At 63.7% G+C, this 57,671-nt stretch carries 40 protein-coding genes and 1 pseudogene (1 of these 41 cut by a window edge); 15 read left to right on the top strand and 26 right to left on the bottom strand.

Annotated features, from left to right (window positions below):
* Positions 1–131: 131 nt before the first annotated feature.
* The 5 genes and pseudogenes from LFT44_RS08895 (at position 132) to LFT44_RS22135 (ending at position 5,878) form a co-directional block, all read left to right on the top strand.
* Positions 132–908: an IclR family transcriptional regulator gene (locus LFT44_RS08895; RefSeq protein ID WP_236802327.1), complete on the top strand. Its 777-nt coding sequence runs from the start codon at positions 132–134 to the stop codon at positions 906–908.
* A 115-nt stretch (positions 909–1,023) separates the two neighbouring features.
* Positions 1,024–2,127 (top strand): zinc-binding dehydrogenase, encoded by a 1,104-nt coding sequence (locus tag LFT44_RS08890; protein WP_236802325.1) that lies wholly within the window; start codon positions 1,024–1,026, stop codon positions 2,125–2,127.
* Between the two features lie 42 nt (positions 2,128–2,169).
* A complete protein-coding gene (locus LFT44_RS08885) occupies positions 2,170–3,477 on the top strand; it encodes an MFS transporter (protein ID WP_236802323.1) in 1,308 nt (435 codons plus the stop codon).
* A gap of 50 nt (positions 3,478–3,527) precedes the next feature.
* Positions 3,528–4,970 carry an aldehyde dehydrogenase (NADP(+)) gene (locus tag LFT44_RS08880; RefSeq protein WP_236802322.1) on the top strand — a complete coding sequence of 481 codons (1,443 nt, stop codon included), beginning with the start codon at positions 3,528–3,530 and terminating at the stop codon, positions 4,968–4,970.
* Positions 4,971–5,054: 84 nt separating this feature from the next.
* Positions 5,055–5,878, top strand: a pseudogene (locus tag LFT44_RS22135) (HpcH/HpaI aldolase family protein).
* 406 nt (positions 5,879–6,284) lie between these two features.
* Here LFT44_RS22135 and LFT44_RS08865 read toward each other — a convergent pair.
* Positions 6,285–6,878, bottom strand: coding sequence for a TetR/AcrR family transcriptional regulator (locus tag LFT44_RS08865; protein WP_236802317.1), 594 nt, complete (start codon positions 6,876–6,878; stop codon positions 6,285–6,287).
* 197 nt (positions 6,879–7,075) lie between these two features.
* On the opposite strand from LFT44_RS08865, the gene LFT44_RS08860 reads away from it, so the two are divergent.
* Positions 7,076–9,421, top strand: a complete 2,346-nt coding sequence (locus LFT44_RS08860; RefSeq protein ID WP_236802315.1) for a transketolase-like TK C-terminal-containing protein — start codon at positions 7,076–7,078, stop codon at positions 9,419–9,421.
* A 646-nt stretch (positions 9,422–10,067) separates the two neighbouring features.
* Here LFT44_RS08860 and LFT44_RS08855 read toward each other — a convergent pair.
* Positions 10,068–10,643: a MarR family winged helix-turn-helix transcriptional regulator gene (locus tag LFT44_RS08855; RefSeq protein WP_236802313.1), complete on the bottom strand. Its 576-nt coding sequence runs from the start codon at positions 10,641–10,643 to the stop codon at positions 10,068–10,070.
* Between the two features lie 108 nt (positions 10,644–10,751).
* Here LFT44_RS08855 and LFT44_RS08850 point away from each other — a divergent pair, with 108 nt between their 5' ends.
* From LFT44_RS08850 to LFT44_RS21970, 3 genes are all read left to right on the top strand, one after another.
* Positions 10,752–11,834 (top strand): FUSC family protein, encoded by a 1,083-nt coding sequence (locus LFT44_RS08850; protein ID WP_236802311.1) that lies wholly within the window; start codon positions 10,752–10,754, stop codon positions 11,832–11,834.
* Positions 11,835–12,324: 490 nt separating this feature from the next.
* A protein-coding gene (locus LFT44_RS08845) for an IS3 family transposase (RefSeq protein WP_236801255.1) occupies positions 12,325–13,520 on the top strand; the annotation gives its coding sequence in 2 pieces (ribosomal slippage) (positions 12,325–12,592 and positions 12,592–13,520; 1,197 coding nt in all).
* A gap of 560 nt (positions 13,521–14,080) precedes the next feature.
* Positions 14,081–14,206, top strand: a complete 126-nt coding sequence (locus LFT44_RS21970; protein ID WP_272910883.1) for a hypothetical protein — start codon at positions 14,081–14,083, stop codon at positions 14,204–14,206.
* A gap of 121 nt (positions 14,207–14,327) precedes the next feature.
* Here the strand turns inward: LFT44_RS21970 and LFT44_RS08840 are convergent.
* A protein-coding gene (locus LFT44_RS08840) for an IS3 family transposase (RefSeq protein ID WP_236801255.1) occupies positions 14,328–15,523 on the bottom strand; the annotation gives its coding sequence in 2 pieces (ribosomal slippage) (positions 14,328–15,256 and positions 15,256–15,523; 1,197 coding nt in all).
* Between the two features lie 471 nt (positions 15,524–15,994).
* Here LFT44_RS08840 and LFT44_RS08835 point away from each other — a divergent pair.
* The 4 genes from LFT44_RS08835 (at position 15,995) to LFT44_RS08820 (ending at position 20,592) form a co-directional block, all read left to right on the top strand.
* Positions 15,995–16,402 (top strand): hypothetical protein, encoded by a 408-nt coding sequence (locus LFT44_RS08835; RefSeq protein ID WP_236802309.1) that lies wholly within the window; start codon positions 15,995–15,997, stop codon positions 16,400–16,402.
* Between the two features lie 637 nt (positions 16,403–17,039).
* Positions 17,040–17,351 (top strand): 4a-hydroxytetrahydrobiopterin dehydratase, encoded by a 312-nt coding sequence (locus LFT44_RS08830; RefSeq protein WP_236802306.1) that lies wholly within the window; start codon positions 17,040–17,042, stop codon positions 17,349–17,351.
* Between the two features lie 408 nt (positions 17,352–17,759).
* A complete protein-coding gene (locus tag LFT44_RS08825; RefSeq protein ID WP_236802304.1) occupies positions 17,760–18,977 on the top strand; it encodes a glycosyltransferase in 1,218 nt (405 codons plus the stop codon).
* 452 nt (positions 18,978–19,429) lie between these two features.
* Positions 19,430–20,592 (top strand): IS3 family transposase gene (locus tag LFT44_RS08820; protein WP_236800145.1). Its coding sequence is split into 2 segments (ribosomal slippage): positions 19,430–19,708 and positions 19,711–20,592, totalling 1,161 coding nucleotides; the frame shifts between segments, so codons are not numbered across the junction.
* A 345-nt stretch (positions 20,593–20,937) separates the two neighbouring features.
* On the opposite strand, the gene LFT44_RS08815 is transcribed toward LFT44_RS08820, so the two are convergent.
* On the bottom strand, positions 20,938–21,786 hold the full coding sequence (locus tag LFT44_RS08815; protein ID WP_236802303.1) for a hypothetical protein: 849 nt from the start codon (positions 21,784–21,786) through the stop codon (positions 20,938–20,940).
* Positions 21,787–22,340: 554 nt separating this feature from the next.
* Between LFT44_RS08815 and LFT44_RS08810 the strand changes: the two genes are divergently transcribed.
* Positions 22,341–22,508, top strand: coding sequence for a hypothetical protein (locus tag LFT44_RS08810; protein ID WP_236802301.1), 168 nt, complete (start codon positions 22,341–22,343; stop codon positions 22,506–22,508).
* Between the two features lie 116 nt (positions 22,509–22,624).
* On the opposite strand, the gene LFT44_RS08805 is transcribed toward LFT44_RS08810, so the two are convergent.
* Positions 22,625–22,783, bottom strand: a complete 159-nt coding sequence (locus tag LFT44_RS08805; RefSeq protein WP_236802300.1) for a hypothetical protein — start codon at positions 22,781–22,783, stop codon at positions 22,625–22,627.
* On the bottom strand, positions 22,776–25,439 hold the full coding sequence (locus LFT44_RS08800; protein ID WP_236802298.1) for a UvrD-helicase domain-containing protein: 2,664 nt from the start codon (positions 25,437–25,439) through the stop codon (positions 22,776–22,778). The genes LFT44_RS08805 and LFT44_RS08800 overlap by 8 nt, the downstream gene beginning before the upstream one ends.
* Before the next feature lie 319 nt (positions 25,440–25,758).
* On the opposite strand from LFT44_RS08800, the gene LFT44_RS08795 reads away from it, so the two are divergent.
* Complete coding sequence (locus LFT44_RS08795) at positions 25,759–26,259, top strand: hypothetical protein (protein ID WP_236802297.1); 501 nt, start codon at positions 25,759–25,761, stop codon at positions 26,257–26,259.
* Between the two features lie 247 nt (positions 26,260–26,506).
* Here the strand turns inward: LFT44_RS08795 and LFT44_RS08790 are convergent, their stop codons facing one another.
* From LFT44_RS08790 to LFT44_RS08695, 20 genes are all read right to left on the bottom strand, one after another.
* On the bottom strand, positions 26,507–28,924 hold the full coding sequence (locus LFT44_RS08790) for an HAD-IC family P-type ATPase (RefSeq protein ID WP_236802296.1): 2,418 nt from the start codon (positions 28,922–28,924) through the stop codon (positions 26,507–26,509).
* 582 nt (positions 28,925–29,506) lie between these two features.
* Positions 29,507–29,926, bottom strand: coding sequence for a DUF1003 domain-containing protein (locus LFT44_RS08785; RefSeq protein WP_236802294.1), 420 nt, complete (start codon positions 29,924–29,926; stop codon positions 29,507–29,509).
* 141 nt (positions 29,927–30,067) lie between these two features.
* Positions 30,068–33,235 carry a beta-phosphoglucomutase family hydrolase gene (locus tag LFT44_RS08780; protein ID WP_236802292.1) on the bottom strand — a complete coding sequence of 1,056 codons (3,168 nt, stop codon included), beginning with the start codon at positions 33,233–33,235 and terminating at the stop codon, positions 30,068–30,070.
* 399 nt (positions 33,236–33,634) lie between these two features.
* Positions 33,635–34,087 (bottom strand): universal stress protein, encoded by a 453-nt coding sequence (locus LFT44_RS08775; RefSeq protein WP_236802291.1) that lies wholly within the window; start codon positions 34,085–34,087, stop codon positions 33,635–33,637.
* A gap of 161 nt (positions 34,088–34,248) precedes the next feature.
* Positions 34,249–35,451 (bottom strand): alpha/beta hydrolase, encoded by a 1,203-nt coding sequence (locus tag LFT44_RS08770; protein WP_236802290.1) that lies wholly within the window; start codon positions 35,449–35,451, stop codon positions 34,249–34,251.
* Between the two features lie 235 nt (positions 35,452–35,686).
* Positions 35,687–37,831 (bottom strand): NUDIX domain-containing protein, encoded by a 2,145-nt coding sequence (locus LFT44_RS08765; RefSeq protein WP_236802288.1) that lies wholly within the window; start codon positions 37,829–37,831, stop codon positions 35,687–35,689.
* 136 nt (positions 37,832–37,967) lie between these two features.
* Positions 37,968–39,632 carry an ABC1 kinase family protein gene (locus tag LFT44_RS08760; protein ID WP_236802286.1) on the bottom strand — a complete coding sequence of 555 codons (1,665 nt, stop codon included), beginning with the start codon at positions 39,630–39,632 and terminating at the stop codon, positions 37,968–37,970.
* Positions 39,633–39,722: 90 nt separating this feature from the next.
* Entirely contained in the window at positions 39,723–40,649 is a 927-nt protein-coding gene (locus LFT44_RS08755) for a DMT family transporter (RefSeq protein WP_236802284.1), read from the bottom strand.
* Between the two features lie 277 nt (positions 40,650–40,926).
* Entirely contained in the window at positions 40,927–42,036 is a 1,110-nt protein-coding gene (locus tag LFT44_RS08750) for a cytochrome b N-terminal domain-containing protein (RefSeq protein WP_236802282.1), read from the bottom strand.
* Between the two features lie 7 nt (positions 42,037–42,043).
* Positions 42,044–42,688, bottom strand: coding sequence for a hypothetical protein (locus LFT44_RS08745; protein ID WP_236802280.1), 645 nt, complete (start codon positions 42,686–42,688; stop codon positions 42,044–42,046).
* Positions 42,689–42,758: 70 nt separating this feature from the next.
* Positions 42,759–43,442 (bottom strand): methyltransferase family protein, encoded by a 684-nt coding sequence (locus LFT44_RS08740; RefSeq protein WP_236802278.1) that lies wholly within the window; start codon positions 43,440–43,442, stop codon positions 42,759–42,761.
* Positions 43,432–43,653, bottom strand: coding sequence for a DUF2933 domain-containing protein (locus LFT44_RS08735; protein ID WP_236802276.1), 222 nt, complete (start codon positions 43,651–43,653; stop codon positions 43,432–43,434). The genes LFT44_RS08740 and LFT44_RS08735 overlap by 11 nt, the downstream gene beginning before the upstream one ends.
* A gap of 50 nt (positions 43,654–43,703) precedes the next feature.
* The gene (locus LFT44_RS08730; protein ID WP_236802274.1) at positions 43,704–44,768 is read right to left on the bottom strand and encodes a type II glyceraldehyde-3-phosphate dehydrogenase; all 1,065 of its coding nucleotides are present in this window, start codon (positions 44,766–44,768) and stop codon (positions 43,704–43,706) included.
* Positions 44,761–48,021, bottom strand: coding sequence for a beta-phosphoglucomutase family hydrolase (locus LFT44_RS08725; protein WP_236802272.1), 3,261 nt, complete (start codon positions 48,019–48,021; stop codon positions 44,761–44,763). Before LFT44_RS08725 ends, LFT44_RS08730 begins: the two co-directional genes overlap by 8 nt.
* Before the next feature lies 1 nt (position 48,022).
* Entirely contained in the window at positions 48,023–50,452 is a 2,430-nt protein-coding gene (locus tag LFT44_RS08720; RefSeq protein ID WP_236802269.1) for a phosphoketolase family protein, read from the bottom strand.
* Positions 50,453–50,503: 51 nt separating this feature from the next.
* Complete coding sequence (locus LFT44_RS08715) at positions 50,504–52,978, bottom strand: heavy metal translocating P-type ATPase (protein WP_236802268.1); 2,475 nt, start codon at positions 52,976–52,978, stop codon at positions 50,504–50,506.
* Positions 52,979–53,198: 220 nt separating this feature from the next.
* Complete coding sequence (locus LFT44_RS08710; protein WP_236802266.1) at positions 53,199–53,564, bottom strand: hypothetical protein; 366 nt, start codon at positions 53,562–53,564, stop codon at positions 53,199–53,201.
* 187 nt (positions 53,565–53,751) lie between these two features.
* On the bottom strand, positions 53,752–55,911 hold the full coding sequence (glgX, locus tag LFT44_RS08705) for a glycogen debranching protein GlgX (protein WP_236802264.1): 2,160 nt from the start codon (positions 55,909–55,911) through the stop codon (positions 53,752–53,754).
* Between the two features lie 872 nt (positions 55,912–56,783).
* On the bottom strand, positions 56,784–57,302 hold the full coding sequence (locus LFT44_RS08700; protein ID WP_236802262.1) for a hypothetical protein: 519 nt from the start codon (positions 57,300–57,302) through the stop codon (positions 56,784–56,786).
* Positions 57,284–57,671: the end of a hypothetical protein gene (locus tag LFT44_RS08695; protein WP_236802260.1), read on the bottom strand. The gene runs 473 nt beyond the window's last position; the window shows 388 of its 861 coding nt (coding positions 474–861); its start codon lies beyond the right edge, outside the window; its stop codon occupies positions 57,284–57,286. The genes LFT44_RS08700 and LFT44_RS08695 overlap by 19 nt, the downstream gene beginning before the upstream one ends.

Here is a 57,671-nt window from a genome sequence, read left to right as displayed (position 1 = left end):
CGTTACGTTCGGACGCTCGCTAGTGCACCTTTAATAATTCCTGCAAATCCCTCATGAGATATTGGCGGCCATCCGGACGCGGGCTCCTCCAGACTTTGCATGTCCCACTGAATGGGACAACACTTTCCAGTGTGACTTTAACGAAAGCGGCACCACCTGCCAGCATGATTGAGCGGGTTTCGCTGATCCTGGACGTATTCAGCCCTGAGGAACCGATCCTGACGGGAGGGGAAATCGCGCGCAGGGCGGGACTTTCCCGGGCCACCACGGCCCGGATACTCGCCGAACTCGCCAAGCACGATTTCATCGACCGGGTTCAGTCCGGTTACCAGATTGGCATCCGGTGTTTTGAATTAGGACAGATGGCGCAGCAGCCCAAGGACCTTCGGCACTTGGCACTGGCAACCATGTTCGACCTCCGGAGGGCCACCGGCCTGACCGTTCAGTTGGGCGTCCTCGAAGGTAATGATGTGGTTTACATCGAGATTTTGCGTGGCCAGTACCGGGATCTGACCATCCCATCCAGGGTTGGGGGGCGCGTGCCGTGCTATGCCACCGCTGGCGGCAAGGCCCTGCTCGCCCACTCTCCCGACCATCTGGTCGAGGAAGTCCTGAATGGCCCGTTGGAGAAGATCGGGCCCGGCACCATTACCGACTCCCATGAGCTCCGCGCCGAACTGGACCTGGCCCGGCGTGAGGGTATTGCCTACGAGCGGGAAGAGTCACATGCAGGCCTGGCTTGCGCGGCGAGCCCCATTCTGCGGGGGGACGGTACGGCTGTGGCCGCCATTTCCATCACTGCTCCGGTGGGGGTGGTGGAGATGAGGCTGGTTGGTCCCGCTGTCCATGCGGCCACACTGGGACTGAACCGGCAAATGGCGGCAGCGCCTCATTGGGCCCAGTTATAGCCGTCTCACTGAGTGAGAGGATGATTTTGACGACGGCGGCCAGCGCCTGATGCTTATGCCAGTCCCCGTGATCCGAAAGATGGGGGTGTGAGAGCTAAGCAACAAGGAGTGACGGGTGAAGGCCGCAATCATGAACCAGGCAGGCGCACCGCTTGCAGTAGTCGACCTCGATCTTGAGGCACCCGGCCCAGGCGAGGTCCGCGTGCGCATTGATGCGGCGGGGATCTGCCACAGTGACTACCACTACATGGTCCAAGACCTGGCGTGCCGGACCCCTATCGTGCTGGGCCACGAGGGCGCGGGCATCGTCCAGGAAGTCGGAGCCGGCGTCACCCATGTCCGTCCGGGAGACAAGGTCATTCTGACGTGGCGGCCAAGTTGCGGGAGGTGCGAGTACTGCACCAGCGGATCGCCTGCGCTCTGCCGCCTCAGCGCGGTGCACGCTACCCATAACGAGTTGCTGCGCGGCGGGACGCGGCTGTCCCTGGACGGACAGCCCGTCCATCACTTGATGGGTGTGTCCTGCTATGCGGAGGAATGCGTCGTATCCGGCGAGTCCGTAATCAAGATCCCGCAGGAGGTTCCTGCGGCTGTCGCAGCCATCATGGGCTGTGCAGTGATCACGGGCATGGGGGTGGTGCTGAACGGAATGGGCGCTCCAGCCGGGGAATCGGTGCTGATCATCGGAGCCGGCGGGGTGGGGCTATCGGCGGTCATCGGCGCCGCAGCCGTCGGCGCCTACCCGGTAATCGTTGCCGACATTGACGACGAAAAGCTTGCCAAGGCGCGCGAGTTTGGCGCAACCCACACGATCAACACGCGCGAGCACGACCTTACGGCGCGCGTGCACGAGATCACCGGCGGAGGCGCGCACTGGGCTGTCGAGGCCATTGGCCGGCCTGAAACCATCCGCGAGGCAGTCGTGGCACTTCGCCCCCGCGGCACCGCTTTCGTGGTGGGCCTGTCCAACGCCCAGGCCGAGATCAGCGTTCCCCTGAACCAGATTGTTCAGCAGGAAAAGTCTGTGCGGGGAAGCCTGTACGGCTCCTCCAACCTGTCCGTCCAGATCCCCCAGATCCTGGACATGTACCTGGCCGGCCGTTTGCCGCTCGACGCCCTCATCGGCGAGAAGTTCAACTTGACCCAGATCAACGAAGCATTCGAGTCGCTGACAAACGGAAACATCGGTCGTTCAGTGGTCCTGATGGGCAGCAACTAACCCATACCTTCAACGTCGAAGGTCTTCACCAAGGAGAGAAAAATGTCAGCAACTGTCGCAGCGCCACAGATCGTGGTCTCCGACAAGGATCGGAAACGCGCCCTCTGGGGCAGCGCGGTCGGCAGCACCATCGAGTGGTACGACTACTTCCTTTATGGCACCATGTCCGGGCTGGTCTTCGGTCCGTTGTTCTTCCCGTCCAATGATCCGACCGTCAGCCAACTCCTGGCCCTGGCGTCCTTCGCCCTGGCCTTCCTGATCCGTCCGATCGGCGGCATTCTGTTCAGCCATGTCGGAGACCGGATCGGCCGAAAGAAGACACTGGTGGTCACGCTGACCCTGATGGGTGTCTCCACTGTGGCCATGGGTTTGATGCCCACCTATGGGACTATCGGCGTGGCCGCGCCCGTCATTCTGACTGTGCTCCGCCTGCTGCAGGGCCTTGCCTTGGGCGGTGAATGGGGAGGGGGCCTGCTTCTGGCTGTGGAATACTCTCCCAAGAACCGCCGCGGGTTCTATGGCGCAGTCCCGCAGACCGGTGCAATGCTCGGACTCGCGCTGGGCAACATGATCACCCTGGCCGCCGGTGCGGTCTTCTCTGACGAAGCGTTCCTGGCCTACGGGTGGCGGATACCGTTCCTTCTGTCGGTCGTGCTGTTGGCCGTCGGCCTGTGGATCCGCCACAAGGTGGACGAGACACCTTCATTCCGGATGGTGAAAGCCGCGGGCGCCACGAAACAGGTTCCCCTCGTCGACACCTTGAAGCATCATTGGCGTGAAGTCCTCATCGCAACAGGCGCCAAGATCGTTGAGACCTCGACGTTCTTCATGTTCGCGACGTTCACCGTCTCCTACGCCATGACCCTGGGCTACAAGCGCGAAGCCGTACTTGCGGTGCTGCTGGTCTGCGCCGTGATCGGCGTCTACTCGATGGTCAAGTTTGGCGCGCTCTCGGACCGCATCGGCCGGAAAAAGGTCTTCCTCGGGGGCACCGTGGCCTTGATGGTGTTCATTCTCCCGTACCTCTGGATGCTTAACCAGAAGTCTCTGCCGTTCCTGGCAGTCGCGCTCTTCATCGGGTTTGCCGTTATCTGGCCCACTTACGGCTCGCTGATCGGAACGGTGATCGCAGAGAGCTTCTCCCCGGACATCCGCTACACAGGCGCTTCCCTGGGCTACCAGCTTGGAGCAGCCATCGCGGGCGGGCCGGCTCCACTGATCGCCACCGCACTCCTCGCAGCCTTCGGCGGCAGTTATCTCCCGGTGGGCCTTTTCATCATCATCTGCGGCGCCATTTCACTGGTGGCCGTGCTGTTCGCCAAGGAAAAGAGCAACCAGGAGATCGACTAGGGCCGGGGTATTCGTCGCCTGTCCTGGATACAAACAAGAGAGCCCACACTATGACTACGCAAACTATTGCAACCCTGGGCCTGGACGAGGTCCTGATCGCGGCCGAAACTGCCTTCGAGAGTTGGTCCGCAGTGCCGTCCGCTGGCCGTGCCCGCCATCTTGAGGCGATGGCCGCAGCCATGGAGGTGCACGCAGACGAGCTCATCCAGCTCGCTATAGCGGAGACGCACCTGCCCTTCGCGCGGTTGCGGGGCGAACTGACGCGTACCGTTTTCCAGCTGCGGTTCTTCGCCGAGGAGCTTAGGGGCGGACGCTTCGTCGACGCACGCATCGACCACTCCGATCCCGAATGGCCGATGGGCGCACCACGCCCCGATCTTCGACGGATGCTGCTCCCGCTGGGGCCGGTGCTGGTCTTCGCCGCAAGCAACTTCCCCTTTGCCTTTTCGGTCGGTGGCGGCGACACCGCCTCAGCGCTGGCGGCCGGCTGCCCCGTGATCGTCAAGGCGCACCACGGGCATCCGGAGCTCTCGGCACGCACCGCCGCGATATTCCTCGATGCCCTGGAAGAGTCGGGGGCGCCGGCGGGGGTGCTGGCCTTGATCCACGGAACAGAAACCGGTATCCAGGCCCTGAAAGATCCCAGGATCCAGGCGGGTGCCTTCACCGGAGGAATCCCCGGCGGGCGGGCACTGTTCGACATCGCCCAACAGCGGGATGTGCCGATTCCGTTTTTCGCGGAGATGGGCAGCAACAACCCCGTTTTTGTTACGCCCGGAGCGGCGGCAGAGCGTCCGGCTGCCCTCGCTGAGGGATACCTGGCCGCGGTGACCGGCAGCGCCGGCCAATTGTGCACCAAGCCGGGAACCCTCTTTGTTCCGGCGGGAAGCCAGATCATCGAGCATGTGCGCACCGCGGAACTGCCGTCCGCAACGAGGCTCCTGACTGAACGAATAGAAGCTGGTTACAGCCGGGAAGTTGCCGAGCTGGCAGACCACCGGAAAGTCCGGGTCCTGAGCGGGAACATCCCCAGCGAGTCCGCTGGCCCGACGCCACTCATCCTGGCCACCGACATCGCGGCAGTCCTCGAGAATCCGGACCTATTCCTGGCCGAGCGATTCGGGCCGTTCTCGCTGGTGGTTGAGTACGAGGATATGAACCAGCTCCTAATGGTTGCCCGGAGGCTTGACGGTCAGCTCACAGCGACGGTCCAGGCCACCGACCAATGCGACGTCCATCAGCTGCTCCGTGTTTTGGCAGGTAAAGCGGGACGCGTCCTCTGGAACAGCTGGCCCACCGGGGTCTCTGTGACGCATGCCCAGCAGCACGGCGGGCCCTACCCGGCGAGCACCGCCGTCCAAACCACCTCCGTAGGCACGGCAGCGATTCAGCGGTTCCTGCGCCCGGTGGCGCTGCAGGGGTTCCCTGACCATCTCTTGCCCCCGGAGTTGAAGGACAGCAACCCGTTCGAAGTTCCCCGGCACCTGGGATGATCCCGCGCAGGCTTGAACCTGCGGGCAACCTGGACCGGGTCGAGCGGCAGACAGAATTAACGGATCTCTTAGAAAGATGGTCTCATGCACGATAACCCCGTCAAGGAGGCGCTGCGCTCCGGTGCCACCACGACCGGAACTTGGCTGACGCTGGGATCGCCCGCGGTCGCAGAAGCCCTGGCCCATTGCGGGTTCGATTGGCTCGTGGTCGACCTTGAGCGCGCCCCCAACAATCCCGCCAGTGCCGTGGAACAACTAAGGGCGATTGACGCTGCCCGGGTTCGGGGCGCGCGTGCCGGGGCGATCGTGCGCCTCGCGGAGAATGATCCCGTCTTGGCCAAGCGTGCCATGGACATCGGTGCGCAGACCCTGATTTTTCCTAATGTCAACAGCGCCGATGAGGCACAGCGGCAGTCCGGGCGATGCTCTACCCACAAAACGGCAACGGCGGGGTGCGGGGGGTGGCGGGACTGGTCAGGGCCGGCCGATACGGACTGGACCCGCTGTATGTAAAGACTGCCAACGAACACGTTGCCACGATTGTGCAGATAGAATCCCGGTCGGGCGTCGACAACGCTGCGGCCATCTGTGCAGTCGAAGGTGTCGACTGCGTGTTCCTGGGGCCGTCCGACCTTGCCGCCTCCCTGGGCCATTTGGGCGACATCCGACACCCGGACGTCGTCGAAGCCATGCGTTCGGTTGTGGCCCAGGCGCGCGAGGCTGGAAAGGCCGCAGGTGTTTTCGCGAACGGCGCCGACGATGCCGAGCTGTTCATCAGTTGGGGGGCCACTTTCATCGGGCTCCACTCCGACGTTCGCTGGCTATGCCAAGGAGCCACGCAAGAAACCGGGCGACTCGCAGCCAAACTGCGGCCAGAGGAAACAATCAAGGCCCAGGCTTTGTCATAAGCAGATCGCCGTAAAGTCCGTTGTAGTAGCGGCGGACATAACTGAAGGAAGAACCCTGCTACTTCAAACAAGCTCCCGGGACGCCCGTAAGCCTATCCCCTGCCGACAGTTTTGCGGGCGCACGGCACCTTGGACACGACGTGCTCCGGGTTGAGATCTCTTGCCTGGGCGCCAACGGTCTTCATGGGTCGAATCACTGAGCCCCGCGGGTGTGGAGGGCTATCAGTATGTCTATTGATGAGGTGACGTCCTCCAGCTTGCGATACAGGAGTTCTTCGATTTGTCCCGCGCGGTATGCGTAAGCCTCGAATTCCCGGGGCGGAGGTCAAGGGTTTTTGCCACTTCGGCGGCTTCCTTCCCGGCTTCCGCCGCCCTTGGCCGCACCCCCCGGACCTCGCCCAGAATGTCAGCTCTGTTTGAGGGCTCCCAGTAGTGACCTTCCGAGCAAGTGGCTGATCTCGTACGCGCCCAGGCCCTTGGCTGTGTGCAGGTCAACGAAGACCCGCTCATCAAAAATCGTCAGCCACAGCAGCGCCGCATAGTCGGTGTCCTGTGCCGGGATCACGCCGTCGGCTATCAACTCGTCCAGCACCCCGCTCACCATTCGGTGATAAGCCGAGCTGAGCGCTTCCCCGCGCCGGACCCGTTCCAGGATTCCTTCGGCACTGCGGATATAGGTCGCAGCCCGGGCCCACGGAAGTTCAAGTTCCACCCAGGTCTGACAGAGCCGATAGAAAAGGTCCAGGCCGGTGTACTCTCCGGCCAGCTCCTCCATCGCGCGGATGACCCGGTCAAAAATCCTGTTGTAGAACTCGGTGCGGAGCTCGTCGATATCGCTAAAGTGCCGGTACGCCGTCGCCGTGGAAACGCCCGCTTCGCGGGCCAGTTCCGGCAGTGTGACATCCAGCCCCTGATGCTCGAGCAGGCGTCCCAGTGCATCCAGAAGCTTTTGCCGGGAATGCAGGGAGTCTGAACGGGGGGCTTTGGCTGGGGTGGACACGTTTCCAAGATACCTTGGAATCAGCTGAGAAGAACTTCTCTTTTCTAGAAGTTTTGGTTAGGATTTGAGAAGTTCTTCTTATCTGCAACGGCGGGTACAACCTAGTCCGTCTGGCCGCGCTATACGAGGCGACCAGGCGGGCGCACATCGGGATAAGCATTCAGCGGTGAACGCTTAGATCATTTAGGAGTTACATCATGACGGCGGAAGACACGCAGACTGCGTTCTGGCCCTCCGGCTTATCCGGAGCTGAGCAGGCAAGCCTTGAAAAGATTGCCCAACGCGTGCGGTGGACCGCTGCTGCGATCGTTGACCGGGCCAACCGAGGCCGACCCAACACCAGCGGCGTCAAGGTCGGGGGCCACCAGGCCTCAAGTGCCTCCATGGTGGAGATCATGACTTCTCTCTGGTTCTCCGAACTGACGTCGGCGGACAGGGTGTCCGTCAAGCCCCATGCCTCCCCGGTCCTGCATGCGATCAACTACCTGCTGGGTGAACTGGACGAGGCCAAGCTCGGCACCCTGCGGGAAAAGGGCGGCCTACAAAGCTATCCCAGCCGGTCCAAGGACCCCGACACCGTGGACTTCTCCACCGGCAGTGTCGGCATCGGGGCCACGGCCACGATCTGGGCCGCCATGGCCCACCGCTTCGTGCGTGACCGGTACGCAGAATCCCGTCAGTCCGGACGCTTCATCGGACTCCTGGGCGACGCCGAGCTGGACGAAGGCGCCATCTGGGAGGCGGTGGCGGATCCAACCGTGGCAAAGCTGGGCGAGCTGTTGTGGATCGTGGACCTAAACCGGCAGTCCCTGGACCGCGTGGTGCCCGACTCGCAGATCCAACGGCTGCAGGGCATGTTCCAAGCCGCCGGCTGGCAGGTTATTACCCGCAAGTGGGGAACCCGCGCGCAGGAACTCTTCAGCAGGCCGGGTGGCGGTGATCTGCGGACCCGGCTGGAGACCATGCCCAATGAGGAATATCAGCGGATGCTGCGCTCGGACAGCCGAGAGGTTTACGACCGGCTCTGCACCAGTGGCTCGACCCCGGCGATGGAAGGACTCCTGCGCGCACTGACGCCCCAGGAACACGCGGCCGCCATACGGGACCTCGGCGGCCACGACATCGGCCTGCTGCTGGAAACCTACCGGCAAGTGGACCCGACCCGCCCCACCGTCATCTTCGCCTACACCATCAAAGGTCGGGGCCTGGCCACCGAAGGGCATCCGAACAACCACTCAGCCCTGCTGAACCAGGAACAGATGCAGGTACTGGCGGCCAATTCAGACATGATACTGGACGATCCGTGGCACAGGTTCAACCCCGGAACCCCGGAATACGCAACGTGCATGCAGGCAGCCGCCCGTATGGAACGCGCTCCCCTGCCGGAAGCCCCCGCCGTCTCCATCCCGGAGTCGCTGCCATGGGGCTACGGCGACAGAATCTCCAGCCAGGCTGCCCTTGGACGGTTCCTCTCTGACCTGACGCGGGCCTCACCGGAAGTGGCCCGCCGGGTGGTCACCTGCAGCCCCGACGTCGCCGCCTCCACCAATCTGGGCGGTTGGATCAACAAGACCGGCGTCTGGTCGGTCGGCGAACGCCACGACTGGTTCGCCGACGACCGCGACCGGGTCCTGCGCTGGGTGGAGAATCCGGCCGGCCAGCACATCGAGCTAGGCATCGCCGAGACCAACCTCGTCGGCCTGGCCGCCGAACTTGGGACGACCTGGAGCCGTTGGGGCCAGCCACTGATCCCCATCGCCACCATGTATGACCCGTTCGTGGCCCGGGCGCTGGAACCTTGGTCCTTCGGCATGTACGCCGGCGGTCAATCCATCCTGATCGGAACACCCTCCGGAGTCACCCTGGCCCCAGAGGGCGGCGCCCACCAGTCCATCACCACCCCCTCCATTGGTCTGGAACAGCCCGAATGCACCGCTTGGGAACCGGCCTTCGCCCAGGACCTCGAATGGTGCCTGCTCAAAGCCATGAGCCGGATCGGCTGCCCCGGCGGACGCTCGGCCTACTTCCGGCTTTCCACCCGGCCGCTGAACCAAACCCTGGCGAATCTGCCGACCGACGCCGCCCTGCTGGAGCGGCGGCGTAGGCAGGCGGTAGCGGGTGGCTACCGCCTGACCGACCACAACCCGGAAGAGGACAAGGTCACCCTAGTCGGCGTCGGGGCCCTGATGCCCGAGGTCCTTGGAGCCGCCGCGCGGCTGAAGGAACTAGGCATAACCGCCGGCGTCGTCTGCCTGACCAGCCCGGACCTGGTCTTTGAATCCCTGCAACAACGCAACGCGCTCAACAGCGGAGCCGGGCACATCGTCGACATCCTCTTTCCGCGGCACGCACCCCGCCCGCTCGTCACGGTACAGGATGGACACCCTCACACACTCTCGTTCCTTGCCGGAGCCCGCGGGGACCGCACCGCATTCCTGGGAGTCAAGGACTTTGGCCAGTCCTCCAGCCTCGAGGACGCCTACCGAATCCACGGCATTGACGAAGAGTCGATTCTCAACGCGGCACTGAACATGGTCCGATAACTTCCATACCGCGGTTCCTGGCGAGGTGCGTCCCCTTCGGGCCGCTTGCAGCGGTGGCAGGCGCACTGGCGGCCGCTGAGATGCAGCTAGTCCGAGGTGCTGGCGTCAGTCTTCGTGTCCGCACGTCAGGTTGGGGACGCTACCCACCTTCCCTGACACTCTCCGCAGTACCACCCAGGTCCGCACCTACACCACACACCTGAGGCGAGACACCGCTCCCACTGCCATTCCACAAAACAGACACATGTGTGGCGGACAAAGTCCTCACCCCCTTAGCGAGGACAATCGCGAGTTCGGATCGCTGGGTCGCCCTCAATTGGCTATCTCACATGGCCGCAATCCTAGATAGCGCCAAGCCATGCCGCCCCGCTCCCCCGGTCTAGGGATAGGTGTAGGCCACCAATCCAGCCACAGCAGGCGGAAGGCTCACCAGCCAAGGACTTAAACCAGCCGTCCCGCACCCCTGAACAGCCCCCACGGCGGCCCCCCATAGTCCGCAAACCAATCGGTCACTGCAGAATCAGGAGCAGTAATCGGGCAGTAAGACTGCATCCGACGCCATGATCCTGGAAGATGTCCCACTCCTTATTCCGATAGTGCCGTAGGGCGTTGGCTGATGCTCACCCAAAGCGCACGCTGCTCCGGCTCATCCGGAGGGCTCGAGCGTGCCGTTCCGCCGGCCCTTGGTGGGCCCGGTTTGGCGGCCGCGTTCTTGCTCCCATACGGAGGTCAGTGCCCGCAGTGGATCGACCAAGCCCTCGACGACCCAGGCCGGGGCTTCGGCGAGCAGGGCATCTTCGAGGGCGAGCTGGGCGGGAATCACCTCGTCCACGAGCGCGGCGCCAGTGTCGGTGAGGATGAGCAGGGACGAGCGGCCGTCGGCTGGGTTCGCCGTTCGGCTCAGCAGTCCCCGAGCCTGCAGGGAGTTCAGCCGCATGGTTATCGCGGAGCGCGGGACCAGCAGCGTCTGGGCGAGTGTCGTTGGGTTCAGAGGTTCGTCCGTACGGCGCAGCGCTGAGAGCACATCCAGCTCGCCGCGGGTGAGCCCGTAGTCTGCGAGGAAGGCGTCGCTGGCTTCGAGGATGAGGCGGGAAGCGCGCAGCAGGCGGTGGATCACCCCGAGGCTTGAGAAGTTCAGGTCCGGGCGCAGCCGGGCCCACTCACGCTGCATCCGGTCCACGGTGTCGTCACGAGCGGGCAGTACCTCTGCGTCCTGATCCATCTGGCTCCTCCCGCCCCTGTCGCCGTCAACCTTTACCAACCACAAGAGTAGTTCACATGTGTAGTAACCTTGAACTACTTCATTCCTGTAATATCTCGGAAGGTTGAAATGCCCCACGTCACCCCCACACGGTCCTGGTGGGCGGCAGTCTTCGACCTGGGCCCGCATGCCGGCGCGCATTGGACCGCCCTGCGTGCAAGCCTGGCGATCTTCGTGCCGCTGGTGGCTTGCTTGGCGTCCGGTCGCGTCGACTTGCTGCTGTATGCGGCGATCGGTGCCTTCACCGCCCTGTACGGCCGACACGAGCCGGCTCGGGTACGCCTGGCCATGCAGGCGCAGGCGGGCGTGGTGCTGGTAGTCGGCGTCGTCGTCGGCGCCCTGGTGGCGACCGTCCCGTTCCGGCTCTGGCTGCTAGTGCCGGTCGCGGCCGTCTGGGCCGGCGTCGCGGTAGTGCTGGCCGAGCTGGGCCGATGGCATCCGGCCGGAGCCCTCAACCCGGTCTTCGCCCTCACAGCCTCGGCCACGGTCCCGATCGCGCTGAGCACGGTGCCCGCGGCCGCGCTCGCTGCGGCTGGCGCGGGCGTCTTCGCGTTGCTCCTCGCCCTCCCGGGTCGGACCGCCCGCGACGGCGGCGACCCGGTGCAGTATCGGCTGTCGTGGCGCGGCCTACGCCCGTCCGACCCTGTTGGCCGCCACGCCGCCCGCTATCTGCTCGGTATCGCCGCCGCCGGCCTCGCCGTCGCGACCAGCGGCATAGGCCACCCCTACTGGACCTTCGTCACGGCATCCGTCCCCATGTCCGCACCGGACCTGCACGCCCGCCTCACGCGCGCCGCCCAGCGGGTGATAGGTACCGCCGCCGGCCTCGGCGTCGCAGCCCTCGTCCTGGCCGCCCACCCGAGCAGCTATGCCGCGATCATCGTGATCGCCGTGCTCCAGGCGTGCACCGAGCTGACCACCGGGCGCAACTACAGCCTCGGCCTGGTCTTCTTCACCCCGATGGCCCTTCTGCTCGGCGATCTCATGCTGCCAGCCGCGATCGGCACCCTCCTGACTGAGCGCGCCCTCGAGACCGTCATTGGCCTCACCATCGCCCTGGCAGCCACTGTCATCACCCACGAAAGACGCACTCCTACGAGCCGGACCCCACGGCGCGATCATCCGGTTGACCACGCGCAGAGGGGACAATGATTTAGCATCGACAAGGCGCCCATAGGCGGTGCTCAAAATAAGCACGAAAAGGTCCGCCTCATGTGATTGAGGGCGGACCATTCATGGTTCAGCCTCCGGAGCTGGTTCCGGGTGGGCCTTTTCTCGGCCTCGATGTCGTGCAGGAACCCACGACACTGCCCGTATTAGTCACTTCAGCATCCAGGACAAATCCCTTACGTACCCCGAAGATCAATGTCACCTTCCGGCCACTCGCTGGCATCGTGGTTGGCGGAACAAATAAAGTTTGGCCCGCCCTCGGACACGACGAATTTCTGATCTAGACGAGACAAGCACCGTCCCGTGGCATCGACCTGAACCCACCCCGCTGACTCATAAACGGGCACAACCTCCCATCGGCACGTGAGAAAGCCAAAGTCCACGCCGCTTTCACCGGCGTCGCCTGGGGTTAGCCTCTGTTGGTGGACACCTGAAGTAGCGGGATCCTGGGATTCTGCGGGAAGGTGTTCTTGTGAGCACGACACGACGTAAATTCACTCCTGAGTATCGGCGGGAGGCGGCGCGGCTTGTCATCGATACGGGTAGGCCGGTCGCGCCGGTGGCCCGGGAACTGGGGCTGGGTGAGCAGTTGCTCGGCCGGTGGGTGGCCCAGGAGAGGGCGCGTTTGGCCGCTCCTGAGGAGTTCGCCGCGGCGGAGTCGGAGAAGTCGGAGCTGGAGCGTTTGCGCCGGGAAAACGCGCAGCTGCGGATGGATAACGAGTTCTTGGGAAAAGCCGCAGCCTTCTTCGCCTCCAAGCAGCAGAATCGGAATGCTTCGAACTGATGGAGGCCGAGAAGGCTAACTACCCCGTCCAGCGGATGGCCCGGCTGTTGGGGGTGTCCCGGTCCGGGTTTTATGCCTGGCGGAGGCGAAGCTCCGCAGCGTCGGTGCGGGCCGTTGAGCGGGCGGAACTGGACGCAAAGGTCCGGCGTGCCCATGCGGACTCGACCGGGGTTTACGGGGCACCCAGGGTCCGGGCCGTGCTGGCAAGGAACGGGACCGGTGTTGACCGGAAGACGGTGGCGTCCTCGATGCGCCGGCAGGGCCTGGAAGGGGTCTCGCCGCGGCGGTTCCGGCCGGTCGCCCCGATCGGCGGGGTCAGGGTCCATTCGATCCCGGATCTGGTGGCCAGGAAGTGGGACACCGGGGCCTTGGATGCGGTCTGGATCTCGGACATCACCTACCTGCGCACCGATGAAGGCTGGGTGTATTTGTGTGCCATCAGGGACGCCTGCTCCCGACGCGTGATCGGATGGGCGATGGACTCCACCCAAACCACCAGCCTGGTCGAGCGGGCGCTGCGGATGGCCCACGTCCTGCGCGGTAGCGGCCCGGACGGTGTGGTCTTCCATGCCGACCGGGGCACCCAGTACACCTCCACCCAGCTCAATGATGTCTGCGCAGGGCTGGGTATCCGCCAGTCTGTTGGCAGGACGGGCGTGTGTTGGGACAACGCGATGCAGGAATCGTTCTGGTCCACCTTGAAAGCCGAGTTCTACGACCGGCGGCGCTGGGCAACGAGGCAGGACGCAATCCGGGCCACCGGCCGCTGGATCGAGGAGTTCTACAACCGTGCCCGGCTCCACTCAGCCCTGGGCTACAACACCCCCGTGGAGCATGAGCTGCTGCTCACCACGGCACAATCTCAGCCGGTACAAGCCGCCTGATCAACTGTCCACGACTTGCGGGCAACCCCACGCCTTTTGGACGTTTCGTACCACACGCCTAACGAGACCTGAACCGCGCAAGCGTCCATCGACCAACACACCTCCCTTGCAGCCACCAAGACGTTATCTCCCGCCTACTGCGATCTGGCGACGTTGAAGGCCCACATGAGCTCCCAAAGCATTTCCGCGGAACGCCAATTCGTGAGTACCTGCAGGTGAATAGCCGTACGGCGCGTCAGGGTTCCACGGGCCGAAATCATTTAGGACTCGCTAAAGAAAAGGTTCTGGAGAGCCTCAAGTTCCATTACAACGTGGTCGACGAGCTTCGCACTCGAATCACTTCACGCATAGGTGCAGCATATGCGTCCCTGTCAGCAGCGATCCGACCCGCGCCTGTAAGCCGGTCGCTCGGTGTGCACTCCAGGCCGCACGATTCGTAAAGGGAAACAGGAATGCTACGGCCAGATAGAAGATGCCGGGGCCCGGACAATACCACGACAAGAAATACGTGTTTGGCTCCGACAACGTCCGCCCCGCTAAAAAGATTTCGGTGTGCTGGTATGGACCTCTCACCGGCACTTATCGGCCGCCTGGGGCTCAGCGACATCAACGGTGAGTCCGACAAGGTGGACTGGCAGTTCGTCCGGCACGACCGAGTGCCGGCCGGACCATGGCTGGGCACGTAACCACCAGCCCAGTTCCGTTGAGCCCACAAACATAGGGTCCCTGATTTTGCTGTCACCACCTAAACGACCCATACCTAAAGCGTAGGTGGTTTGGGGTTGCCCGCAAGTCGTGGACAGTTGATCAGGCGGCTTGTACCGGCTGAGATTGTGCCGTGGTGAGCAGCAGCTCATGCTCCACGGGGGTGTTGTAGCCCAGGGCTGAGTGGAGCCGGGCACGGTTGTAGAACTCCTCGATCCAGCGGCCGGTGGCCCGGATTGCGTCCTGCCTCGTTGCCCAGCGCCGCCGGTCGTAGAACTCGGCTTTCAAGGTGGACCAGAACGATTCCTGCATCGCGTTGTCCCAACACACGCCCGTCCTGCCAACAGACTGGCGGATACCCAGCCCTGCGCAGACATCATTGAGCTGGGTGGAGGTGTACTGGGTGCCCCGGTCGGCATGGAAGACCACACCGTCCGGGCCGCTACCGCGCAGGACGTGGGCCATCCGCAGCGCCCGCTCGACCAGGCTGGTGGTTTGGGTGGAGTCCATCGCCCATCCGATCACGCGTCGGGAGCAGGCGTCCCTGATGGCACACAAATACACCCAGCCTTCATCGGTGCGCAGGTAGGTGATGTCCGAGATCCAGACCGCATCCAAGGCCCCGGTGTCCCACTTCCTGGCCACCAGATCCGGGATCGAATGGACCCTGACCCCGCCGATCGGGGCGACCGGCCGGAACCGCCGCGGCGAGACCCCTTCCAGGCCCTGCCGGCGCATCGAGGACGCCACCGTCTTCCGGTCAACACCGGTCCCGTTCCTTGCCAGCACGGCCCGGACCCTGGGTGCCCCGTAAACCCCGGTCGAGTCCGCATGGGCACGCCGGACCTTTGCGTCCAGTTCCGCCCGCTCAACGGCCCGCACCGACGCTGCGGAGCTTCGCCTCCGCCAGGCATAAAACCCGGACCGGGACACCCCCAACAGCCGGGCCATCCGCTGGACGGGGTAGTTAGCCTTCTCGGCCTCCATCAGTTCGAAGCATTCCGATTCTGCTGCTTGGAGGCGAAGAAGGCTGCGGCTTTTCCCAAGAACTCGTTATCCATCCGCAGCTGCGCGTTTTCCCGGCGCAAACGCTCCAGCTCCGACTTCTCCGACTCCGCCGCGGCGAACTCCTCAGGAGCGGCCAAACGCGCCCTCTCCTGGGCCACCCACCGGCCGAGCAACTGCTCACCCAGCCCCAGTTCCCGGGCCACCGGCGCGACCGGCCTACCCGTATCGATGACAAGCCGCGCCGCCTCCCGCCGATACTCAGGAGTGAATTTACGTCGTGTCGTGCTCACAAGAACACCTTCCCGCAGAATCCCAGGATCCCGCTACTTCAGGTGTCCACCAACAGAGGCTAACCCCAGGTTTGGAGGGGAGGAATTAGGGGGCGGCAGGTGTTGTCCACCGATGAGTCCTCTCAGTAGCGTGGATTTAGTTGATTTACACCTCTCCCCCACAGCAGACCGAGTGGGGCGATGAGTGACAGAGAGGGCAAGCAGAGCTCTGACGTCAACACCGCGGTGGTCCTTCCGGCACGTTTATTGCCCAGAAATCACCCTTCAGAAGAGCAGTACAGAGCCCAGCGTTTGGCGAGTTCTGACATCCCCAAAACGCAGCGGTGCCATCTGCAAGGCTGTGTGTTTGGGAGACAAAAACCACAGGGACACGCGAGTGGCGGACTGTCTGCCGATGACTCCGCCGCACGCACCAGATGTCTCGTGTCCCTGCGGCTGGTTTTCATCATCATCAACCTTCAGGAATATCCCATGAACAAGCTATCTCGTCTGCTTAGCTCGGCCGCTTTGGCCGGGGGCTTGACCTTCAGCGGATCAGCGCTGGCAGCAGGCGCCGCATTTGCCGATGGTGGTTCCACCACGAACTACCAGGCCGCCCATCAAAAGGGCCACGACAACAACGGCCATAACAAAGACGACCACGACAAGGGTTACAACAAGGACGGCCGCGACAGAGACGGCTATGACAAGGACGGCTTCGACCGCAGTGGCCACGACCGTTGGGGCTATGACAGGGACGGCTATGACCGCAACGGCTACGACTGTAACGGGTACGACCGCCATGGCAACGACAGGCATGGCCACCACAGCAAGTGGCACGGGTGGTACAAGCACGAGAACGGCACGATCATCTACGTCATCGTCATCATCGTGAACTAACCAGTGATCTACTAAACCCGTCCCAGTGTTGCATCTCGACCTGGTTCGGCCCGTAGCCCAAAAGGCAATGGCTCCTTGGTCGCGCTCACCACGGACGAAAACATCACCTTGGTCGGGGGCGGATGGGTCCCGCCCCCGGCTACCCATAGCCGCTGACCCTGCTGCAGGGACGATGGCGATACCGGTTCGACACACCCATCCGTCGGTGAGGGCTGTTGCCTCAATCATGTATTGCGCCTTTTGGGGGAAGCTCCGCATGTTGTTGATGGGTTTCTAATTGCCGTCGGCGCGGTAGAAGTACATTTCCCGGGACCCCGTGGGTGCGTTGCGGAATCCGAAGAAATTCCTGGGCGGTACGATGCACTCCGCTACGAAAAGTCTGGACATGGTCCAAGCCCTCCTTTGAGGGCAATTCCCGAACTCGGTCCGCCGTTTTCTGCCGTTTTCTGCCGTTTTCTGGTACGAATTCATGCGCTTTATCACCGTCGCTGGGCCTTTCCCTCACCAGCCAGGGCGTGACCGCGTAGTCCCCGCGCGTGGGGACGATTTACCCTCAGTGGCTCCCGCCGACCATCACCCTTAAAGGCGTCGTGCCTGCAGGGTAGCCTCATCGGCCTTTCGGAGCCATGATGGCACCATGACTGATCCCCAGCGGAAGCTGTCCGCCGCCGAGCTCGCCGAAGCCGGGCTCACCGGCTGGCGCCTGACCGGCGAGGCCCTCACCGCCACCTTCAGGACCCGAAAGTTCTCCATAGGGCTGGAACTCGTGAACCGCATCGGCACCTCCGCCGAAGAAGCCAACCACCACCCCGACCTCACACTCACCTACCCCGAAGTCGGCGTCACGCTCACAAGCCACGATGTCGGCGGGATCACCAACCGCGACATCGACCTCGCCCGCACCATCAGCGGCCACGCCACGGACCTCGGCGTCGCCGCCGCGGAGTAATTCCGCGTGGTCGGGCGGGGGCCATGAATGGCCGAGGCACTAGACGGCCTTTAGGAAATCGCTGTTATCAGCTTCTGACGGTCGAGATGACCATGGATCATTGACTTCACCTTCTTTTTCCCCCAACGCGTTGGCCGGCCAAATTGCGGTCCCGCTGCTGCTGTCTGCACCGTCTCTGCGCCCTGCGTGGTGATATGCCGGCCTTCATTGTGGGAGCAACTCAAGGGCTGCCGTCCGCCGGACTTCGACCGCGTCTTCCTCTAACACTTTTAGTCCGCGGTTCCACAGCAGCCGCACCAGGCCCAAACACGGCACTCCTGCCAGAGCCTGAGGCCTGGTCCACAGCAAACCAGGCGGCACCATCAACATGCCGGTCATTATCTTCAGTTACTGAAGATAATGACTGGCATGGACATAACTTTCGTCGCAAACGACACTCGTGGTGGGGTCGAACCTTATATTGCACTCGCGCGCGAAGCGGCGTCCCGGGGGCATCGGGTGGGCGCCGCTGCACCTCCGGATTACGAGGACCAGTTCGTCGCTGCAGGCGCACGGTTCACACCCCTGCGAGGCGCCGATAGGGAGGCCATCACTGCAGCGGGCGGCCGGGTGTCGATGCGCGAAATGGCCCAGCTCGTGAGCCTGCTCGCCCAGGACTGGGCTCGTGAAACCGCGGAGCTCGCGCAAGGCTCGCATATGATCGTATCCGGCATCGGCGGGATGGGCCTCGCGCTGCCGGTCGCGGCTTCGACCGGAGCGGCTGCGCTCCGCGCGCACCTGCAGCCACTGGAAGCACCGAGTACCGCCTATCCCGGTCCTCTCGCCCCCGGATTGGACCGCTGGGGTCCGATCGGCCGCCGAGTGTCGCACAGAATCACTGCCGCGGGAACACGGCTGCTCCTTCGAATGCCGGAACAAGCTGCCCGCAATGCACTCGGCATCAAGGGCTCGCCTGAAGTAATACTGCCGGAAATTGTGTACGGGTTCAGCAGTGCGGTGGTCCCCGTCCGATCCGATGTCCACACTCGCCGCCTGGCGACGGGGTATTGGACCCTGAGCAGCAACGGGTCCGCGCCCGATGCGTCGCTCTCGGCGTTCCTCGACGAGCCGGGTCCGGTCGTGAGCATCGGGTTCGGCAGTATGCAGACGGATGACCCGCGAGTCTTGCGCGGCATCGTCGACGAGGCCGCCCGCCTCGTCGACGTGCGAGCCGTGCTGCTCACGGGCTGGGGCGCTCTCGGCGGTGGCACGGACCAGGACGAGCGCGTGTTCTCCGCACCATCCGTCCCTCATGACTGGCTATTCCCCCGGATGTGGGCGAACGTGCACCACGGCGGCGCCGGCACGACGGGCGCAGCGATCGGGGCTGGTGTCCCCACGGTGATCGTCCCGTTCGGCGCTGACCAGCCTTTCTGGGCGCAGCGGGCCCACCGGCTAGGTATCGCACCAAAACCCATACCGCGACGCAAGCTCACCGCAGCGAGTCTGGCCGCCGCACTGGAACAGGCACTAAGCGACGCACATATGACCGCACGGGCGCGTGAATTGGGGGCCCTGCTGGGCCAGGAAACCGGTGTGAAAAGCGCAATAGACGAGATCGAGTCCGCAGTGGAGCGGCGCCGGTGACAGGCAGCCTGACCACTCGAGTCCTCCGCACCATCGCTGCGATCGAGGAAGCACGTACGACGGTGCGTGAGGCGGGAGCCCCTCCTCACGCCTCACGCGGCGGTCGCCCGGCTTAGCCTCCTGCCCAAATTAGGGCCCAAGCAGATCCTCAGGGACAACTTCTGGCACTCGCCCGGCTCCGTTGAGTGGCCTGCACTCCTCGCTAACTCGACCACACCCACCCCAGCAGGGTTGCGTTGGCGTGAAAAGCTACCGGCCTTCCTAATCCCCTCGAGCCGACGCCCGCTCACCTGGCTCTTAGCCCAGGATGAGTACCAGATATTGGCTACGAAGTTATGAGACATAGTTGTGGGAAATCGCCCTTGCCATCGTGCGTACAAGGGGACTGCTGAAGGTTTGATTGACACTTTGCCTGTGAGGATTTGATCCTCGCGGGTGGAAGGATGTTCATCATGCCCAAAGCCTTTCCCGAAGAGTTCCGCCGCGATGTCGTCGCGGTTGCCCGCAAGGGCGAAGCACCCATCACCCAGATCGCCAAGGACTTCGGTGTCTCGCCCGCTGCCCTGCACCGCTGGATGAAGATCGCCGATAGAGAAGATGGCGTGAAGTCCGGGGCGGTGTCCGATGACGCCGCGAAGCTGCGGGAGGCCAACAAACGCATCCGGCTCCTGGAACAGGAAGCCGAAGTCATGCGCCGTGCCGTGGCCTATCTGTCCCGGGACATCAATCCAAAAAAATGATGTACCCGCTGGTCCGCGAGCTGGCTGCCAGGGACGCCCCGATCAGGGTTCCCGTGGCAGTGTCCTGCCGGGTACTGAATTTCTCCAGACAGGCCTACTACCAGTGGGCCGCCAATCCCGTCCCCGCCCGGGACTGGGAAGAAGCCCACTTGATCAACGCGGCCATCGACCACCACCGCGACGATCCTGCCTTCGGATACCGGTTCATCGCCGATGAGATCAACGCCGGTCCCGGCCCGGCCGCCAGCGAACGCCGGATCTGGCGGTTGTGCTCGGAGAACGGCATCCTCTCGGTGATCCACCGGCGGCGCCGCTCAGGGCTCAAGGCCGGCCCTCCGGTCCACGATGACCTCGTCGAACGGGACTTCAGCGCCACGGCACCGAACCGGAAATGGCTCACGGACATCACCGAGCACCACACCGGGGAGGGCAAGCTGTACCTGTGCGCGATCAAGGACCTTCACTCAAACCGGATCGTCGGATACTCGATGGACGGGCGGATGAAAGCGTCCCTGGCCGTCGCCGCCCTGGACCACGCCGTGGCCCTCAGGAAACCGGCGGGCACGGTGGTCCACTCGGACAGAGGGTCCCAGTTCAGATCCAGAAAGTTCGTCCTGGCCCTGAACACCTATGGGCTGAGCGGATCGATGGGCCGGGTCGGGGCCTGCGGTGACAACGCGGCGATGGAATCGTTCTTCTCCCTGCTTCAAAAGAACGTCCTGAACCGGAAACGATGGGAGACCCGGGCCGAGCTCCGGCTGGCCATCACGACCTGGATCGAGCGCAGCTACCACCGCAAACGCCGTCAACGCGCCCTCGGGCGGCTGACACCCATCGAGTTTGAGACAATAAAAAACGCGGCCTCAGCCGCGTAAGAAATTATCAACCACAGCTGTCAACTAAACCTTCAGCAGTCCCAAGGATATCCCGACATTCTGGAGTCGTGGCTGCTCAGTCTCGTGAAGGAACTCATTAGGTCTGATGGAATGCCGCGCCTTACCTCCCCGGTCGATGATCCCTGGTATGCGCACGTAGGGCAGCCGATATGGCCACTACTGCGAAGTTCCAAGCCGAACACCATCAAAAGTGACGCCTTCGAAGCAGCAGTGCATCTGACTACGAAAGTCGGGCACGACGTGTTCGCTGCGCCGTCAATCGTTAACCCTATGCCCGCTTATCCGGGGCCCAGACAGCAAAAGAACAGAATCTGCAACTGTGGGTTAGTAGTAGTCGTCCATGCCGAATTGCCTCCTGAGGTAACGTTCTTGGCGCTCCTTCAGAGTCCCCATGGAAACGGGTTCTTCCTTCAGATCGAGAGATAAAAGCGGAAACGTCCACTTCTCGAGGATAAAACGCAAGTCGCTGCGCAAGCTCTCCGACGGAACTGTGTCCGAAGGCAGGGCCGCTTCGAGCACCTCTCGGGCCTTGTCCCGGCAGAACTCCCAGCGAGTATCTGAGTCGAACGTTGCTCCCTTCCATACCGCCGCAGCAGCCCGCGCCCCTCTCTCCGTGAGAAGTCCAGCCTGCTTCATGGCGAGAACGAGCCGGCCTGCTGCGGTTTCGACGTAGAACTGGTCCGGATCACCTCCCGTCCACATGAAGCCGTCGTCTGTCTCCTCGTAGTCCACGTAAAGGGCATTCTCCCGAGTCCTGAGCAAATCATTGCGCCAGATCCAGTCAACGTCGTTAGGTCCGTCGAGGTAGTGGCTTGGACGAAGCCAGGTTAGGTTACGTTCAATCTCTCCGAAGTCTGCAGGATTGCTCGCATGGACGTTCGCATAGATCAATCGCGGCAAGTGCAAGTAGAAATAGTCGCACCCCTTACGGGCGATCCGCTGATCATGCGTGCGTGCGATGTCAAAAAGAATGAGCACCTTGGCGCTTTCTTCAAGGCAGATCGCCTGGAGTGTTCCTGCCGCTGACTTCTGGCCTTCCTTCAAGAGGTGTTCTATCACCCACATCAATTGTTCAATATGGGCTCCCAGATGCTCCAACCCGTCGCCGATGACTGAAAAACGCTCCTCGCGCTTTAGATCGAATATGTGGTGAAGCCTACGTGCCTGCTTCACAGTGCAAACCCTTCGGAAGGGGCTGAGATATTCGGCGCCATGTCATGTGATGTTATCCGAATCCGCTGGGCCAACTGAGCCTCGTAAACAAGAAGGAACCTCTTAGCGGGTTCCATCAAGAGAATCGGTTTTCCACATAAGCCGGGACTCCCCTACCGCGGCCAACCCCTCATGCTGAGCTGGGTCCATGCTCAGCTAAGAAGACGTCATCCTGCTTTGCGGAAGAACGGGTCCTAGTCATCCAAGAGCACGAGGATGGCGAACAAAACCAAGCTAGGAACTTTGGTCACGTGTTGGGACGTCATGGGCCAACGTCATGAACCTGCTCCTCCCCCGCGATGCGTCGGAATAAGCTGAAGTCCTCAGACAAGTAGGGACCACCTTCGCGGTGGCCCCTACTTGGAGATCTCAAACGCCGAACTGATGCAGGTTCTTGTGGGCGAGTCCCTTGGAGAACGAGTCCTTGACCCGGTCAAATATGTATCGATAGGCTCTTGAGTATGAGTACAGGCCTGGATCAGGAGAGGGCAACAGAGCCTCTGCCTCCTTCCAGGGTGTCCTCAACGGCCTCCTCGGCAGCCGAAGCAAGGGTGCTCGGAGACCTGGCAAGGGCCGGGCAGCGCCTCGCCGAGAATGCTCCGCCCCTGACGGCCGAGCAGGTTGACCGCGTTGTCGCGATCCTGCGGATGAGCGACGACGCGGAGCGCAAGAACATCGCCTAGTCTCCAGTCAACGTCGGCGGATTGGTTCCGTCGCGCTACTCGTCGCATCCAAGTCACCCTGATTCGATAACCTCGGCCCGCCCCAGCTGGAACTGCAGGAGCGGGCGTCGCTTACGTCAGAGGAAATAGTCTTTTGCGTCTGGCCAGGGATTTTTCCACCCTTGGTTCTGTGGGTGGCTGGACAGCCACTCGCGGATATTGATCAGCACCTCGTTGACGTCCGCGGAGCTCAGCGCGAACACGGCAGTCTCCGTCTTGCGCGACGCACTAAGCATCCACGAGTTTTATCGTTCCATTACAGATCGGGTACCCGGTACAGCCGAAGAACCGGCCGTAGCGCCCTTTGCGTTCCCTCATCGTGTGTTTCTTGCATTTCGGGCAGACCACTGGGGTGATGTCGTCGCCTGTCGCGGATCGGATCTTGACGACACGATCTCCGACCAGCTCGAGGAGGAACGCTGATTCCCTACCGGCGCGCGTGACCAGGAGCGCTGAGCGCTTGGCACGGGTCAGTGCGACATAGAACAGGCGTCGTTCTTCTGCGTGTGGGTAGGAGTCGGGGGCGGCCATGGCCAGTTGCAGGAGAGCATCATCCTCGACAATGCTGGGGAATCCGTTCCTCTCAAGGCCGAGCACAACGACGTAGTCTGCCTCCTTTCCTTTCGAGGCGTGCACGGTGTTGAACTCAATGGTCAGGTTGGCGTATCTGGCTTCCAGCGCCGAGGTGACATCGTCCTTGGACCGGGAGTACCGGCCGAGCAGCAGCACAGTAGCTGGCTCAGTGAGCTCTGAGTCAAGGGTCGTCAGGTGCTGCCGAACGGCGGATCCGTAGTGGCTGCGCTCCCGTACACTGACGGCGCATACGGTCTCGACAGCCTCCGGCACTGAAGATCGGACGTTCTTGGAGATTTGATTGGGGTTTTTCATCACGAACCCACCGGCGACATCGCACAGGGACTGCGGGGACCGGAAGGTGCGGTCCAGCCAGATGGTGGACGCTGTCCCGAACCAATAATCGAAGCGGGTCATCACACTGAGGTCTGAGCCCGCGAACCTGTTGATCGACTGCCAGTCGTCGCCGACCGCGTAAAGGTAGTTTCCAGGAGTCTTCATCAGCGCCCTCACCAGCGCCGCACGGGCAAAGCTGGTGTCCTGCATCTCGTCGACCATGACAAGCCGGTAAGGGCTCAGCCACCGGCCCGACTCGACGTGATCGGTGGCGAGATTCAGCATGTCCTCGAAATCGATCTGGCCCGCGGCTCGGAGCTGACGGTCCCATTCGGCGAGGATGACGCCGTACAGACGTGTGAAGAGCCTGGGCCGCAAGGTTTGGCCGGCCCGCTGCGTCAGCACGTCAGGGGTGAGGCGGTTGCCCTTCGCGTGTGTCATGAAGGACCGCATCAGCGCCACCATCGCCTGGTCGCTGATCGGCGGTTCCCCGCGTGCCTCCCTGTAGGGGTCTTCCTCGAGCTGGATTCCGTGCCGGCGGAGCTCCTGTTCGAGGTGCTCGAACCCGGACCCGTCCCGGATGGTTGCCGAGGTTGTCTCGATAAGTCTTGTGCTGTATCGCGTGTGGGTTTGACGCCGCCACGCCATGCTCTCGGCATACCCGTCAAAATGTGGCGGCGGGTTGCCGTCTGAACCGAGCGCCCAGTGCTCATGCCAGACGTCGATGTCCGGATAGTAGAAGTCCGGTTGATACTGACGGTGGTGCGCGTCCGCAACGTCGTGCGCGTAGGGTCGCTCGTATTCATATCGGACGCCGTTGAGGAAGAGCCAGTTGGCGATCATCACCTCTTCCTGGCTCTTGACGACCTCTCCAGCGAGAGTGCCGAAGCCGTTAATACCTGTGTTCCTGTCCCACGTCTCGGGCTCGTCTTCGTCCCCGAGGTCCGGCAGTTGCCTGCCGAACACGAGCCGGAAAAGGTCCCAGTCACGCCGGAAGGCCGGGTCCCGGTCACGGAGCCCATCAACGATCGCCGCGAGCCGCCCGATCCCGTTGCCATTGGTGATGTCATCGGGGACTGAAGGTTTTCGACCGGTGGCTTCACCGACGACTCGCAGTCCGAAGGCGTGAAAAGTGCTCGAGGCTACCGACGCACCGTCATCGCCGAGGCGGGAGACGAGCCGCTCCGAGAGCTCACCGGCTGCCTTTTTGTTGAATGCGAGGGCGAGGATCTCCGTCGGCTGCGCGATGCCACGCCGGATCGCATACCCGGCGCGGGCTACCATCGTCGACGTCTTCCCGGAGCCCGCGGCCGCGATGACACGCACCCGGTTGTCGAAGCAGACCGTCGCCCTCGTCTGCTCTTCCGTCAACGGCGACTTCTCGACCCTGCGGAAGAAGTCCGCCAACTCGTTTTTCTCCCACTCCAGGAACGCCTCGTTCCTCTGGGCAGCCCACTTTGGCAAGTCAGTGGTGCGGCAGGCGTCGACTGCGGCACGCTGGTCCTCACGTTTACCATTGGGAAGCCCGGAGAGCCTCGGATCGCTGTCTACAGCCAGCCACACAGCGACGTCCGGACGGGAGCCCTCGAGCGCGGCGATCGTGTCCTGGTCCGCCCACCGGAGTCGGTCCATCACATCCCGGACCCGGGACCACCACAGGCTGGCCGCCTCGCCCTGCTCCTCAGCCTTTGAGAGCAGGGCGGCGAGATGCCGTCGCTCATCGAGCTCGGAGTGGTACGCAGCGGCGACCTCACGCGCCGCGCGACGAGACAGCCCATTGAGCACCGTCTCCGTCCCGTGGACGAGAGTGACGATGAGCTGCCCTGAGCCTTCATCGACTGCGAGTCCGAGGACGTCGATGACATCAGCGTCCACCTCCTGGGGGATTCCGCAGACGCGCAGGCGGCCCTCAAGGATCGACAGCACCCATGACCCGGCACCTCTGAACGCGCGTGCCCACCAACCCGGCTTCCACTCCGTCATGCTTCCCCCGACTCACACATGTTCAAAAGGAGACCATTTGCCCTTTTCCAAGGTATCGGCGCGAAATTGTGCGTCGTCGGGTGCCTTCACCGGGTTCGTGCTGATCCGCAGCCTACCGGTAACACGACCAAACCGACGTATTAGAAAGACTTGCCGCTTCAAGGGGCTCCAAGGAACCGAGTGTAACGGCCGGCGCTGCCCATTATCGTGCGGGTTACTGGACTCGGCGAGCTTGCCCGTCAACCCTTCGATGGCATGGTGGAGGTGGATTCCCCAACATGGAAGGATATGGCAGAGGTCTTGGGAGAAGGAACGGGTTGTGAGCACCACACACGAAGAAGTGAAAGCCGACCACGGGGCGCAAAAGAAACGTCCGCTCGTCCGCGTTGAGCCGCAAAGCCACCGTGACGACGGGTCGCCCAACGCAGGTGAAAATCAGGCGTATGTGACCCGCTCGGGCAAGCTTTTCCACACTGAACGGTGCTCGATCATGGATGGTCACTGGCGGGCCGTCAATGGAGGCATCTACGTGACCATGATTGCGGATGTGAGCCCGAGGGGACGCTGCACGCAATGCGACAGGGACCCTGAAGTGATGAAGCGCTCCGAATTCGAGCAGGCGGAGTGGCGACGACTCAACCAGGAATTGGACCAACTGGGCCGGACCATAGCGCGAACCCTCGTGGTGAAGGGACCGGAGGGGGTCAACACATTGGGCCCTCAAGTGATCCGGTTCAGGGAAACCGAGGCAGAGCTGATTGCATTGTCCGGTCGCGGCGGGGTCTCGTCTCCGTACTCAAACGAAGCTTCGAACTCGTAGCTATTCCTTCATCGGCAGACTCCGGCCGGCTACAAGCTGACGCTGATCCTAGTCCTTCACGTCCTGTGGCCCTTCGTGGGCGCCGGCGGACGACAGATGTACAACCGTGCCCCGACCCTATTCCCGCTGAAGAGCGGGGTTGTGAGCCGGAGGTTTTCCCGTGCATGACGTGCCCGAGGATGCAACCCTGCTCTTTCACGGCATTGAGTTGAGTTCAAATCCGTCACTGGGAGTGACAGTGACGTGGCTATTCGTGTGGGTAGCGCCGGCTGTGGGTGCGGGCCAGGATTTCGACGGCGAGGGTTCCTCCGAGCGCGGCGACGAGGGACGCGGCCATCAGGGCGGCCGGAGGCCATTCGAAGGTGAAGAAATCATGCAGGAGAGGTACGGTCAGCACGAGGAGAAGCCCGGTGTACATGGCACCGATGATGGCTGACCGCTGCAGGTTCAGTGGCCGTGAGGTGACCACCAGTATCCACAGGGCCACCAGGGAGAGAGTGATGACCGATGCGGTCCTGGCGGCGTCGGCCGTGTAGCCGCTGGTGAGGGTGGAATAGGCGTTGAGGGCGAGGACCGCGGCGGCGACGATCAGTCCGGCGGGCACGGCGAATGTCAGGGAGCGTTTGAGGAATCCCGAGGTGTAGCGGCGGGTGTTGGGCATGAGGGCGAGGAAGAAGGCGGGGATGCCGATGGTGAGACCGTCGGTGGCGGAGAGCTGGCGCGGCAGGAACGGGAAGGCCCACAGCAGCGCTCCGAAGACCACCGAGAGGGCGATGGCGTAGGTCGTCTTGGTCAGGAACAGCATCGAGACGCGCTCGATGTTCGCGATCACGCGCCGTCCCTCCGCGACGACCCCGGGAAGCCGGTCGAATCGGCCGTCCAGGAGCACGAGCCGGGACACGGCCTTGGTGGCGGCCGCGGCGGAGCCCATGGCGATGCCGATGTCCGCCTCCTTCAGAGCCAGTGCGTCGTTCACTCCGTCACCGGTCATTGCCACGGTGTGTCCGCTGCGCTGCAGGGCCCGGATCATGTCCTTCTTCTGAGCCGGGGTGACCCGGCCGAAGACCACATGATTCTCCATTACCTCGGCCATCAGCTCCGGATCCGTCGGCAGGTGGCGGGCGTCGTAGCCGCCGCCTGTGTCCAGTCCCACCTCGCGGGCCACGGCGGAAACCGTGTGGGGATCGTCGCCGGAGATGATCCTCAGGCCAACGCCCTGCTCCCGAAAAAAGGCCAGGGTCCGGTCGGCATCCGGCCGGACCTTTTCTCGGAAGGTGAGCAGGACGGCCGGGACCGGGCCAACGGGCAGCTGGGCCTCCTGCGGGTCCTTCACCGATAGTGTCCCGGGCGCGTGGGCCAGTACCAGGGTCCGCAGCCCGGCCGAGGCCAGAGTGGCAGCGGCGTTCAGGACCTGTGCCGTGTCCGGATCGCCGGCTGTGAGCACCAGATCCGGGGCGCCGAGCACCCATATCCCCTCGGCACCGTGGTCTTCGCCGAAACTGACGGCGCTCCACTTCCTGGCCGAGGAAAACGCAACCGCCGAGACCGGGCTGAGGCCGCCGTCGGCAGGGAACGCCTCCCCGAGGCAGCGGGCTGTGGCATTGGCATTGGGGTCGGCGCCGAACCAGCCCAGGGCATCCTCCCAGCCCGGGGCCGGCGCAGCACCGGTCCCGTGGACGGCGTCGAAGACGATCCTGCCCTCGGTGAGGGTACCGGTCTTGTCCAGGCAGAGGACATCGACCCGGGCGAGGCCCTCGACGGCAGCGAGCTCCTGGATGAGGACTTTTTCACGTGCCAGCCGTACGCCTCCGACGGCGAACGCGACGCTGGTCAGCAGCACCAGGCCCAATGGGATCATGGCGATGACGCTGGCGACCGCGCCGACGGCACCGGTTCTCCAGGTCCCGGTGCTGATGGCCTGTTCCCAACCGCCGTTGGCCTGCATCTGACCGTTCACGACAAGGGCCATGACGGGCAGGAGCCCCCAGGAGATCCATCGCAGGATCCTGTTCAGACTGCTGCGGATCTCGGAGTTGACCAGGGAAAAGCGTTTGGCCTCGGCGGTCAGACGGCTCGCGAAGGAGTCGGCGCCCACTCGGACCACGCGCGCCCTGCCCTGCCCGGCAACGACGCTGGAGCCGGAGAGCGCTTCCGTCCCGGGCCCCTTGTCCACCGGGTCGGATTCACCGGTGAGCAGCGATTCATCAATTTGAAGGCCCTCACTCTCGAGCACGGCAGCGTCCGCGCTCACCTGGTCCCCGGTACGCAACACGATGACGTCATCGAGGACGACATCCTGGATGGCAATGTCCTGGACGGAACCGTCGCGGAGCACCCGGGCGTACGGGGCATCGAGTACAGCGAGCCGGTCCAGGGACCTTTTGGCCCTGTATTCCTGCACGACCCCGATGACGGCGTTGCTCACGGCGGCGAAGCCGAAGAGCGCGTCCCGCCACTCGCCCAGCAGAAGCAGCAGCACGAAGCTGCCGGCCACGATGGCATTGAACATGGTCAGAACGTTGGCACGGAAAATTTGCCACAGGCTCCGGCTGGAATCGTCCGCTACCCGGTTGCCCAGACCCGCCTCGACACGGATGGCAACCTCCCTACCGGACAGGCCCAGCGAGTTTACTCTCGGCCGGTGCGGGGCGCGTCCCGGGCTCAAGCGTCGTTCCTGTGCCCCAGGATGGAAGCAGCACGGGTTCCGCGTCGGCGGCCGACAGCACTACCGTTCACCAATATCACCCGCCGCCTGAACCCCCGGATTAAACAGGCTTCCACCTTCGGGAGACGTGATTTTTCTGGCATCCTGCTGGTATCGCTGCAGCTTTTCTTGTGCGCACAGCGGCGCAGGGCCGAGCTGCGCAGTTCCTTACTCGATAGTGAACGCGGATCCGTGAAGCGCTCCGGTTCACTAGTCTTTCGGGCCGGAACGCGGGCAGAAGGCGTTTCCTCTTCGCTCATGCATCATGGTCCCACAGTGGCCCCGACGCCGGACCCGGACCTGTTTAAGGCTGTAAGGCAAAGACCGTGGTGATGATCAAGAGAATCAGGCTGCGGCCGCGCAAACGCCACCCCAGAACCGCCCATGCGCCGGCCCGATGCGTACGCACGGCTTTCAAACCCACGACGGCGACGGCGGTCAACTCAACGGATCATATGCTCAGTTCCGCCAGGCGTGGTTCCGCCGTCCGATGGGCGGAGCCAGCAGCCGACTCAGGACTGGGACCGCCGGGGCCCGTCCTCGCTATGGCCTGTTGTTGCTGGCGGAGAGCAGCGATTGAAGTTCACGCAGGATCACGAGCTGCTGTTCGTTAATCTTCGTCAGCTGCTCAATTTCGGCTTTCGCTGCCATGTCGGTGTCGTAGTCGTGCTGGGCCATGACCGAGGCGATGGCGTCCTGGCGCCTGGCGGCGATCAAGAGGATTGCACCCTGAAGACCGGCGAGCATCGACAGAAACAGGTTCAGCAGGATGTAGGGGTAAGCGTCCCAGGCGCGGCTGGCCAGCGCGAAGCTGTTAACGGCGGCCCACAGGATCATAAAGAGGATGAATCCGCCGACGAATGGCCAGCTGCCCATGCCGTTGCGCAAATAGTCGGCCGCCCGCTCCCCCTTGGTCAAGGACGACTTGTGCCTGGTGTGCCAGGTGGTTTTTGGCTCGCTCATGTCTCAGGGTAGCCCTGCCCGCTCATCGAACTGTCCAACAGCATGGGATCGAGGAAAACGCTTTGCGCTGCGTCACCGTGCCCGCCGCCGGAATCGCACACCTCCTCCATGTCAGGGAGGCGGACCCGGAACGCCACGGGTTCAACCCGCGGTATCCGGTCCGGACAGCACGAACTTCCGCGTCTCGCCGGCGCCTAAATGGACCTGGTCACTACCGACCTGTACGCAGACAGCGGCTGCGTCTCCGGGTGCGGCGGAAACAGTCAATGTGCCGTGGTCGAGGCTGACTTCGAGCAATTGGTCCCGGTAGCGGATACGGAAGGACACCGCTCTTATCCCTGCGGGCATCTTGGGGGAAAACAGGAGGGCATCCCTGGTCATCCTCAGGCCAGCGAAGCTGCGCTGGATCACATCGATGCTTCCTGCCATGGCGCCAAGGTGGATGCCTGTGTGCGTGGTGCCTCCCTGGGTGTCGTCAAGGTCGGCGGTGAGCGCTTCCCGGAAAGTGCTCCAGGCCCGGCCCGGGTCCATCGCGGCCAGTACCGAGGCGTGGGCCACGCGGCTTAGGGTGGAGCCGTGGGCCGTGCGTGCCAGGTAGTAGTCCACTGTCGCCGCGAGCTGGGCCGCGGTCACTGGGTAACCCAGCCGGGCCAGGAAGAGCATCAACTCCTTCTCGCCCAGGACGTACAGGAGCATCAGCACGTCGGCCTGTTTGGCCAGGCGGTACCGGTTGGTGCTGTCCCCCTCGGCTTCCAGAATCAGGTCGAGGCGCTCGATGTTTTTGTATCTGTTCCGGTAGTGCTCCCAGTCGAGTTCCTGCAGATGTTCGTAACCGTCGAACTGGCTGATGATGCCATCGCCGGAGAACGGGACGAACATCCGTTTGCTGACGTGCAGCCAAACTTCCATCTCCGCCGGATCAATCGACAGGCGCCCCCGTAGATCCTCCAGATCGTGGCCGTGAAGCATCGTCATGATCTCGTGGGCCTGTTCGCAGACCCACGCAGCCATGACATTCGTGTAGGCGTTGTCATTCAATCCCCCGCCGGGGTTGTCCGGGTAGCCTGTATGGTATTCGTCCGGGCCCATGACTCCGCGAACATGGAAGCGGTCCTCTTCGTCATCGTATTCGGACATGGAGGCTACGAGCCGCGCCACTTCCACAACCAGCTCGGCGCCATGATGCAAGAGCCAGTCCCGGTCCTGCGTGGCCAGGAAATATTGCCATGCGTTGAAGGCCACGGTCAGGCCGGCATGCCGCTGAAGATGGGAATAGTCCGGTGCCCAACGGCCGGACCGCCGGCTGAAAAGCCAACGGGGTGTCTCTTCCCTGCCGTCGCTGCCGCTCTGCCACGGGAGCAAGGCCCCCCGGAACCCGGCTGCAGCGGCCGCTTCCCGGGCCGCCGGCAGCCTGCGCCAGCGGTAGTCAATAAGGGAGCGGGCAACGGAGGGCATCCGTGAGGTAAGAAGGGGCAGGACGAAGAGTTCATCCCAGAAGATGTGGCCGCGGTATCCTTCCCCATGCAGCCCGCGGGCGGGCACACCGGCATCTAGTTCAGCCGTGTGCGGGCTCAGGGCCTGCAGCACGTGGAAGACGTGAAGATTCAGGATCAGCTGGACCTGGGGGCTCCCGTCGATGGTGACGACGAACAGGTGCAGCAATCTTCCCCAGGCCTCCTCGTGCTCGGAGAGCATGCTGTCAAAACCCTGCCCGCTGGCCCTGAGCACTAACTTCGCACCGGACGCCGGCGAGGAGACGGCGCGGTCGCGGGAGGTCACGATTGCTGCAGTCTTGGTCACCACCAGCGGCATGGCATCGGTCAGGGGGACTTCGAAGGAGCGGAAATACAATCCCGCTTCCTCACCAGGCGTGCCGCTGCCTGCCGGTCCGGAAACCTGGGTCTGTAGCGCTGTCGCGATCCTGATATGGCTTTGGCTCGTCTCAACTTCTATTACCGGGGCCGGTTCTGCCGGGCCTGACACTTTGAGTACGGCCAGATGATTGTGGGACAGGAGCGCGTCCTCCGGCACGTTTTCGTTGGTCACCCCGGTATCCACTCCGCTGCGGATTCTCACGGATGCGCTCCAACCCCTGGCAGTGAAGGTTGTCTCCAGTGCCATCAGATGGGGCTGGGCCATCGATACGAACCGGCGCTGAACCACTTCCAGCCGCCGCCCGTCATCTGCCTCCAGCACGACTTCCCGCTGAAGAGTGGCCCGAAGCAGGTCAAGCACACGCCGCTCACGGCGGATCTTCAGGCCGCCCCGGGACCACCAGTCCGTCTCCTCCAGCCGGACGTCCAGCACCATCCAGTTGGGGACATTGACCATGTGTTCGTCTTCGGACGCCTGGCCTTGTACGTCGCTGACCAGCCTGTTGTAGACACCGGCGAGGTAGGTGCCGGGATAACGGACCCCGCTCATTTTGCTCTCCGGGGCAGCTCCACGCACGGCCAGGTACCCGTTTCCCAGCGTGGTCAGAGCTTCCCGGTGCCCTTCGTGGGCCGGATCGTAACCCTCATAGACGAGGCGCCACGGGTCGGTCAGAACACGCCCCAGATCCAGCTCGCTCACGTCGTTCAGCACGACGTCGGCGCCTGCCGCCTCCAGCTTTGCCCTCCTGATATCAGCCCTGTCTATCCCAACAATGAGCCCGAATCCCCCTCGATGTGCCGCTTCGACGCCGGCGACGGCATCTTCGATCACCACGGCGCGGGCAGGAAGGATCCCCATCCGGTGCGCGACTTCAAGGAATAATGCCGGGTCAGGTTTGCCTGCAAGCCCCAGCTCGCGGGCAATGGCACCATCCATGACCAGGTCGAAGGCATTGGACAGGCCAGCGGCTGCCAGGACAGCGGACGCGTTCCGGCTTGACGTTGCCAGGACCACAGGAACCAGTGCCGACCGCAGCCTTTCCAGCAACGCTACCGTTCCGGGGAAGGCCACCGCACCCTCACGTCCCAGCCGCTCCCTGAACAGGCGGTTCTTGCGCTCAGCCAGGCCGTGGACCGACCATGCGCCGGCACGATCCAACGCGTCACCCACAGGCAGTGCAATGCCACGGGAACCCAGGAAGGCTTCCACACCGTCTTCCCGAGGCCTGCCGTCCACATACGTCTGGTAGTCACTGCTGCTGAAGGGATCCCTCCGTGCCGTTGGCGGGACGCGGCGGTCTTTGAGCACCTCATTGAAGAGGTCCCTCCACGCTGTCTCATGCAGCGCGGCCGTGTCCGTTACCACGCCATCCAAGTCAAAGATCACAGCGTCAAAAGGCGACAAAGCGGCAGCGGCTGTAAGTGACTCCGTCATAGCTCATCCCTACCAGACATCAGAATGAGCGGCCAGTGGCATTGGCCCCGGTGACCACTCCTTAGTACCTCAGCCAGGCACCGTTATGGTCAAGCTCCCCGCCTAAAGCTTCCCAAGTTCGTGCTGTCATCTCGAGGGAGAGCCGGGTCAGCAAGCCCGGAAATCTCCCCGTAGCCCTTCTGCTCCGGATGCGCTCTTTGCGCACGTCGGTTTCGAAGCCCCTGCCCAGATCCGAATGTCAGGGAGCGGCTTTTGCTCTTCCTCGAACAGGACTCTCACCAGCACTTTGCCGTCATCAACGCTCCGCACGTCGTGTCTGCCACCCTCTGACTCTCCTGGTCCCGCTCCGCCCTGGCAGGAAGCCAAACATGTACAGTCACCAGCACACCGAACGCGGTGCTACCCCTCTTGGTGGTCTCTGGGGCTGGTCCTTGCAACGAGCACGGCACAGGCGGCGTGGTGGACTAGCTGCGTGGACACGGATCCGAGCAGCAGTTCACTGAATCCCCCTTGGCCGCGGGAACCGACCACCAGAAGGTCCGCGTCCTTGGACGCATGCAACAGTACGGTGACTGTGGGCCCTTGGATGACTTCGCTTATAACCAGCACACTCCCGGTGTCCAGACCCTTCAACGCCGCGGCCTGCATTTTCCGGGCAGTCGGCTCGGAGATGTCCGGATCCCAGACCATCGCGTCCATCCCAGCCATCAAGGGCGGACGTTCCCAGGCGGTTACGACCAACATCCGTCCCTGACGGAGACTGGCTTCCGTGATGGCCCATTCGAGAGCCATCCGTGATTCGGCCGAGCCGTCCACGCCGACCACGACTCTGAATCCTCCGTCGTTGCTCATGAGCTCCGCCATCCGCTGAGGTCCTGCCTGGGTGGTTGGCACCAATCACGAGTGCCGGGGTTTGTGGGTGTCCGATTGAAGATGATCATTTGGGTCATATTGCGCTGGGGCGTGTCTGACAACCGCAACGGCGAACGTCGATAGTCGCTCCTCGCCGGCAGTCATTTTCGCGCTCCGGATGTCAGCCGTTCGTCCCTGTCGTCCAAACCCGCCATCCAGCGCAGGAATACGTCAAGCGCCAGCCCGACATTGCCGACCTGAACATGGTTTTGGGCCTGCTCTGCGCGGGTGAAGAGCCGCCCGGTGACGGAGCGGGCCTGCGACAGCAGCCCCAGCTGGGCGATGAACTGATTGCCTGGGACGTAGTGGTCCTCTTCAGCAGCCATGAGAAGCACGTCCTGGGTGACTTGATCCGAGATGCTCAGTGTCTCGAGTCGGGTCGCGGAGCGGAGGAAGTCATAGGACGAGCCCGTGCCGGTCACATGGATTCCTTGCTGTACTCCCCATTGAGTGACGAGACTTCTCTTCATCTGAGTGTCGATCAGAGTGTTCACTGCGGACCGCGCGTGCATAGCCATTAAGGCGCGCAGGGCCGCCCGCTTCGCCGGCCGCAACTGGCGGAGGCACACTGCCGTGAAGTCGGTGAGTATGTCATCACAGACGACCCGCAAGACCCGGGGGTCACGGGCTGCACCTCGGATGGCCAGGCATCCTCCCAGAGAGATGCCGAAGAGCGTGACGTCGCGTACGGCGAAGTGATTAATCACGGCTGCGACCGGCCGGTGCCATTCCTCTGTCATTGGAATCCCGGACTCCTCAAGGGCGAAACCCTGGCCTGGTCCGTCGAACGAAATGACGTCATAGCCGTTTGCGACAAGATGCAGTTGCCAGGCGAACATCTCCTCGACATAGCTGTCGAATCCCCCGAACATCAAGACGGTGGCGCGCGGATTTTGCGCGGACAGCCGGTACCCGGCAAGGTCGCCATCACGGTACGGAATCAGGTGGTAGCTCGATTCAGTCACGTGAAATGAGTCGCGCATCCGCTCGATGAATGTGCGGCGTGCAGGTGCCTTGCGCGCATCATGGGGACCCATGAAGAACTCGGCCGAACGCAGATACAGGGCACTGTGGAGCACTCGGTGGGCAGAATAGGCTGCATCCGAAAGACCGAGGAACGTTCGGGTGTAATCCGTGTAGTTGTGGATGCGCAGCGCCGCCGCTGCCATCTCGCGCGCCATCTCATCAGAACCGTCCGAAAACCGATTCATCTGGTAGTTGAGTGTCGGGTCAGGGTGCAGGTCGTGGTAGCCGACAGCAAAGGCATGGTCACTTTGCCGGAACTGAAGCTGAGGTTCGCCCATTTCACTTTCCCTCGATTGGGGTATGGCACCTGGCTGGAGAGTACGCCCCGTTTGCACGCTGAGGCAACGACAGAACATTTTCACCGGTTATGGCATATTCGCGATCTGCTCTACCGATCCAAGCGCCGTCCTTCCGCCGCCATACCTTGGAAGGGCCTCTTATTAGAGGTCCAACCCGGCCCTCCTCGGGCAGCCGCACATCCCTTGGTGCAGGCAACAGGATCCGCGGTTATCACTATCTGCCTCTTCTGTTCTGCCCCGTCTCGGCGGATCCGGTGTACTCAGGATGTTCCCACAGCATCCCTCGGAGCACGTCAAGTATCGCAGCGCTGGCAGACCCAAGCTCAGCAGGCTGTTGGCCTGCTGAGCTTGGGTCTCCTTCGTCTGTGGGATCAGGTCTGCGTTCTGTGGATCGCGTGAACAACTGAACCGTGGTGATTCGGCTGACCTCGGCGATGTTGGGGGTTCCTGTGAAGACGGGTCCCGCAGACCATGCGACTACGGGTGTCAGCAGGAACCCGCTTTCGGGAAGGGCGATTGCGGGCAGCGTGCCCAGAATGTGCACGCTGCCCGGGTCCAATGCGGTTTCCTCACGGGCCTCGCGCAGCGCCGTAGCAGCTGGCCCGTGGTCGCTGGCTTCAGCGCCACCGCCGGGGAAAGCCAACTGCCGGGGGTAGTTGGTTAAATCCGGTGCACGTTCAGTAAGGAGCGCTGACGGGCCGTGGGGGCTGTCCGTGAGCAGCACAAGCACCGCTGCCGCCCTCAGGGTCACCTGTGTCGGCTGCCGGTCCGATCCGGGCGGCACCGGCCCGGTCAGCCGGGCCAGTGTGTCGGCCCATGGCGGCCGCACAGATGCTCCGAGACTCGGCCTGCTTGCGTCCGCGTCGGAGTCCAGCCATTGAAGCTGTCCGGTGTGTACACGCAGCAGCCCCACCCCTGGATCCGGGTTGGCCGACTGCACCAGCCGGGTCAACTGTCCAAAACCTGGATGACCGAATAACGCACGCGCGGGACGGCGGACCGTCGGATCTGTCGGCGCTGAGAAATCAGCGGGGTTATTTGCGACCGCCAGGAAGGCCTGGCTGGATCCCACGAGGTTCGCCGCCGGGCCGCCGAAGGCAACGAGGGTCTCACTCATTGCTGGTACCAGCAGGAGGTTGCACCCTGCCTCGGCCAGAGCGTGCACTGCGTGTGGGTTTAGCAGGTCCCGGCAGATCGCCAGCACCAGATGCCACCCGTCGTCACTGACATGGATTCGCAGCTCGGGCCAGCCCTGGGGACGAATGTCTTCGTTGACCGGCCGGTCGGCCGGGGAATGCTTGTCCTGGGTCAACGGAGATGCGACACCGCGCAAATACGCCACGGCGGTGTTACGGCGCCGCGGCGACCCGTCATGCTCGTCCTCGTGATGGTAGCTTCCGGCGACGAGCATCGTTGGCCCGCCCGTCCGGCAGGTCCAGCCCTGCAACCGGGCGGCCAGCGCCTCGGTCACGCACAGCTCCGGCAGCACAACAATGCTCGCGCCGTTCGCGACGGCTGTACCGATCAGCCGGTCTATCTCCTGATGCTGTTTGTCTTCGTCCTTCGGGCGGACCGGGAAGGTCCGCCCGAAGGAGTCAGTCGGAAAGTCGAACTCAGCCAGGGTGCGGTTGGGATGGCAGGTCGCCACCACGGTGTCACGATTTATGATCCCGGTGAGCTCCCGGGCAAGGCTGTAGTCGAAGATGACCTGGAACTGAGTGACCCATTCCCCGGCAAGCCGGACGTGGCGCGTCTCATCGAGGCGGTTGGCCAAACGCCACGGCGGGGAGGTCGCCGGCATTGCGGTCACCTGCCGGAGGTCCGGACCGTCCAGCGGGATAGGATCGCCCACGCCCGGCTGGTACGGGCTGCGGCGTCGGAAGGACTCGCGGAAGCTCTGGCAGTACCGTTCGTCCAGCAGTTCGGCCAGCAGCCGCGCGACAACGACGGCGGGAAGGCCATCGTCTGCGGTCAATGCCGCCGCCAGTGCAGCGGCAACCAGAGCGCCCAGCCCGGGCTCCGTCGGTGCGGCCGGCAGCAAGGCCCTGACGCCGGCTGTGAGCTCCTCCGCCTTAGCGCGGCAGCCGGCATCCTGCATCCGCTCCTGCAGTACTGGATGCTCGTCCCGGCACAGCTGCAGCAGATGGGTGAGGGTGACAAGTGGTTCCCTCTCGGCGGCGATGGCCGCCTGGATCGACGCGACCCGCTGCGGCAGCGGTGACGGCCGGGCAACGCAGGGGGAACATTCCGTCATGGATGCTTGCGGGGCCCCGCTGACGTCGTCCCTCCCGGGATCGCCGTGCCCAATTGCGGGGCCGCAACCGTCCTTCGCTTCTGCACCGCAGTCGGGATCCTTCACAATGCATCCTTCGCTGTCGCAGGACCTTGGCGTTGAGCCCACCGGGGCCGGAGAGCCGGTGGAAACGTCCGGACCACCGCCTCCGGGGACGCTCTCCCGCAGCCGGAGCCGATGCAGCAAACGGCAGGTGGTCGACTCATCGGTGTGGTCCCCCGGTACGCCGCGACGTCCAGACAAGGTAAGCGCCTAACGCACCCCCCGCGCCCAGGCCGGCGCGCATGAGTGGTCTCTCCCAGTTGCCCCAACGTTCCTTGTCTCCCGCCGTCAAAGCCCCGACGCCTCCGATCAGCGCCGCAGCAATCATGCCGGCCACGAGACGGTTGCCGATGCGTTCCGCCCGCCCGACCAGGGGTTCGAGCTCGGCGGCCCGTAAATGGACTTCCAGGCCGGTGTCGATGGTATCCACGACCCGACGGAGCAAGTCCGGCAGGTCGGCGGCCAGTTCCGTTACGTCGGCACCGGCTGCGGCCATTCGCCTGGCGATTGCCTGCGGGGCAAAGCGGCTATACATCAGCTTCCTTGCATGGGGGGCCAGGACCACACTCAGGTTAAAGCCCGGATCCAGTTCAACTCCGATGCCTTCTGCCATGATCAACATCTTCAGGAGCTTCGCCAGTTCCTGCGGCATCTGCAGGTGGTAAGTGCGCATCAACGTGACCGCTTGGCTGATTAGCGGCCCGATTTCGATCTGACTGAGTTGGCGGCCTTCGTAGAGGGCAATAAGCCGGGTGACGTCCACACGCAGCCTGTTCCGGTCCACGGTCTGCCGGGTCACGGAAAGGTCCACCAAAGCGGACCCGAGACGGTCCGGGTCGTTGCGGATCAACGCACTCAGGAGGACCGTGAGCTGGCCACGCATCCTGTCGTTCACCTCGCCGACCATGCCGAAATCGATAAGGCCTATGCGGCCGTCGGACTCGATGAACAGGTTGCCCGGATGCGGATCGGCATGGAAGAACCCGTCTTCGAAGACCATTTTGACTGCTGTTCCGGCAGACCGGACAGCCAGTGCTACGCGGTCGATCCCTGCGCGGTCCAGGGCCGTGAGGTCATTGACTTTCATCCCCACGATCCGTTCCAGCGTCAGCACGCGGGACGTCGTCGTCTCCCAGAAGACCCGCGGGATGTGAACACCGGGATCGGCAGCAAAGTTCTGGGCGAATCGCTCCGCGTTCCGCCCCTCCTGCAGATAGTCCAGTTCCGCCCGCATGGTCTGTGCAAAATCCGCGGCTATGCCGGGGAGGTTGTAGTCGGCCGCCGCCTCCCACCGGTGGCTGATCTGGACCGCGAGGTTCTGCAGAATATCCAGGTCCGCCTCGATCGTCGGAATGACATCGGGCCGCCGGACTTTGACAACGACGGGTGTTCCGTCGTGCAGAGTCGCTAAATGGGCCTGGCCGATCGAGGCGCTCGCCAGAGGTTCGAGGGTGAAATCCGCAAACACCTCGTCCGGCCCTGACCCGAGCTCCTCGCGGATAAGCTGCAGAATCCTTGCGCCCTGCACGGGCGGGGCACCGTCCTGCAGTTTAGCCAACTCCGTCTGGTACCGGGGTGGCAAGAGGTCAGCCCGCGTCGAGAGGAGCTGGCCGAGCTTGATGAACGTCGGTCCCAGCTCTTCAAGGGCCAACCGCAGATGTTCCGGATTCGTGTACGGCTCAGTCCTTCGTTCGTGGCCCATGAGCCCCTGATGGAACGGGACCCACCGCTCAAGGCCAGTGATCCCCAAGAGGAAACCCAGCCCGTGCCGGGCCAGAACCTCGCTGATTTGCTGATACCGGTGCACACGTAAGTTCGTTGTCATTGTCGGTTCTGATTTCTGCGTGATACGGGAGGCTTCGAAGTGGAACAGCGTGCCGCGTGTTCCTGCATGGCTTGCCAGCGTGCCCGCGGTCTACTGTCCACGGGTGTTTTCAGGCCCTTGCACCGTGGGCGGTCTTCTCGGGAGCACAAGGACGAGCATGGACACCAGAACCAGGACCATGCCGGCCAAGCTCCAGCTGCTCTGGCGTTCGCCCAGGACAACCGTGGACAACAGGATGCCGAACACCGGGACCAGGAAGGTCCATGCCGTGACCGCGTCCAGGCGGGCGTGCCGGACTTCTGTGAACCACCCGAGAAAGGCCGCAGCGGTGCCCACGAGGGAAACATAAAGGAGAATGCCGATGAAGCGCACACCCCAGTTGATGGCCGGAACCCCCTCGGTAAGTCCAGCGATGACGGCAAGAATTGCGCCACCGATCAGGAAATGCCATGCAATTACCTGCAGGACATCGGCCTTTATCTGCCTCGAAATCAACGTTCCGGCAGTCACCGCGAGAGCCGCGGTGAGTGACAGCCACGCACCGGTGCCGGTCCCGCCGGGCAGCGCGACTGCCAATAGCCCTGCGAAGCCTGTCCCCATCGCTGCCAGCGTTCGCGCGGACACGCGCTCCTTGTATATCCACCAGGCCGGAAGCACTATGAGCAAGGGCTGTGCATTGGCCAGGACGGAGGCGGCTCCAGTCGATAGACCGGCCAGACCGCCGAACATGGCACCGAATGCCAGTGTGACATTGACGATTCCCATCACTGCTATCAGAGCCCAGGTCCGCCCCCCGCGCGGCATCGATTCGCGACGGAATCCCGCAACTGTGAGAAGCGCCCCGCCCGCTATGAGGGCGCGCAACGCGGCGAACCACAGCAGCGGGGCGTCCTTCAGACCGATGCTGATCGCCAGAAAGCACGAGCCCCAGGCAAAGGTGATCCACAGCATCCGCATCGGCTTGGGCCGACGGAGGCCTCCGATTTGTCCGGCACTGACTACTGTCCGGCCTTTCATAACTTGTCCTGAACGGCACCGGCAGAAGGCCTTCCCGGCAGCTGGTCCGGTGCCCTGCGCGCCCGGTCCTGGAAGGTGAGAATACGCACAGCGAGGCTCAGCGAAACGGCCAGGACCGTTCCGCTGGCGGCGGTCCATAAGCCAGTGACAGGTGCCGGGGCCGCGGCGAGGGCGCCCGTCAGTGAACCTGCCGACATCACCGCAGCCGCGAGGAGGACCCAAAACGCCCGTCGTTGCCGTTGGTCCCGAGGAGTAGGTCTTGGTGAGATGCGCATCCTTAGCTCCCCAGGTGTTCTTTGACCGGAATGACAAAAATCAGAAGTGTCAGGGTCAGGATGCCCAGCACCAGCGCAAGGCCGACGGTGATCGGGACGGGGCGCCGACGCCACAGCCGGTTCCGGCTCCGGTCCGCAAAGGGAACCGCGGCCAGGATGATGAAAAAAGTGACCTCAGCAAAAAGGATGGCGGGCAGACCAAACCAGTCTTCCAACGTGTAGAGCCACCAAAAATTCCAGGGGGGCCGGGTCACTTCGATGCCGGCGACCGGCGTCGCACCGACCGGGGGTGGAAGGAACACCGCCAGGATCCCCAGCACGCCCGCCAGCACGAGACCGAAGGCGCCGATGCGGCGCAGGTGATGGGTGAAGGGTTCGGTCGGTTCCGCAGCCGAAGCCTGTTCCCCTGAGCTGTCGGCCGGCAGCGAGGGGTGGGGGGAGATCTTGTGGCGTTTGACCAGGAGCCCGTGCAGAGTCACGAGGACCAGAATGGTTCCTGGAAGAATCACCACATGCGCGCCGTAGATCCGCACGAGGATCGACACTTGATTGGCGAACTCGGCGGAAAACCAGAACCCGGCCCCGCCGAGCAGATCCCCGATCTCCACATTGTGGCCCAGCGCCTCAAAGCCCTCCTGATCCCACTTCAGGACTGTTCCGGTGAACAGCGCGAGGGTGATCAGAGCGAACAGTGCCACGCCGATGAGCCAGTTTCCTTCGCGAGGGCGTTTGAATGAGCCAGTAACGAAAACCCTGATCAGGTGCAGGGCCGCGGTGACATACATGGCCTGGGAGGCCCAAAAGTGCACGCCTCGCAGAACATTTCCGCCCCAGACGTCCGTGACGATGCCGCGGACCGACTGGTTAGCCGTTTCCGGGGTGGGGCTGTAGAACTGGACCAGCAGGATGCCGCTCACCACCAGGATTCCGAAGGCTGCCGCCGTAACACCCCCCAGGCTCCAGGCCAGGGAGTTTGCGTGTTCCGGGACGGGGTACCCCAGGGCGCCGATGCCCAGCCGCTCATCGAGCACATCCAGCAGGCGCCGGGCACGACCCGGTCCCGCCTCCTCTGCCGGGGGCTGCCCGCTGAGCATCGTCGGTTCATCGTTCATGTCAGATTCACCGCTCCTTCCGGCGTGACCGCTCATGCTTCGGCGGTAAGCTCTGGCGTCTGTGCTTCCAGACCAGCAGCAACCGCAGCTCCCGCACGTTCTCCTGCGGACGGAACACAAATGCCAGGACCAACCCTGTCAGAACCGCCAGCATGGACACTGTCAGAAACCCCCAATCTGATCCTGTCAGCGGCCCGCGGGGCGGGAGCGGGTCAAGGACCACTGTTGTCCCGGTCTGATCGCCGGTCGCGGGCTTCAACGTGCTCAGGGCCACCGTAATGGACTCCTGCAGCAAGGCACGTCCCTGCGCCGTACTTCCGGCCTGGAGGGCATCCTTGGCCTGTTGGAGTTCAGACACGGATAACCCCTCCTGATCCGGCGCGGCGAGGGCCGCATCGATTTTCTCAAGGACCGGCCCAACCTCCGCCGGATCGTGGACCAGGTGCCCCAGCGCCTGCTGAACCAGCAGGTACCCCTCCGACGAAGCATCCGCCATATCTGCGGAAGCCGGCGCGGCCGCTGCGGCTCCTCCGACGAGGACGAGACAGGCCAGCAGGAAAGCCGCGCATGTTCTTCCGGCACTCAGCGGCCCCGACCCGGAATACCTGGCATCGTGCTTGCCGAAGATTACCGGTCCCGGTTTCGGTCGCATAGATGGCTCCTAACATGGTGGCTCCTGCATGGTATGCCTGGTCCGGAGGGGCTCGGCAGGCTGAGGCATGCTACTGAGGTTGGCCAGAGCCGGGGCCTGAAACGTGCGGTGCGCTTTTGTCTTTGCCGAACCGCGGGATGAATCCCGGAACGTCGCGGGCGTAGGCGAGGTAGGCGTCCCCGAACTCGGCGGTCATATCTTTTTCTTCCCGCCGGGCCAGCCGGTGGTAAACCACCGCCAGGATCGGGAACATGATCAGCGTCAGAAGGGTGGGCCATTGCAGCAGGAATCCGACCATGATGGTCAGGAATCCCAGGTACTGGGGGTGGCGCAGCCGGGCGTAGATGCCGGTGACTGCCAGCCGGTGCTCCCGCTGAGCCGCGTAAAGTACCTGCCAGGCACGGTACAGCAGGATGAAACCGGCAGCTATGACCACGTTGCTCAGCAGATGCAGGGGGTTAAGGTGGGGGTCCCACTGCCAGCCCATCAGGTCCTGCCACAGATGCCCGGAATTGTGTGTCAGAAGACCCAGATTCGGGAACTGGCTGCCCAGCCAGCCGGAAAGGAAGTAAATGGTCAGCGGGAACCCGTACATCTCCGTGAACAACGCGACGACGAATGCGGCGAACCCTCCAAAAGCCCGCCAGTCCAGCTTCGTTTTCGGTTTGACAAAACTGAACGCAAAAATGATGAATATGGCGGAGTTCAGAATCACCAGGAACCACAGGTTGTACCCTGAGTCATCACTTGTCATGATTTCCACCCCCGCCGTGGCCACCGTGGCCGCCGTGACCGAACAGGTGCATCGCCATCATCCCGACCACAAAAACGTAGGGCAGTGCGTCAAGTACGTGCAGCCAGTGGTTGGTCAGCAGATAAAACACGGCAATGATGATCAGGACGGTCAGCGCGCCGCGCAGATACAGGGCCCTGCGGTCCGGAGCGGGCTGCACAGGAGGCTGCACAGGAGGCTGCATCCCGGGCCGGCTGCCTCCAGGATGCTGGTGGTCATGGTTCACAGCCCACCTCCGGGCAGGACGGGCAGGCGGTCCGCGAGGAAGTCCTGCCTCATGCCAAGGGTCGAGTCGGTGATCGCCATCGATGTCGATGCGTCCGGGGCGGACTCTGTCAGGGCACGGATGGCGTCGATGGTTTCGGGCACGACGATGGCCTCGTTGTAGACCTGGTACGTCAGGAAGGCCTCATCTCCCTGGACAGTGACCAGTTCCTCCCAGACTGCGACTTCCCACATGTCCCCGCGCGGCCGGCCCAGATCCTTCATCAGTTCGATGGTCGAGTTCAGGGCGACGAGCCCGTCAGCCATCCGGATGAACGCTATACGCGGTGCGGCCCGCAGTGCCGCGAGGACCTCCTCCCTCGTCGACGGCCGGGTCAGCTGGAGGGTCCAGTAGTGGTTATGGGACTGGGTATGGGCACCCTTGGCGGCGATGGTTACGACGTCCAGATCGGGCAGAACGGTCCGGGCATCCGGGCCCTGGTGGGACGGAATTTTCGGTTCCGGGACCATCGTGTTCATGATCCCTCCCAGATGTGATTCCCAGGGGTCGGTGGCACGGCGGATGAGGACGCCGCGGGCCTTGGCCAGCAGGCCCGCTTCCTGCAGGGCACCGAGCACGCGCACGATGCTGGTCGTGTTGCATGAGACGACACGGGTTATGTCCCGGCCGAGTGCGCTGTCATAGTTGGCCTGCGCCACGAATGAATGCCCTGTGGTGTCATGGGATTCACCGCCCTGCAGGACGACTTTCACACCGGCGGCACGGTAACGGGGCAGATTGCCGGCCGCCACATGCTTGGGCGTCGCATCGACGACGACGTCCGCCTGCGCCAGCAGGTCGTCCAGGTCTCCGGCGACCGCCAGGCCTGCCTGGCCCATGGCGTCCCGCGCGTCATCAGTGGAAGCGAACATCGGAAAACGTCCCGCAACGGACCGGATCCGCCAGTCGGTGATGATATCGGCGACGCCGGTCAGTTCCATGTCCGGCTGCAACAGGACCGCGTCCGCCACCCGCTTGCCGATGACTCCGTATCCATTGACGGCCACTCTGGTCTTACTCATTGGTATACCTCCCACTTGCAGTTGCGTTGTTTCGTCGATGGCGGTTCTCAGCCCCGACGGTTTTTGCGGTCTTCGGTACCAGCGGGAAGTCCATTCCATCCCCACCAGCGAGCTGCACATAGAGTCCTTCGACACCTATCCGCACAGCGGGTGCACTGCAGGGCTGCAGCCGGATCCGGAGGTTTTCAACGCTCAGGGACAGGTCGATGCGGTGGCCCCGGTACCGGATCTGAAAGCGGGCCTTTCCCAGCCGGGCCGGGAGCCGGGGAGAAAAGGTCAGCGCGTCGGCTTCTGTCCGGAGGCCGGCGAAAGCACGGACGACGATATCGGCCGTCCCGGACATGGCGCCCAGATGGATACCTTCCCGGGTGGTGCCGCCCTGGGTGTCGTCCAGGTCCGCGACCAGGGCCTCACGGAAGACCTGCCAGGCCCGGGATTCATCTGTCCGGGCGAGCACCGAGGCGTGCACCACCCGGCTGAGCGTCGAACCGTTCGCGGTCCGGGCCAGGTAGTACTCCACGGTGCGCTCCAGATCGGGCTCCGCGAACGGATAGCCGAGCCGGTGCAGCTGCCTGATTACCCCTGCGGGCCCCAGCAGGTAGATCAGCATCAGGACGTCAGCCTGTTTGGCGAGTTTGTACCGGTTGGTGGCATCGTTTTCGGCTTCGAGGATCAGATCGAGCCGCCCGATGTTGCCGTACGTGGCACGGTAACGCGGCCAGTCCAGTTCTGCCAGGTCTTCGTAACCGTCGAACTGGCTGAGGACTCCGTCGGCATGGAACGGCACAGCGAGCCGGCGGCTGATCCGGGACCAGTGGCTGATTTCCTCCGCTGTGACCTGCAGTCGGTCGGTGAGGTCATCGCCGGGATGGCCGGCGAGTTCTGCCAGCACCTCGGCGGCGCGTTCGCAGGCCCAGGAGAGCAGCACGTTGGTGTATGCGTTGTCACGAAGGCCCATCCCGGGCGTGCCCGGGTACCCGTCGTGGTATTCGTCGGGTCCCATCACCCCTGAAATGTGGAATCTGTCCTCCACCGGATCATAGGTGGCCAGTGAGGCGAACATCCTGGTCACTTCGATGATCAGTTCCCCGCCCCGGGCCGTCAGCCAGTCCCGGTCCCCGGTGGCCTGGAAATGCTGCCAGGCGTTGTAGGCGACGGCGAGTCCGACGTGCCGCTGGCGGCTGGAGTTGTCCGGCATCCACCGGGCGGACCGGGCGTTATAGAGCTGGCGCGGTGTTTCCTCGCGTCCGTCGCTGCCGCTTTGCCAGGGGAACAGGGCTCCTTTGAGGCCTTGATCCGCCGCGGCTGCCCGGGCCGGATCGAGCCTGCGCCAGCGGTACTCCAGCAGCGCCCTGCTGACGTCCGGGAGCCGGAGCCCGATCACGGGGAAAATGAACAGTTCGTCCCAGAAGACGTGCCCCCGGTACCCCTCGCCATGCAGGCCGCGGGCCGGGACGCCGGCGTCCAGGGTGGCGGTGTGGACGGAGATCGCCTGGAGCAGGTGAAACACGTGCAGGTTGAGCACCAGCTGGGACTGCCGGTCCCCATCGATGCTGATTCCGAAGAGTTCCCACAGGCGCCGCCAGGCCGACTCGTGGTCCTTCAGCAGTGCGGTGAAGCCGGTGTCAACACGGGAAAGCCCGGCCAGGGCCGCGGCCTCAGGCGAGGAGATGGCGCCGTCGCGGGAGGTTGCCAGCGACGCGGTCCTGGTCATGGTGGCCGGCTGTCCGTCGGTCAGTCGGAGCTCGAACTGCCGCTGGTACCGTCCGCCGTCGCTCACGGCGTCCCGGGGCGTTGCCGGCGGGGCGCCGCCGAACACCGTCCGGACGGCCAGGGCGATGCGTATCCTGCTCTGGCTGGTCTGGACGGCGCACAGGACGGTGCCGCTGTCCACTTCTGTGAATTCAGGATCGGTCAGGTGATGCTGCCCGGTGCCGGCATAGTCGCGGACGTTGCTGTTTGCCACCCGGGCGTCGATGCCCTCCCGGATACCCACGGTGCCGCTGAAACCAGAGGCCGTCAGGGTCGTCTCCAGCGCGGCCAAGTGCGGGTTGTGCATGGAGACCAGCCGACGCTGCACGAGAGTGAGCTGTTCCCCCTCAGGGCCGGTCAGGGTTGCGCGGCGTGTCAACAGGCCCCGGCGCAGATCGAGCTCGCTTCGTTCATCGCTGACCGGGATATCCCCAGTTGACCACCACGGCCCGGCGCCGATGCGCACGTCCAGGGGCAGCCAGTTGGGGACGTTGACCAGATGCTCTTCTTCCAGGTCGCGGCCGTGAATGGTGCTTGTGGTCCTGTTGTAGACGCCAGCCAGATAGGTCCCGGGATAATGGACGCCGTCGTCACCGTGTTCCGGCCGGGTGCCGCGCGTAGCCATGTACCCGTTGCCGAGGGCGGTCAGGACCTCCCGGTGGCCTTCGTGTGCAGGATCGAACCCTTCGTAGACCAGCGTCCACGGATCGGCGCGTGAAACCCCCAGGTCCAGCTCAGCGACGTCCCCGAGGACAATGTCGGCGCCGGCCAGTTCCAGCTGTTCCCGATGCCCCGCCCGGTCGATGCCGACAACCAGACCGAAGCCACCGCGGCGTCCTGCCTGCACCCCGGCAGCAGCGTCCTCGACAACCGCGGCATGCCTGGGTGCCACGCCGAGCCGGCGCGCCGCCTCGAGGAACATGGCTGGGTCGGGCTTACCCGGCAGGCTCTGTTCAGCGGCGGTCTGCCCGTCGACGATGACGTCGAATCCGGTGTCCAGGCCGGCAGCCGTCAGCAGGGCGCGTGCGTTGCGACTCGCAGTGACCAGGCCCACGGGGATGCCTGCGGCATGCAGACGGCCCAGCAGGGCGGTGGTCCCGGGGTAGGCCCGGATGCCATTGCGCGTCACGGCCTCGAGGAACAGGGCGTTCTTGCGGGCGCCGAGTCCGTGGACGGACCAGACATCCGGCCCGTCATCCGGCCGCCCGGCGGGAAGCCGGGCGCCGCGGGAGGCCAAGAAGGCGGTGACTCCGTCCTCGCGCTGCCGGCCATCGACGTACCGCCGGTAGTCCGCGTCCACGTCGAACGGATCCCGCCTTGGCCGCCCGGCGAGCCGGGAATCCTGAAGGACCGAGTCGAAGAGCTGCTTCCAGGCTGCCGCGTGTGCGGCGGCGGTCTGGGTGACAACTCCATCCATATCGAACAGCACCGCCTGATAGGGCAGTGCGGCGCCATGGCGGGAATCGCTGGATGGGCGGCTGCCGCCCGCATGGACCTGCATGCTACTCCGGTTCCGCTGCTTCATCGGCCGGGTTGGTGGCGGGGCCCGGTGCGGGCGTCCACTCCCAGTTCCGGATTTCCGGCATGTCTTCGCCATGGGCGCGGATGTACTGCCGGTGCTCGATGAGCTTGTTCTTGAGCCCCTCGCGCACATGCCCCGAAACGTCCTTCAGCCTGGGCACCCGGTCGATGACGTCGATGGCCAGGTTGAACCGGTCTAGCTGGTTGAGCACGCACATATCGAACGGGGTCGTGGTGGTGCCTTCCTCCTTGTAGCCGCGGACATGGATGTTGCCGTGGTTCGTCCGGCGGTACGTGAGCCGGTGGATCAGCCACGGGTAGCCGTGGTAGGCGAAGATCACCGGTTTGTCGGTGGTGAACAGGGCGTCGAAGTCCCGCCCGGACAGGCCGTGGGGGTGTTCCGTGTCGTCCTGCAGGCGCATGAGGTCAACAACGTTGACCACCCGGATCTTCAGATCCGGGAACCGTTCTTTGAGGATGTCGACGGCGGCGAGGGTCTCCATGGTGGGCACGTCACCGGCGCAGCCCATGACCACGTCGGGTTCCCCGTCCGCGTCCGAACTGGCCCAGTCCCAGATGCCGATGCCTTTGGTGCAGTGCACGATCGCCTGCTGCATGTCCAGGTACTGCAGTTGCGGCTGCTTGCCTGCGACGATGACGTTGACGTACTGACGGCTGCGCAGGCAGTGATCGGCCACGGACAGGAGGGTGTTGGCGTCCGGCGGCAGGTACACGCGGATGACGTCGGTCTTCTTGTTGATGACATGGTCGATGAATCCGGGGTCCTGATGGGAGAACCCGTTGTTGTCCTGGCGCCACACGTGGGATGTCAGCAGGTAGTTCAAGGACGCGACGGGGCGGCGCCACGGGATGTCATTTGTCGTGGTCAGCCATTTGGCGTGCTGGTTGAACATCGAGTCGACGATGTGGATGAAGGCCTCGTAGCAGGAAAAGAATCCGTGCCGGCCCGAGAGCAGGTAACCTTCCAGCCAGCCCTGACAGGTGTGTTCGGAGAGGATTTCCATGACCCGCCCGTCGCGGGCGAGGTGGTCGTCCTCCGGAACGGTGCGGGCGTTCCAGGACCGGTCGGTGGCATCGAAGATTGCCCCGAGCCTGTTGGAGTTGTTCTCGTCGGGCGCGAAAACCCGGAAGTTGTCCATGTTCGCGGCCACGATGTCCCGCAGGAATGTTCCCAGGACCCTGGTGGATTCCACAGCCCCGGTGCCGGGGCTGTCCACGGGCACCGCATAATCGGTGAAGTCGGGGATCCGCAGGTCCCGCAGCAACAGCCCGCCGTTGGCGTGCGGATTTGCGCTGAGGCGCCGCTGCCCCGCAGGGTGCAGCGTGGCGATCGCCGGTATGGGGGTTCCGGCCTCGTCGAAAAGTTCCTCCGGGCGGTAGCTGCGCAGCCACTGCTCCAGCACGGCGCGGTGGCTGTCGTTTTCGCGGGCCTGGGTGAAGGGCACCTGGTGCGAACGCCAGCTCCCTTCGACCTTCAGTCCGTCCACTTCGGCCGGTCCCGTCCAGCCCTTGGGAGAGCGCAGGACGATCATGGGCCAGCGGGGCCGTTCGGTGCGGCCCTCCTCCCGGGCGCGGCGCTTAATTTCAAGGATCTCGTCCAGGCAGGCATCCAGGGTCCGGGCGAAGTCCTGGTGCATCTGTTCCGGGTCGGAGCCTTCCACATAATATGGTGTGTGGCCGTATCCGCGCAGCAGTGATTCCAGTTCCTCACGGCTGATTCGGTCCAGGACGGTGGGGTTGGCGATTTTGTAGCCGTTCAGGTGCAGGATCGGCAGGACGGTGCCGTCCCGGCCGGGGTTCACGAACTTGTTGGAGTGCCAGCTCGCGGCCAGCGGGCCCGTCTCTGCTTCCCCGTCACCGATGACAGCCGCCACGATGAGGTCCGGGTTATCGAACGCTGCGCCGTAGGCGTGCGAGAGCGCATATCCGAGCTCCCCGCCCTCGTGGATGGACCCCGGCGTCTCCGGTGCCACGTGGCTGGGGATGCCGCCGGGAAAGGAGAACTGGCGGAACAGCCGCTTCATCCCGGGGAGGTCACGGGAAATATCCGGGTACGTCTCGCTGTAGGTACCTTCAAGCCATGCTGAGGCGACCGGGCCGGGCCCGCCGTGCCCGGGTCCCATGATGTAGATCATGTCCAGATCCCGGTCCATGATGGCCCGGTTCAGGTGGGCGTAAATGAAATTCAGGCCCGGGGTGGTGCCCCAATGGCCCAGCAGCCGTGGCTTGATGTGCTCCGGGCGCAGCGGTTCGCGCAGCAGCGGGTTGTCCATCAGGTAGATCTGTCCCACGGACAGATAGTTCGCCGCCCGCCACCAGGCATGAATGCGGTCCAGCTGGTCCGGGCTGAGAACGGGTACGAGGGTTTGCAGCTGCTGATGGTCTGTCATGGCAGGTCCTGTCTGTCTGTGGGAGTAACGGGTACGGGCGCAGGGCCGGCTTTAGCGGACGCCGCTTGGCTCCGGGGCAGGTTCTGTCTTTATCGTGCTGCCGGTGGCCTCTCCCTGCTCCGGCAGGCGCAGGCGCTTGAGCAGCAAGGCGTTCACGGCGACAATGACGCTGGAGCCGGACATCGAGATCGCAGCGATCTCCGGACTGAGCCTGATGCCCAGTGAGGCGAAGAAGACGCCGGCAGCGATGGGCAGGGCGATGACGTTGTAACCGATGGCCCAGCCCAGGTTCTGCCGCATCTTGCGCAGCGTTCCCTTGCCGATGCGCAGGGCGACGGGAACATCCAGCGGATCAGAGCGCATCAGGACCACGTCGGCGGTTTCGATCGCCACATCCGTTCCCGCCCCGATCGCGATGCCCAGGTCTGCCTGTGCCAGGGCCGGGGCATCGTTGACGCCGTCCCCGACCATGGCTACCCGCTTGCCCGCGGCCTGGAGTTCTGCGATCTTTGCTGTCTTGTCCCCGGGCAGCACTTCGGCGATGACCGTGTCGATGTTCAGTTGCGAGGCGATGCGCTGGGCGGTTGCCTCATTGTCCCCGGTGAGCATGATGACTTCGATGCCGGCTTCGTGCATCGCTGCGACGGCCGCAGCTGCCGTGGTGCGGACTGCGTCGGCAAGGGCGATGACCCCTGCCGCGCGGCCGTCCACCGCGACGAGGACCGCCGTTCGCCCGGTTGACGCCAGTTCCTGGCGTTGGTCGGCCACAGGGCCGATGTCAATGCCCTGGGCGGCCATAAGCTTGCGGTTGCCCACGAACACCTGGCGTCCCCGGACCGTCGCTCCGGCGCCGTGGCCGGGAACATTGCGGAACTCCGTGGCATCCAGTGTGGGCACGCCCCTGCCCTTCGCATAGTTGACGACGGCGCCGGCGAGGGGATGCTCGGATTCCCGTTCCACGGCGGCCACGAGAGCCAGCAGTTCATCCTCGTCAATGCCGACCGCGATGAAGTCGGTGACTTCCGGCTTGCCCTGGGTCAGGGTGCCGGTCTTGTCCATGACAACGGCTTCGATACGGGCAGCCGTTTCCAGGGCCGTGGCATTCTTGAACAGAATGCCCCGCTTGGCCCCCAGACCGGTGCCCACCATGATCGCTGTGGGGGTGGCCAGGCCCAGCGCGTCGGGGCATGTGACGACCACCACGGTAATGGCAAAGAGCAGCGCCGTCTGGAAGCTTGCGCCGGTCAGCAGCCAGACGGCGAAGGTGGCACTTCCGCCGATGAGTGCGACAAAGACGAGCCAGAAGGCTGCCCGGTCGGCGAGCCGCTGCCCCGGAGCCTTGGAGTTCTGGGCTTCCTGGACCAGCGCGACGATCTGCGCCAGGGCGGTGTCCGCGCCGACCCTGGTGGCGCGAACCCTCAGGGTTCCGGTCGTGTTGACGGTGGCGCCGATGATTTTAGAGCCAACGGCCTTGGCAACAGGAAGACTTTCGCCGGTGACCATGGACTCATCAATATCGGATTCGCCGTCTTCAACGGTCCCGTCCGTGGGAATCTTTGACCCCGGGCGGACCAGCAGCAGGTCCCCGGGCACGACATCGGAGGTGGGAACTTCCACCGGTTCCCCGTTCCGGATCACCAGCGCCTTTGCCGGCGCCAGTTCCAGCAGCGTCCGGATGGCGTCGTTGGCCCCGCCCCGCGCCCGCATTTCAAACCAGTGCCCCAGCAGGACGAAGCTGGCCAGAACAGTGGCAGCCTCGTAGAAGACGTCCCCGCCGCCGGTCACGGTGATGACCAGGCTGTAAAGCCAGCCCGCCCCCACGCCGACAGCGACGAGGACCATCATGTCCAGTGTCCGGGCACGCAACGCCCGGTAGGCGCCGTCGAAGAAGATCCAGCCGGCATAGAAGATGACCGGCAAGGACAGAACCAAGGCAAAGACGTCGTCCCGCAACCCGAAGGGGGCCGGGACCGTGAACCCGAAGACGTCCCTGCCGATCGGTGACCAGAGGGTGATCGGCACCGAGAGTGTGGCTGCCACAACGAACCGCTTGCGCATGTCACGCACCATCGAGGCCATCGACATGCCGCCGTGTCCGCCGCCATGACCCACGACCTCCTGCGGATTCCTGGTGACAGGCCCGGCGTGCCCGGCATGGGCCTGGGGTTCCTTAGCGGCTATCGGGCCGTGCCCGGGATGACCGGCGTGGGACATGGCGGTGTGGTCATCGTGAGCATGGCCCTGATCCTTCGACGGGGCCGGGCTGACGCCCGCCATTGGATCGCAGATGTGGTCCGGGACGGAGAGCCCAGCGCAGTGGTAGCCGCATTTCCGCACCCAGCTGGCCAGCTCGGCGATGGAGGTCTTGTCTGGGTCGAACGTGACGTTCGCGGTCTGCGAGACCGGATTCGCTTCGACGCTGAGCACGCCCGGCCGGCGGGAGAGCGTGGCTTCGGCGATGCTCTTGGACGAGGCCCAGTGGACACCTCGCACCTCCATGACCGCGGTTTGTGTCGTAATACTCATGACAGAAATTCCTCTCGGGACTCATTGGTTGAAGATGTGTGTCCGCCCGCCGCTCTCGTGCCTCGCATGCGGAGGGCTGCAGCGATAGCGTCCGTTCTTGGAAATGAGGTTCGCCCCGCTACGACAGTCCAGTGCGTCGCCCGGGTACAAACCCGCGCCCGGACGCAGCGGCGGGCAGTCGATGCCCCCGGCTCAGACTCCGGCGGAGGGCAGGGGTCTCCTATACGCGGCTGATGGACAGCCGGATGAGCGACACAGGGTGCAGGGGTGCCCCGGGAACCTCGGGCAGCGCCCCGGCTGGCTGTGCTGCCGTATCGGCGGCCGTGGTGCTGCCGGGAGATCCCGGGACTGATGCGGCAAGGGCGGCAGGCGAAAGCACATCAGGGCACGCTACAGACACGCCCAGGTTCATGGGGCAGTGTCCATTACGGGACGGGACGCGTTGTCCCACCCGGTCATTGTCGACAACCACAGCGGTGTCAGCGGAAAGGGCCAGCCCGATGTCCACAAACTCAGAGTCTTCCAGGTCGGACAACGCGATGCTGTGCGATGAAGCGCCCGGTCCGGTTTCTTGAGCAGACGTCATCGGCAGGTCCAGTATTCCCGTTATGGCGAGGAGAAACGAAAGGACCGCGGTGATTGTGGCCAGCTTGGAAAAATCATGGTGCCATTGCATGGAATGACGCACGTTTCCCCACCCCCGTGTTAATCGCGGATCATGCTAGTTGGTTCCACCCTCTGCAGTGATCATATCGAGCCGAGTGCGGGGAACTTCAAATCCTTGTAACAAACGACCCCGGGACATCGTCGTGATCTTCGGCATGCACCACCGTGCCCGGTTCCCGGAGAACGAGGACAGTGTGTGGAGGAACCTCGAGGACCGCTCCGGGGATCAGGCCCGTTCCCTTCACCTCCAGGGAGGTGTCGATAACCAGTTCCCATTGGAGGGCGTACAGGGCGGGCGGCAAAGTGAATTTCCTCGGCTTGGCATCAGCATTGAAATAGAGGATGAAATCTGAGTCGGTCATTTGGCTGCCGGTGAGACTGGAGCAGCGGATGCCGCTGCCGTTCAGGTACATTCCCAGCGCCAGCTCAGTCCCATGGGTCCAGTCCGCAGGTTTCATCGGCGTGCCATCGGGCTTCAGCCAGACAATGTCGGGCACCTGGCCTCCATCCGGTTGCAGGACGGGCTGTCCGCTGAAAAACCGGCGGCGGTGAAACGTGGGATGGGCGGCACGCAGCCGGTTGACTGCCACGGCAAAGTCCAGAAGTTCTTGGTCCGCACTTTCCCAGTTGATCCAGCTCAATTCCGAATCCTGGGCATAGGCATTGTTGTTGCCATGCTGGGTCCGCCCCAGTTCATCGCCATGCAGAATCATGGGTATTCCTTGGGACAGTAGCAGAGTGGCGAGGAGGCTGCGCTGCCGCCTGGCCCGGAGCCGCAGGATGGCCGGGTCCTCCGTGGCTCCTTCGGCTCCGCCGTTCCAGGACCTGTTGTTGTCTTCGCCGTCCGTGTTGTTCTCTCCATTGGCCTCATTGTGTTTACGATTGTATGCCACGACGTCAGCCAGCGTGAAGCCGTCGTGGGCGGTGACGAAATTGATCGAGGCCATGGGCCGGCGGCCGGAATGCCCGTATAGATCTGATGACCCGGTCAGCCGGGACGCGAACTCACCTAAGGTGGACGGTTCGCCGCGCCAGAAGTCCCGGATCGTGTCCCTGTATCTGCCGTTCCATTCGCTCCAGTTGGGCGGGAAATTACCCACCTGGTATCCGCCGGGTCCCAGATCCCAAGGCTCGGCGATGAGTTTGACCTGCGAGACGATGGGGTCCTGCTGGACCAGATCAAAGAAACCCGAGAGCCTGTCCACATCGTAGAATTGGCGGGCCAGGGCAGCTGCAAGATCAAAGCGGAAGCCGTCGACGTGCATCTCCGTCACCCAGTACCGCAGGGAGTCCATGATGAGCTGAAGTACATGGGGTGTGCGGACATTGAGCGAATTTCCGGTTCCCGTGTAGTCCACATAGAACTCCGGCCGGGACTCGTCGAGCCGATAGTATGAGGCATTGTCGATGCCCCGGAAGGAAATGGTGGGTCCGAGATGGTTCCCCTCCCCGGTGTGGTTGTAAACGACGTCCAGGATGACTTCAATCCCCGCCTCGTGGAAGGTCCGGACCATTGTCTTGAATTCCGTGACCGCACTGACGGCGTCAGGTTCGGATGCGTAGGCATTGTGCGGGGCGAAGAACCCGATGGTGTTGTATCCCCAGTAATTGATCAGCCCCCGCTCCCGGAGCTGGCTGTCGTGGATGAACTGCTGGACCGGCATCAGTTCGATGGCCGTGACCCCGAGTTTTTTAAGGTGGGCAATGATTGAGGGGTGCCCGACGCCCGCGTATGTTCCACGGAGCTGTGCAGGGACGTCGGGGTGTAGCACGGTCAGCCCTTTGACATGGGCTTCGTAAATCACGGTGTCGTGGTACGGCGTTTTGGGCCGCCGGTCGTCCTGCCAGTCGAACGCAGGGTCGATGACCACTGCGGACATCATTCCGGGGCGGGAATCCGCGTCATTACGGCGCCGCGGGTCCTCCAGATTGTAGGAAAAAAGAGCCTGATCCCAGTCAATAGTTCCTTCGATCGCCTTGGCATATGGATCGAGCAGGAACTTGTTGGCGTTGAAGCGGTGACCGGCGGCGGGCTCATAGGGACCCTCGACGCGGTATCCGTAGCGCTGGCCCGGACCTATCCCGGGCAAGTAGCCGTGCCAGATGTATCCGTCCACCTCGGTCAGCGGCACGCGAACCTCGACGCCGGAGTCCTCCACAAGGCATAAAGTCACCGCCGTTGCGGATTCGGTAAACAGGGCAAAGTTGGTGCCTCTTCCGTCAAAAGTTGCGCCCAATGGATAGGCGGCTCCCGGCCAAACCTGCATCTTTGCCCTCCCGCTCTCAAGGATCTAGGAACATGCCCGTGCTTCGCCCCGGACGTTCCGACATCACGGAACAGGCTGCGAGGCCGGGGCTTCAACGCCTTGTGACGTTGGAATCCTGATCCCGTAACCGTACGGCAGGCGCTCCCAAGCCCATATCGTATCGGTACGAGGATCGACACATGACACTCCAGCATGATCCCCATGTTCGGCGGAAACTACCGTAAGTCAGGACATGCGACTGCGTCTGATCATCCTCATTACTACCGCTGCCAGACCGCCGCTGCTCAAGATGATGAGCGCGGCGACGCCGAAATAGAAAAGCACAGCGGCGGACTCTGGCGGCCCCGACGAGGCATTGGCAGCCGAACTGATCGACCACCAGTAGCCCGCGGTAACTGTGGTCCAAACAGCGCCGGCGACGCAGACCAGTCAGGACAACGGCGAGAACCAGGGGTTCTCCACCCGGTATGAGAGCGCCGTGGCCAATACAGTGGCGCCAGCGGTCGCGAGCACTGGGCCTCCGGCGAAGTACCGGCCGGCTAAGACGCCGGCAAGGACGCAGAGGCTTCGGACGAGGAGGAGACGCAGGGGCCCAAGTGGCATCCGGGGACCGCTGCCAGGCATTTCCTTCGCAGGTTGTTGTGAGCCCGCAGTGTTGCGTTCTCGTGTGTCATTGCGTTTCGGGTCCTCTGTTGTAGTGAGTCCTGCCGCGTCTTCCGTTCGGATTTCTGGCGTGGAAGATGACATCACGTGACCGCAGAGCGGCCGGTCCCTCACCCGGATGGGTATGCCGGACCAGGAGCACAAGGACGGTGACAACTGCAGGGGCACTCCCCGCTGGGCGGAGGACAGCGAAGGCCGCACGGCCCGGGTCATGGCGGACCTTGCATCCTGCGGACGAACGGTGCTTTGCCCAGTGCCGTCCTTTCGAGTCGATCCACCAGATGCATGTCCACTCGGGTCTGCACAACACCTGCCTTAGAGAGTGCCGCGGCCACTCCGGCCCGGATCCCTTCCAGCGAATTTCCCGGTGTAAGACCTGCGACGAGTACCCGCAGCCCGGAGGGTTCCTGAATAACCTGCCAGCCTGCGATGGCGGCCTGGTCCAGGACGTGGTGGAACATGATCGGGTGCACGGTGACGGCGCCTGTCCTGCCGGGCAGCTGCAGGATGTCTTCGATTCGGCCTTCGATGTCTTCCATCAGGGTAAAGGTGCGTCCGCAGGGGCATCCCCTACCGCCCAGTTTTACGGTGTCTGACATCTCGTACCTGATCAGCGGCAGGGTGCGCGAGAACAGGACGGTGACCAGGAGTCTGGCCCCGGTCGTGTGCGGCGGTACGGGGTTTCCGTCCTGGTCCACGGGTTCGATGATTAGAAGGTCTTCGTACACGTGCCGGTTTCGCTGGATGCACGGGGAGGCGATGCCGGCGGTTTCGGTGGCGGCGTAGACGTCGAAGGGGCAATCCCCCAGGCCGCTTCAAGCTCCGCGGCCGTGTTCGGCGTGAGCACTTCGGAGGCTGACATGACGCCCTGGGGTGCGATGTGCAGCCGCCCGGCCCGCTGTTCGGCCGCGAGGGGTTTGAGCGCTGAGGCGTAACCAACCAGGATCCGGGGCTGGAACCGGTTCAGTGCGGCGACGTTTTCATCCATGGAGGCTGTGACATCGAGGCGGAGGGTGGGGACGAGCCTGGAGCGCAGCGACGCGCCGACGACGGCGGACTGGTGGCTGGGCACGCGGGAACTGACCAGGCCTACTTTC

The sequence above is a fragment of the Arthrobacter sp. FW306-05-C genome (genome assembly GCF_021801725.1).
Lineage (GTDB): Bacteria > Actinomycetota > Actinomycetes > Actinomycetales > Micrococcaceae > Arthrobacter.
Note: the sequence above shows the minus strand (reverse complement) of the source record. Positions and strands in the feature narration are given on the sequence as shown.

Coding starts and splice junctions, on each gene's coding strand:
- glgX (WP_236802264.1), bottom strand. CDS start 55,911: ATGCAGGTTTGGCCGGGAGCCGCCTATCCATTGGGCGCAACTTTTGAC.
- LFT44_RS08800 (WP_236802298.1), bottom strand. CDS start 25,439: ATGACGGAGTGGAAGCCGGGTTGGTGGGCACGCGCGTTCAGAGGTGCC.
- LFT44_RS08740 (WP_236802278.1), bottom strand. CDS start 43,442: ATGACAAGTGATGACTCAGGGTACAACCTGTGGTTCCTGGTGATTCTG.
- LFT44_RS08755 (WP_236802284.1), bottom strand. CDS start 40,649: ATGAAAGGCCGGACAGTAGTCAGTGCCGGACAAATCGGAGGCCTCCGT.
- LFT44_RS08860 (WP_236802315.1), top strand. CDS start 7,076: ATGACGGCGGAAGACACGCAGACTGCGTTCTGGCCCTCCGGCTTATCC.
- LFT44_RS08710 (WP_236802266.1), bottom strand. CDS start 53,564: ATGACGTCTGCTCAAGAAACCGGACCGGGCGCTTCATCGCACAGCATC.
- LFT44_RS08825 (WP_236802304.1), top strand. CDS start 17,760: ATGGACATAACTTTCGTCGCAAACGACACTCGTGGTGGGGTCGAACCT.
- LFT44_RS08850 (WP_236802311.1), top strand. CDS start 10,752: ATGCCCCACGTCACCCCCACACGGTCCTGGTGGGCGGCAGTCTTCGAC.
- LFT44_RS08830 (WP_236802306.1), top strand. CDS start 17,040: ATGACTGATCCCCAGCGGAAGCTGTCCGCCGCCGAGCTCGCCGAAGCC.
- LFT44_RS08780 (WP_236802292.1), bottom strand. CDS start 33,235: ATGACGGAGTCACTTACAGCCGCTGCCGCTTTGTCGCCTTTTGACGCT.
- LFT44_RS08730 (WP_236802274.1), bottom strand. CDS start 44,768: ATGAGTAAGACCAGAGTGGCCGTCAATGGATACGGAGTCATCGGCAAG.
- LFT44_RS21970 (WP_272910883.1), top strand. CDS start 14,081: ATGGACCTCTCACCGGCACTTATCGGCCGCCTGGGGCTCAGCGACATC.
- LFT44_RS08720 (WP_236802269.1), bottom strand. CDS start 50,452: ATGACAGACCATCAGCAGCTGCAAACCCTCGTACCCGTTCTCAGCCCG.
- LFT44_RS08760 (WP_236802286.1), bottom strand. CDS start 39,632: ATGACAACGAACTTACGTGTGCACCGGTATCAGCAAATCAGCGAGGTT.
- LFT44_RS08880 (WP_236802322.1), top strand. CDS start 3,528: ATGACTACGCAAACTATTGCAACCCTGGGCCTGGACGAGGTCCTGATC.
- LFT44_RS08745 (WP_236802280.1), bottom strand. CDS start 42,688: ATGCGACCGAAACCGGGACCGGTAATCTTCGGCAAGCACGATGCCAGG.
- LFT44_RS08750 (WP_236802282.1), bottom strand. CDS start 42,036: ATGAACGATGAACCGACGATGCTCAGCGGGCAGCCCCCGGCAGAGGAG.
- LFT44_RS08835 (WP_236802309.1), top strand. CDS start 15,995: ATGAACAAGCTATCTCGTCTGCTTAGCTCGGCCGCTTTGGCCGGGGGC.
- LFT44_RS08725 (WP_236802272.1), bottom strand. CDS start 48,021: ATGCAGGTCCATGCGGGCGGCAGCCGCCCATCCAGCGATTCCCGCCAT.
- LFT44_RS08775 (WP_236802291.1), bottom strand. CDS start 34,087: ATGAGCAACGACGGAGGATTCAGAGTCGTGGTCGGCGTGGACGGCTCG.
- LFT44_RS08805 (WP_236802300.1), bottom strand. CDS start 22,783: ATGCTTAGTGCGTCGCGCAAGACGGAGACTGCCGTGTTCGCGCTGAGC.
- LFT44_RS08785 (WP_236802294.1), bottom strand. CDS start 29,926: ATGAGCGAGCCAAAAACCACCTGGCACACCAGGCACAAGTCGTCCTTG.
- LFT44_RS08885 (WP_236802323.1), top strand. CDS start 2,170: ATGTCAGCAACTGTCGCAGCGCCACAGATCGTGGTCTCCGACAAGGAT.
- LFT44_RS08770 (WP_236802290.1), bottom strand. CDS start 35,451: ATGGGCGAACCTCAGCTTCAGTTCCGGCAAAGTGACCATGCCTTTGCT.
- LFT44_RS08855 (WP_236802313.1), bottom strand. CDS start 10,643: ATGGATCAGGACGCAGAGGTACTGCCCGCTCGTGACGACACCGTGGAC.
- LFT44_RS08715 (WP_236802268.1), bottom strand. CDS start 52,978: ATGAGTATTACGACACAAACCGCGGTCATGGAGGTGCGAGGTGTCCAC.